Origin of the sequence: Bacillus sp. CCB-MMP212, from assembly GCF_022748145.1 — a bacterium.
Classification (GTDB): Bacteria; Bacillota; Bacilli; order Bacillales; family Bacillaceae_G; genus Bacillus_A; species Bacillus_A cereus.
On record NZ_JALDQE010000012.1, the window covers coordinates 57,672 to 115,342 of the forward strand.

Genomic DNA, 57,671 nt, shown 5'->3' on the forward strand with positions numbered 1-57,671 from the left:
ATGCATAATTGCAGTCGGTAAAATAAATGTAACTACCTCTTCAATTAAAGTTTGTATGTTACAAGTTTGGATAGATAATACTTGTGGCTTAGACATCGCCATAAATTGACTCGTGATGGATTCCATTTGTGAAATCTCACTTAACATAACATCGATATACCATTTCTGCTCTTCACTTATTTCAGGGAGGAGCAACGTTAGAAAACCTTTTAGAGAAGTGAGTGGATTTCGAATTTCATGGGCAATTCCAGCTGTCAGTTGTCCGACTACTGCGAGCTTCTCTGATTTTCGTAGTAACTTTTCAGTTTCTTTTAGCTCAGTAACATCTCGCCCCATCACGATAAGACCTTTGCGAGAACCATCAGGATGATAAAGCGGAACTTTTGATATACTTAAGATTAGATCGAAATCATCTCTATGTATAATAAATTCCTCGCCATGAAGAATTTGTCTTTGTTGCCATGCTAGTTCATCGATTTCTTCACAATGTAAAAAAGCTTCTCGGTATGCTTCATTATATTGAATGAGTTCGCTATCTTTTTTCCCGTGGTAAGGTACATGATGGAAATTGAAGCAAGAAAGTGCGTAATCATTTGCCTCAAGCCAGCGCCCTTCATGATCTTTAAATATAACAAACGCAGGCATGGAGTTTACTAATGTACGTAATCTCTTCTCACTTTCTTTTAGCATATTCTCAATTCTTTCTGATTTTTCAAGCGGCTTCATAATAGCGTATACGCCAGTAAGACGATTTTGAACAAAAATAGGAACTAGTTTTGTCACAACATCTAATAAGAATCCATTTTTATGATAAATAGATAAGATATACTCTTGTTGATTATCCGCTTCAGTATTCTTTATATTTTGTAATACTTGCTCAGAAATATGGGCTTCTAAAATAGAGGTAATATTTTTCTGTTCTAATTCTAAAGAAGTGTAACCTAATATTCTTTCGGCAGAAGGATTTATATGTAGAATAACTCCTTCTAAATTTAATGAAATAATACTATCAGGATTGTGTTCGAACAGAGATGCGTACATTTCTGTTAATGAACGATCTTGTATATGGTTTCGCAAACGTCTAGAAATGTTCGGATGACGTTTTTTTTGAGTTGGTGAATATTTTTTACGACTCATAATAGTTCCTCCGTACAAATAGCATCTAAAAAGATTTGTCTATTCATAACTATAATATAGATGTAATGTGTATTTCTATAAAAAATGGAAGTTATAGAATAAATTTTGTTTTTTTTATTTTTTGCAAGGTGAATGCAGGATGGTAATAAGGGGAGCTTATATTGTTTTATAAACCTTTTGTAAGTTACAGACGGCTGTTTTCCGTATAACATTAGGGTAGAGGAGGGGGAGAGAAAATGAAAAATTATATTCAAGGGATTGATCACGTGCAAGTAGCTGCACCTGTAGGGTGTGAAGAAGAGGCGCGTGATTTTTATGGGAATACGATTGGTATGGAAGAAATTCCAAAGCCAGAAGAGTTGAAAAAACGAGGTGGATGTTGGTTTAAATGCGGAAATCAAGAAATCCATATTGGTGTCGAGCGGAACTTTACACCAGCTAAAAAGGCTCATCCAGCTTTTTATGTGAATGAAATTAATGAATTTAAGCAAACACTTATAGAGCAAGGTGTTAAAGTGATTGATGATTATGCACGGCCAGATGTAATTCGATTTTACGTGTCAGATCCATTTGGAAACCGAATTGAATTTATGCAAAATAAAGACTAGGTGGATTCCCACCTAGTCTTTAACTTCTTCTGAAAAGTCCTAACACTTCTACAGTTTCTGTAATATTAACGAAAGCATTCGGGTCGATTTCAGAAATTGTTAGTTTCATACTTGCTAATTCTTCACGAGAAACGACGGTCATAAGTACACGCTTTTTCTCGCTTGAATAAGCACCTTCGCCATCAAGTAACGTTATTCCACGTACAACAGTTGAAAGAAGTTGTTTTTTCATTTTTTCTGCTTCATTTGTTACAATCATAAGTGTAACTTTACGATGTTTTGTATGAACAGCATCAATTACTTTACCAGTTACATAAATTGAAAGTAAGCTTGTAAGTGCAACATCCCAGGTGAAGAAGAATCCTGCGATTATTACAACGACTGCATTTAAAATAATAAGGAATCCGCCAAGTTTAATGTCTCGCTTGCGGGATAAAAGCATACCGATAATATCAAATCCACCAGTGGATCCATTACAGTTAAAAACAAGACCAATACCAGCTCCGGCGATTACACCTCCGAAGATAGAAGATAACAATGGATCTGTTGCTACGACTTTTACTGGAACGTAGTATAATGCAACAGATAATACAACTACAGAGACAACTGTGTTAAAAATTACTTTTTTTCCAAGACCTATGTACCCTAAAATAAGGATAGGTAAGTTTAATACAAAGTTAATAATGCCTGTGTTTACAGGGGTTACAATCCCTAAAATAATAGCAATTCCGCCAATTCCACTACTTAAAATTTTGTGGGGGATAAGGAAAAGATTAAAGGCAACCGCAATAATAATAGAACCGATAATAACACCAAGGAATCTGACCATTTCTTTCCCGTCCTTCACTGAAAAATTCATATTATTTCAAGATTATATATGATATTGAAAGTTTTGGGTAAAAACAGTTTATTTAGGTAAATTAGATTAATCAAAAGAATTTGAGTATTTTATCATTTGAAAGGGGATACAGTTGTGAAGATAAAAACATATCAACAGAAAAGCCCGTTGAAGCAAGAATGTGAGGATTCTTATTTTTGTAATAAAGAAAAAAAGATTTATGGTGTATGTGACGGTGCAACACCACTTGTCCCGTTTCGTGATGAAAAGGGACATAATGGAGCATACATCGCTTCGTATTTATTTGCAAGTTATTTTACTGCATTACGAGAGAATCATAGTTTACAATTTGCAGTTGCCAAAGCAAATGAAGCATTGCAAAGCAAAATGTTAGAATATGAAGTAGACACGAGAAAAAAAGAGCATTTGTGGTGCACATGTATCGCAGCAGTCCAAATAGTTGGTGAGAAAATTGAATATGCGCAGCTTGGGGACTGTATGATTGTCGCAACTTTTCAAAATGGAACGATGCAAGTATTAACGAAAGACACAGTTGAAGGAATTAGTAAAAGAGCAAAAAAGAAGAGGGAAGAAGATCGTAAAAAAGGGTTATCTGTACCAGAAGAATATGTTTTTCAAGATGTTCGAGAACAGTTAAAATACAATCGTTATCTTGCAAATATGCCAAATGGTTATTCAGTTGCAAATGGAATGAAAGAAGCGATACATTATTTACAACATGGTGAATTACATACAGATGAAGTGAGTGGGATTTTTATTTGTTCAGACGGGTTATTTCACCCAGATTGGTCATTAGAACAAACTGTTGCATATATAAGAAAGAATAGTATAAACGAATATATAGCAATTATTGAAGAGCTAGAAGCGGAAAAGAGAATAAGGCCAGATGATAAAACGATTATTATGATTGATTTTTAAGAGGAGGCAGTTCAAATGGAAATTAAACGTGTCAATCTAACATTTCAAGATGAATTAGTTCCTTTAGAAAAAGTAAACAAACTGATTATTCACCATACAGCTGAAGATGGATGGGACGTGTATAAAACGCATGAATTTCATCAAACTGTAAGAGGGTGGAGCGGAATTGGTTACAACTATTTTATCGAAAAGGATGGAACTGTAGTGGAAGGACGAGGTTTACATATTGGAGCGCACGCGAAAGACCATAACCGCCATACAATTGGAATATGTATGACGGGAAATTTCGATAAATACGATCCAACTCCTGCACAAGTGAATGCATTATATTCTTTATGTAAACTGTTTATGAAGCAATTTGCTATAAAGAAAGAAAATATACTCGGTCATAGAGAGTTAGAAGGAGTTACAAAAAGCTGTCCTGGTAATCGTTTTTCTATGGTAGAGTTAAGGAAGATATTATCTTAAATATAGAGGAGTAACAACGATGATGAATATAAAAATACCAAATGATAAAAAAGAAGAGCTTGTAGCACAAATTCAGCAATTTTTTATGGAAGAAGATTTAGATGAAATTGGACGTTTCCAAGCAGAGCGTTTAATAGAAGAAATGATTAAATTAGTTGGACCGTTTGCATATAATCAAGCAATTGGAGATGCAAGAAAGCTTGTAAGTGAGAAGTTAACGAATATGGAAGAAGATTTATACGTGCTAGAGAAGAATGAAGGAAAATAAAAAAAGAGCCGATGGGCTCTTTTTTTATTTTTCTTTCTTGTGTTCTTTATATTCATGTACTTTTTCTTTTACATTACCAACTGTATCTTTAGCAGTGCCTTTCACCTTATCCCATTTTCCTTCAGCTTGTAATTTCTTATTGTCAGTTACTTTCCCAACAACTTCTTTTACTTCACCTTTTACCTTATCAATGGTACCTTCTACTTTTTCTTTTAAACCATGATCATGTTTAGTCATACATTTCTCCTCCTTGTAGTTTGATTAGAATTCTCTTTTCATATTGCAAGTTGAATGATGTATCTAGTAATATCGTAACAAATCTAGTTTGAATATTCAAATGATTAATAGGATAGAAAAGGATTTGTCATAAAATGTTTAAAAATGTAACGGAAGGAGAAATAAAGTAAATTATATGTCTTTTGCGGTCCATATTGATTTTGTATAAGCAATTTTCATGTGGGCACGTTCCATGTTATTTTGACTGCCGCTACCGAACCTTGCTTGTCCAACTATTAAATTACAATTGGATTCAATAGCTGTTTCAATTCGCTTTTGAATTAATGCAGTATGACAGCCTTTACGCTGAAATTCTGGCAAAGTAGCAGAAGCAGCTAATGAAGCAATCCCATTATTTATGTACAGGACACCAATGCCTGCAGGAGTATTTTGAACTTCGGCTATGAAAAAATGCCATCCTGGTTTATCGTAAAGAATTTCGTTATTTTGGCGCACTCCATCTTTTGTAAAGGATGGCATATTAAATCCACGTACATATATGTCTGCAAAAATATGAAATTCATTTTCTTTCAGTTGGCGTACTGAAATGTTAGCAGGAAGCAGGGATGGATCTTCTCTCGGTATACTATATAAAGCGGTATGGAAGCTGGATTGGTAAAATCCTTTTTGAGACAAGTATTGAAATAATTCAGCTGTCCCTTGAGCTGGTGTAATTTCAAAACGGCAAGGAATTTGTAGTGATTCATAATAAGAAATGATTGCATCAATCGCATCTGCATTTGTAATACCTTTTACCGTATTAAAAGCAGGACCGGCAATTATTTTTGATGAAAAGGTAGTGGCACTACCGAACTTTTTCATTTGCACTTGCATTGGATTTCCACTCATTGCTTGTAGTCCCTCTAATCTAGAAGAGAGCATATCAATTTCTGCATTTTCAATTTCTGTTGCTATATCGAGTGTCATAACAGTAGTCATAAAATTCCTCCGTTAATAAATATATTTCATAGTATATATACGATTTTTGTTTTGAGATTCCTGTTGTAATGTAGGAGAATAAGAAGTTTTTTGGAAGGGAAATGGAATTGAACTGTCGAAGGGAGTAGAAACAGATTAAAGGTGGTGCTCTCATGAAACAAAAAGCCGTGCAGACATGCTCTAATTGTGGTTCTCAAAACATAGGAGAAGGTGAGTTTGTCGGATATGCACAAATACGGAAAAAGGAAACGATGTTCACATCTTCACCGGTGGATGCTTATATTTGTACAGACTGCGGAAATATCCTTTCATTAAAAGTACGACATTATGAAAAGTTTAAGCAGAAGCCGTTATGATTATTGAGTAGTGGTTTTATTAGGGTAGTTAATAAGAGTAATATTTTACATATATATGAGTATGCCTCAGATAAAGAGATGAAAACATATACAGTACATAGTTCGTTATATGACACATAAAAATATATAGAAGAAATTGTGAGGTAGTAGGAGGAAGAAAAAACAGCTCCTCTTGGAATATTTCATATTTAAAACTCCTTTAAATGAATAAAGGAGTTTTTTGATTTTTTATAACAATAATTACCTTTAATTGTTATAATTGGTTATTAAGAAAGGGTGGTTTATTAACGCCATAATCATAGAAGAATAATAGCTAAATCGTATACAAAACCACTATATAACACAATCGCAACCGTAAGTTGACAAGGTGCAACCGCAGGAAGATAGAGGTAAGAGCAATGTTTACATACAATTTAGTTAAGAAAACGAAGGGGGACACACATATGGGATTTGGTGAGAAGCTTTTTAAATTAAGAAAAGAAAAGGGTCTTTCTCAAGAAGCATTAGCCGAGAAATTAAACACAACAAGGCAAGCGGTTAGTAAATGGGAAAACGGTCAAGGTTTTCCTGAAACTGAAAAGTTAATAATGATTGGAAATGTATTTGAAGTATCACTTGACTATTTATTAAAAGAAACTGCTGAGCAAAGTAACGAAAAGGAAAATGGTTATTATGTAAGTAAGGAAATGGCAGAAGGGTATATAGTGTATGGACAAAAAATTTCTAAATATATTGCATTAGGATTTAGCTTGCTTATTTTATCTACAATACCGTACTTATTATTTAAAGAAAATGCAACAATGTCTACGTTTCTTGTCATTATCATTGCAGTGCTTGGGATCGGAGCAATGATGGCACCTGTAACGATAGAAGAGAGTCGATACAATGTATTGAAAAAAGAAGAACTACTATTTGATCAAAACTTTCTAAAAGAATTGACAAAAAGATATGCGATTATTAAGAAGAAGTATGCCGCAGTGATGATTGTTGGATTTTGTTTTATTGCAGCAGGAGCGATACCGTTTTTATTTGAGAAAAAACGAATCACTTCGGGAGAACTCGTACAGTATTATCCTTATTGTGTTGTACTTATTGCTATCGGAGTTTATCTTTTTGTACGTGTGTTAGGAGTGTTAGAGACGTATCGGATTTTAGTAGAAAATAAGGAATACAGTAATCGTTTTATTTTTAAACTGAAAAAGAAAGTAAGGAAAAAGGTAGATAGTTTATAAAAAATAAAAAACATGTTTCGAATCAATGTATTCAAAACATGTTTTTTATCGTTCTGAATTATTTCCAAAGAAATAATTCAGAAAATACAGAAAAATATCGTAATCATTTGTAGAAGTCTGTTATAATAAACGGAAAATGAAAACGTTTTAAAGGGGGACATAACCAATATGATGATGAATGTACCGCTAACAATTAGTTCTATGATGGAAAGAGCAGAGAAACTGTTTTCGAAGAAAGAAATTGTTTCACGGACGCATGATACAGTTACAACGTTAACGTATAAGCAGTTAGGGGAAAGGACGAGAAGACTTTCCAGTGCGTTGAAAAAGCTTGGAATTAAAGAAGGTGAACGTGTAGGAACATTAGCGTGGAACCATCATCGGCATGTGGAAGCGTATTTTGCTATTCCAGGTATTGCTTCTGTTTTGCACACAATTAACATTCGTTTATCTCCTCAACATATTTCATACATTATTCAGCACGCAGAAGACCGAATTCTACTTATAGATGAAGATCTCATACCGCTTGTTGAAAATATTCAATCACAATTATCAACTGTACAAGCTTACATTATTATGACTGATAAAGATGAACTCCCAAATACTACGCTGAAGCCTGTATATCATTATGAAAAGCTATTAGAAGAAGGCGATCCAACTTTCCAATTTGTAAAAGATATTGATGAAAATACACCTGCTGGTATGTGTTATACGTCAGCGACTACAGGAAATCCGAAAGGTGTTGTATATACGCATCGTAGTACTGTACTGCATTGCATGGCACTCGGTTTAGCGGATACAGCTGCTTTATCGGAAAGTGACGCGGCGATGGCAATTGTACCGATGTTCCATGTGAATGCTTGGGGACTTCCTTTCGCTGCTACTTGGTTTGGATCAAAACAAGTTCTTCCAGGACCGATGTTTACGCCGAAAATTTTATTAGAAATGATCCAATCTGAAAAAGTGACGTTAGCTGCCGGTGTGCCGACAATTTGGCTCGGTGTATTACAAGAGTTAGAAAATAATAGTTATGATTTATCTAGTATGACGAGAATACTATGTGGTGGTGCAGCCGCACCGAAAAGTGTTATTAAAGCATTTGAACAGAAACACAATGTTCCTTTCATCCATGCATATGGTATGACCGAAACAAGCCCACTCGTAACACTTGCACGTTTAAAAAGTTATGAAACAGAATTATCGTATGAAGAGCAATTAGAAATTAGATCAAAGCAAGGGTATCTTGTCCCTGGTGTAGAGATGAAAGTAGTCGGTACAAATGGTGAAGTGAAGTGGGACGGTACGGAGATGGGAGAACTATGTTTACGAGCACCTTGGATCGCTGAAAGCTATTATAACGATGATCGTACTGTCGAAGGGTTTCGCGATGGATGGTTATATACTGGTGATGTTGTCACAGTGGATGAGGAAGGTTGCGTGAAAATTGTTGACCGTACGAAGGATGTTATTAAAAGCGGGGGAGAATGGATTTCTTCGGTCGATCTTGAAAATGCTTTAATGGCACATGATGCTATATTTGAAGCGGCTGTCGTTGCAGTTCCTCACCCTCAGTGGCAAGAGCGACCAATTGCCTGCGTTGTTCAAAAGAAAAATAGTACGGTTACAAAAGAAGAAATATATGAGTTTTTAAAACCACAGTTTGCGAAGTGGTGGTTGCCAGACGATATTGTCTTTATGGAAGAAATACCGAAAACATCTGTTGGGAAGTTTTTAAAACAGGCGCTTCGGAAAGAACTGGAGCATTTGCATAGAGAGAAATAAGTGAACTTCTATTTGTAAACTCTAATACATTAATGGTTGACAAAAGAGGAGTGGAAAGATAATATAATTTTTGTGATATGTTATCTAAAATAAATTTTAAGTTTACAAATAGGAGAAGCAAATATGAATACAAAAAACTTAGTTTTTGTCGCTTTATTTAGTTCTATTATGGGAGTGTTAGGGTTAATACCTCCGATTGCTCTTTCTATTACACCAGTTCCAATTACATTGCAATCACTCGGTGTTATGCTTGCGGGTGGGTTGTTAGGATCACGTCTAGGTGCGTTAAGTCAGCTTATTTTCTTACTTATTGTAGGAGTTGGAGCACCATTGCTTGCTGGTGGACGGGGTGGCCTTGGTGTATTTGTTGGACCAAGTGCAGGATATTTACTTGGTTACATCATTGGGGCGTTTGTTATTGGTTATTTAATTGAGCGTTTACGTGAAGTTTCTATTATAAAAGTATTATGTATTAATATAATTGGTGGTATTTTCGTAGTTTATGTATTTGGTATTACTGTACAAGCGTTCTTAATGGATGTTTCTGTATGGGAGACAATGAAAGTGAGTGCTGTGTTTTTACCAGGGGATTGTATAAAAGCAATTATTGCGGCAGTTCTCGTAACAAAATTACATCGTTCATTGAAACATATTATTACGCCCGCTTTAAAGAATGGAAAATATACAAATGCGGGATGATAAAGGGAAGAAACACGTTAATTGCGTGTTTCTTTTTATTATTATTGTAAAGAAAGGACGTCTCATATGGGGATTATAAAAGAATATAAAAAGCATGCCTCTTTACAACCAAATAAAATAGCGATAAAGGAAAATGATAGAGTTTTAACATATAAAGAGTGGTTTGAATCAGTTTGTAAAGTAGCAAGCTGGTTAAATGAAAAAAAATCGAAGAATAAAACGATAGCAATCCTATTAGAAAATCGTATAGAGTTTTTACAACTATTTTCTGGTGCCGCTATGGCCGGGTGGGTTTGTGTTCCGTTAGATATAAAGTGGAAACAAGATGAGCTCAGAGAAAGAATTGAAATTAGTAATCCGGATATGATTGTGACAGAACGATATAAGGTGAATGATCTATTGGATGAAGAAGGAAGAGTAATTGAAATTGATGAGTGGAAAAGAATGATAGAGAAATATCTTCCTACATATTCCACTGTAGAAAGTGTACAACATGCTCCTTTTTATATGGGATTTACATCAGGATCAACAGGAACAGCAAAAGCATTTTTACGTGCACAACAATCGTGGGTTCATAGTTTTGATTGTAATGTACATGACTTTCATATGAAAAGGGAGGATTCGATTTTAATAGCTGGGACGCTCGTTTATTCTCTTTTCTTATACGGGGCAATAAGTGCATTATATGTAGGACAAACAGTGCACATTATGAGAAAGTTCTTTCCAAATCAAGTATTAGATAAGTTAGAAACTGAAAATATATCAGTTATGTATACAGTTCCGACAATGCTTGAATCTTTATATAAAGAAAGTAGATTAATAGAAAATAAAGTGAAAATTATTTCGTCAGGAGCGAAATGGGAAGCTGAAGCGAAAGAAAAAATAAAGAATATATTTCCTTATGCGAAAAGATATGAATTTTATGGTGCATCAGAGTTAAGTTTTGTAACAGCACTAGTCGATGCAGAAAGCGAAAGAAGGCCAAATTCAGTAGGAAAACCGTGTCATAATGTGCAAGTTCGAATATGTAATGAAGCAGGCGAAGAAGTACAAAAAGGTGAAATAGGAACTGTTTATGTGAAAAGTGATCAGTTTTTTATGGGATACATAATAGATGGGGTTTTAACACGGGAGTTGAATGCAGAAGGTTGGATGACAGTGCGAGATGTAGGCTATGAAGATGAAGAAGGCTTTATATATATTGTTGGTAGAGAGAAGAATATGATTTTATTTGGAGGAATCAATATTTATCCAGAAGAAATAGAAAGTGTATTACATGAACACCCAGCTGTTGATGAAATAGTTGTAATTGGTGTGAAAGATAGTTACTGGGGTGAAAAGCCCGTCGCGATCGTAAAAGGAAGTGCTACGAAACAACAATTAAAGAGTTTTTGCTTACAGAGATTATCCTCTTTTAAAATACCGAAAGAATGGCATTTTGTAGATGGAATACCTTATACAAATAGTGGGAAAATCGCTCGTATGGAAGCAAAAAGTATGATTGAAAACCGGGAGAAAATATATGAATAGAGCAGTCATTGTAGAGGCGAAAAGAACACCTATTGGTAAGAAGAATGGGATGTTAAAAGAGTATGAAGTTCAGCAATTAACAACGCCGCTTCTTACGTTTTTAAGTAAAGGGATTGAGAGGGAAATAGATGATGTCATATTAGGTAATGTTGTTGGGCCAGGAGGGAATGTTGCGAGACTATCTGCTTTAGAGGCGGGACTTGGCTATCATATTCCTGGTGTAACGATTGATCGGCAATGTGGTGCTGGTTTAGAAGCAATTCGAACTGCGTGTCATCTCATTCAAGGCGGGGCAGGTAAGTGTTATATCGCCGGGGGAGTAGAGAGTACAAGTACGTCACCTTTTCAAAAAAGAGCACGATTTTCACCTGAAACAATTGGTGATCCTGACATGGGAGTAGCGGCTGAATATGTTGCGGAGCGTTATAATATAACGAGAGAAATGCAAGACGAGTATGCTTGTCTTAGTTATAAGCGGACACTGCAAGCGTTAGAAAAAGGATATATACATGATGAAATATTTTCTTTTAATGGATTATTAGATGAATCTATAAAGCCAGAAATGAATTATGAACGAATCATTAAAAGAACAAAGCCCGCATTTTTACAAAATGGAACAGTGACGGCAGGTAATTCATGTGGTGTAAATGATGGGGCATGTGCTGTTCTTGTAATGGAAGAGGGACAAGCCCGTAAGTTAGGTTATAAACCTGTCCTTCGTTTCGTTCGTAGTGCTGTAGTGGGAGTAGATCCCAAGCTTCCAGGGACTGGTCCGATATTTGCGGTGAACAAATTATTAAACGAAATGAATGTAAAAGTAGAGGACATCGATTATTTTGAAATAAATGAAGCATTCGCCTCAAAAGTTGTTGCTTGCGCAAAAGAGTTACAAATTCCGTACGAAAAAGTAAATGTAAATGGTGGAGCAATTGCGCTCGGTCATCCGTACGGTGCATCTGGGGCTATGCTTGTAACACGTTTGTTTTATCAGGCACAAAGAGAGTCTATGAAATATGGGATTGCTACATTAGGAATTGGAGGCGGGATAGGGATTGCGCTATTATTTGAGAAAGTAGAAGACTAGCGAGGTAACTAGTTTTCTACTTTTTGAGGAACATAAATATTGCTACCAGGCTTCGCTTTCATTTCGTTCCAAGCAGCAATCGCATCAGCTTTTGCTTTCCCTTTATTATTTGGATCTTCGAAAAAGTCGCGAGTAAAGCGATTGTATTCAAACTGCGAGCTGATAGTTGTTTTATAAGTAGGATCTTTTTTTCGTTCGTTCTCTTCATACCAAAACGTTATCGCGTCTTCATATGTTTTTCCAACATTCTCTTTGAAAAATTTTTGAAGAGCTACTGTAAAGCGGAAGTTTGTTCCGATTTTTTCTTTGAAAAAAGCACGAACATCTTCGCTACAGCGGTGATTGTTAGTAATAATCGTTTGAAGAGAAAGGTCTTTATAGGATAGGGAAGCTTTACTCACCTTTTGAACAGAGCTGTTTTTTAATATTTTACCAGTAGTTAAATAATGTGAGATACGCTCGGTTATTTCGATCTTAGAGCCACTAGCTGGCAAATCATGTTCACGACAAAATGTTTGGAGTTCTGCTTTTAACCAATAATAGTTTTGGAAATCTTCAAGTGATATAGACTTTGTTAAAGTTGGACGCATGAATGTAACAACTACTTTCTTCCATAATTTTCTTCAATTATAAAACGTATGTTCTTTTTATGGAAGGGTTAATTTGTAAATATAATGGGAAGAGGAGATTGCATATGGAAAATGTAATGCAAGTTCGTGTTACAGGAATTTTAATTGAAGATGAAAAGGTATTGCTAGTAAAGCAAAAAGTGGCTAATCGAAATTGGTCTTTACCTGGAGGAAGAGCAGAGAATGGCGAAACGCTAGAGGAAGCAATGATTCGAGAAATGAGAGAAGAGACAGGATTAGAAGTTAACATTCAGAAGCTACTCTATGTTTGTGATAAACCAGATGCTCGCCCGTCTTTATTACATATAACGTTTTTGCTTAAAAGGATTGAAGGTGAAATTATGCTACCTTCTAACGAGTTTGATCATAATCCAATTCATGATGTGAAAATGGTGCCGATTAAAGATTTAAGTCATTATGGTTTTTCGGAAACTTTTATCAATCTTATAAGTGAAGGTTTTGTAAATGCAGGGAGTTATCAAGGTTTGAAACAAAATATAGGTCTGTAAATATAGGGGAAGGATAGCCGTTCGCTATCCTTCATAACATGTTTTAAACTGCTGACTGTAAAGAAGAAACAAGCTGATTTAAAAATTCATCTCCGCTCATAATTGCTTTCCCGCCACCGCGAGCACTCTTCTTATTTCCGCCACCTTTTCCTTCGATTGTAGGAAGAGCGTCTTTTAAAAGAGCATTCATATCGAGTGATACTGATTTTCCGCAAGCGAGAATACATTGTAGTTTGTCATCATTTTCGATGACGAAATACGTAATTGCATGCTCTTGTTGTTCTGTAATAATAGCGGAAAGCTTTGCGATTTCTTGCATAGAACGATTTATAAATACTTTAGAAATAAGTATGTCAGCATGAATTTTTATAGGCTGTAGAAGTAGTTCATTTGCCTCTGCAAATAATAATTTTTCATTCATTGTTTGTATTGCTTTTTCGTTTTCTTTTTGAGAAGTAAGCAGTTGCGCCACTTTTGCTGGAATATCAGTTTCGCTACTGTTTAATTGTTTAGAAACATCTTTCATAATTTGTTGCTGTTGTCCCATTAATTTAAGTGTACGCCAACCAGCGATAAACGTTAAGCGTATACCGCCTTTATTGCGCTCCCATCCTAGTACTTGAATAGGACCAACTTCACCAGTTCGTTTCGGATGCGTTCCACCACAGCCGTTGTAGTCAAAGTTTTCGATAATAACAATCCGTATATTTTCTGTCATAGTCGGTTCTTTACGAAGGGGCAACGTTTTCGCTTCTTCTAAGTTCATCCACTGGATGCGGATTGGATGGTTTTCAAAAACAATTTTGTTTGCAATTTGTATTGCTTTTTCAACCGTTTCTGCATGAAGATTTTCTGTTTCTAAATCAATTGTTACTGTTTCTTTACCAAGATGGAATCCAATTGTAGGCATGTTAAAATGGTCCCAAAAAGCAGCAGATAAAATGTGCTGAGCTGCATGTTGTTGCATATGATCAAAACGGCGCTCCCAATTGATTTTACCTTCTACGTCTTCTGTATGTAATTGTTCTGCAATGTAGTGACGAATTTCTCCGTTTATCTCTTCTACATTGATTACATTGACATCATTTAATGTACCAGTATCATATGGTTGTCCGCCACCTGTCGGATAAAATGCTGTTTCATTCAAAACAACGTATAAGTTACCGTCTTTATCATAATCTTGCTTTATAATTTTAGTAGTAAAGTCTTGCTTATAAGCGTCAGTGTAATATAATTTGTGCTCCAATTTTCTTTCTCCTCTCGCATTAACTAGTTTCATTGTAATGCAATTGAAATTAGTTTCCTAATATTTCAGAAGAAAGAAACTATTTTTAGAATTTTCTTGCTATAATAAGGGAAAGAAAATGCGGGGGTGGAATAAATATGTTATATGAAAACGGCGTAGATAAACTGCTTAGTTTAAGTAGAAATATTTCCGAATTATATCGAGAATTAAACGAAATGACCCGGATTTTAACGGATTGTAATCGAGAAAGTGTGAAGTTTGATCGATTATATGTAAAAGAGTTACTTTGGAAGAAAGAAGATGTAATAGAGAAATATGACCAGCTACTTGTACAACTTTGTATTAACGAATGCTTTGATCTAAAAAGTGTCATTACAGGGGAATATAAGTATACATATGAAGAAGTAGAAAACATAGTTTTACAATTTAATGAAAAGTATAATGTCGCAATCTTAATTAAAGATGTGTGTAAAGAATTACAGTTCACATATGGAATTGATATGGACATAACGAGAACAACTCGGGTATCAACAGCTCAAGTATAGAAAAAGGAAAAGAAAGCAGATCCTTTGCTTTCTTTTTTTTGTGAAAATAGAGAGAGTAGGTTTAACGATGAAGGGGAAGTTACAGCATATTCATCCGCTTGGAATGAGTATTATTTTAGGGACATTGTTTGCTAGGTTTGCAACTTCAATGAGTATCCCTTTTTTAGCGATTTATTTAACGACTGTTAAAGGTGTATCAGCTGGAATGACTGGTGCTATTATCGGAACGAGTGCACTTGTTGGTGTTTTTGCTAGTTTTATCGGAGGGAATTTATCAGATCGATTTGGCCGGAAAACGATTATGCTCTGGTCCATGATCGTTTGGATTTTTGTGTTTATAGGTTTTTCACTTGCGGATCATGTTTTAAGTTTCTTTTTATTAAACGCTTTAAATGGATTATGTAGGTCGTTTTTTGAGCCAACATCAAGAGCATTATTATCAGATTTAACAAAGCCTGAGTATCGGTTACTCGTCTATAACTTACGATACGGTGCAATAAATGTTGGAGTTGCAATTGGACCAATTGTTGGATTACAGATTGGAAGTGCAAAATCAACAATTCCTTTTTTAGTAGCAGCTGGGGTATATATTCTATATACAGCTATATTAGCGTTCCAATTTAAGAAGTATCCAATGGAAAAAAAGAAAGTGAGTACAGAAAAAACGGTTACAATGCTAAATGCGATACGTATATTGCGAAAAGATATAGTATTTTTAGTTGCTTTAGTCGGTATTATTTTGAGTAATTGCGGTTTTTCACATTTAACGACGACAGTATCTCAATATTTTGCAAATGCACATATATTTGAGGATGGGGTGAAGCTATTCTCATATATGCTCGCTTTAAATGCAATTGTTGTAGTGATTATCCAATACCCTGTTATTCAAATGTGCAAAAAGTATACACCGTTAACATCAATTATGGTTGGGACTTTATTTGTGAGCGGGGGATTATTTGGCTTTGGAATAGTAGAATCTATGCTAGGTGCTGCCGTTTGTACAATTATTTTTACAATTGGAGAAGTCTTAATGTTTTCGATGACGGATGTATTTATTGATGATATTGCTGTTGCGCATCTAAAAGGAACATACTTCGGTGCGATGGGCTTTTCGGGAATTGGAGTAGTAATAGGTCCGTGGTTCGGAGGAGTACTTCTCGATTACTACGGGTACCAAAATGGGTTTGCGGTATTTTCAGCACTAGCTATATTTTCAACTGTGGCATTTCCTGTGCTTTTAGTTACAAAAGGTTTATCGAAAAAAAGATATGATAGAAATTCTAATATAGAAATGCATGCGAAATAACATAAGCCCCAGTAACCAACTGGGGCTTAGTTTGAATTATATTAACTCTTAATTTGAAAAAAGAACTTTTTTTTCATGCTTATCAGCAACTTCATTTTTGGAAATATGAATGGCTAAAAATCCGTTTTCTAAGCAGGCTAGCATCTTTTTATAAATGATAGTAGTAGGTAAAGGGATTGTTCGTTGTAAGGAAATGTTTTTATGAAGTATGCATATAGCTAGGCCTGTCTCTAACTTTTTAATGAGTACATTTTGTTCCGTGACATTTTGTACATCTGTTTCCAAAATATATTCTTCTTCGGTTTCGCAAAGATCGATGTGAATTTGATTTGGAAAGCTAAAGTTACTATAAGAATCGGAACAAAATTGATCCATCCATTCTTCGAAACCATCAACATGAAAAAGACAATTCTTCTTTTTCTTGCCCATGTAAGACACCCTCCGTAAAATATCAATTCATATCATGTTATGCATGAATGAAACAGAGGTGAAGAATAAATGATGAAATACAAACATTTTATGTTGAATGTGCACGGTATGTGAATGTTTTTATTACATATCATGATGTGAATGTTTTTTTTGGCGTGAATGGTTACGGTTTTTTACTTTATGAGATCCGCTTAATGGTTCAGGTTGTCCTTGTTTTTCTTTTGATTCACGGTTGTTTTTACCCATTGTATATGACACCTCCTCTTTCTTTTTAGAATGAGAGAAGTTGGCGATTTTATACGAGAATGTTTTTAGAAAAAAAGGTAAAGATAAAGGGGACTAACAATTATAGAAAGGGGATTATATAATGCCATATCATAAAGATAAGCAACAAGCCTTTCAAGCGGCACAGCAAGGAGTTACACAAGCAGAAAATGCATTTAATAATATTGTGAAAAATGACCCTAACTACGGTCATGATTTAAAAGAGTTACGCCAAGAGGTTCAGGAAGCATATGAACAAATTCAAAATGCACTAGAGGTAGCTTCAGAAACACAACGTCCACAACTTGAGCAATATGAAAATAATCTCCAAAATATAATGCGAAATGTAGATCAATTAGAAAAGTAAATGAGGTTGTTGTTTATTCGACAACCTTGCTGCTTTAGTAAACGTTATGCTAAAACAGAAAATTTTTCTATTAGTTTTTTCTTTGCTATGTGCAGTACATATATTTCAAGTGGAAAAAGTGGAAGCGAAAATGTTGCTCAGAAAAGAGTTAGAACCAACTGGTTATGTAACATGGGAAGTACCTAATAATGAAAAAATTATTGCAATTACATTTGATGATGGGCCAGACCCAACGTATACACCACAAGTTTTAGATTTATTACGTCAATATAAGGCGGAAGCGACATTTTTTATGATTGGATTTCGAGTTCAGCGTAATCCATATTTAGTGAAGCAAGTGTTAAAAGAGGGACATGAAATTGGAAATCATACGATGAATCATTTGTACGCAAGTAATTCGTCAGATGAAAAATTAGAAAATGATATTTTAGATGGAAAGAAATTTTTTGAAAAATGGGTGAAAGAACCTTTGCTATTCCGTCCTCCTGGCGGATATATTAACGATGCTGTATTTAAAACAGCGAAAGAGGCTGGCTATCAAACCGTTCTATGGTCGTGGCATCAAGACCCGCGTGATTGGGCAAATCCAGGGGTTGAATCCATTGTAAATCATGTAGTGAAAAATGCTAAAAGTGGCGATATTGTATTGTTACATGATGGAGGGAATGATCGTAGTCAAACGGTAGCAGCGCTAGCAAAAATTTTACCTGAGCTGAAAAAACAGGGCTATCGATTTGTAACGGTTTCGGAATTACTACGTTATAAACATTAGAAGAAATCCCAAAAGGAAAATAGACCTTTTGGGATTTTTCTTTACTGGTTCTTTTTACGTTTCTTATTATTTTGTCGCTCTGCTGGAGTTAAAGGCTCGTTTGCAAATTCTTCATTGTAACCAGTTCCTTGTCCTTGTGCAGATGCAGCATTCATTCCTGAAATAGTATGATTTGCTTTTCTTTTACCCATTTTATTTCACCTCTATAACATTTTTTGTATGTTGAATGATGAGCAGTTCATAGTATGTATGAACTGTAAGTAAACCGCTGATAGAGCACTTTACTTTATGATAATAGTATTCATAAGGAGCATGAAAGCTATTCAAATTTAGAAACATAAAGAAAACTTATGATAATCTATAAGTTTCTTATTATTTACTTATTTAGAAAGTTGTAATAAGATATTATCGTAAGGTATTGAAAAGTTTGTCTACATTTTATATTCAGACAACTTAGTCACGTTTAACAGGGGGGAAACATAATGGTCAAACATAATCCATTTCAATCACGTGCAACTTTTGAAGTAGATGGAAAAACGTATCATTATTATGATTTGAAAGCGCTTGAAAATGCAGGGGTTGGCAACGTATCTCAATTACCATATTCCGTGAAAGTTTTACTTGAATCAGTACTTCGTCAAGTAGACGGACGTGTAATCACAGAAGAGCATGTTACAAATTTAGCGAAATGGGGAACGAAAGATGTGCAAGATATCGATGTTCCATTTAAACCATCTCGTGTAATTTTACAAGATTTCACTGGTGTTCCAGCTGTTGTTGATTTGGCTTCGCTTCGTAAAGCAATGGCAGACATGGGTGGGGATCCTGACAAAATTAATCCTGAAATTACTGTAGACCTTGTAATTGACCACTCTGTACAGGTTGATAGAGCGGGTACGGCAGACGCGCTTGCATTCAACATGGACTTAGAGTTTAAACGTAATGAAGAACGTTATAAATTTTTAAGCTGGGCACAAAAATCATTTGATAACTACCGCGCAGTTCCACCAGCTACAGGTATTGTACACCAAGTAAACCTTGAATATTTAGCACCAGTTGTTCACGCGGTGAAAAATGCTGAAGGTGACTTAGTTGCATACCCAGATTCATTAGTTGGAACAGACTCACATACAACAATGATTAACGGTATCGGCGTTCTTGGTTGGGGCGTTGGTGGTATTGAAGCAGAAGCAGGAATGCTTGGACAGCCTTCATACTTCCCAGTACCTGAAGTAATCGGTGTAAAATTAACTGGTACACTTCCAAGTGGTACTACAGCGACAGACGTTGCATTAAAAGTAACACAAGTATTACGTCAAAAAGGTGTAGTTGGTAAATTCGTTGAGTTCTTCGGTAATGGACTAAAGAGCATGCCTTTAGCTGACCGTGCAACAATTTCAAATATGGCACCAGAATACGGCGCAACTTGTGGATTCTTCCCAATCGATGATATTTCATTAGAATACTTACGTTTAACAGGTAGAGATGAAGAGCAAATTCGTATTGTTGAAGAATACTGTAAAGCGAACGGTTTATTCTATACAGCAGACAGTAAAGATCCAATCTACACTGATCTGGTTGAAATTGATTTAAATACAATTGAATCTAACCTTTCTGGACCGAAACGCCCACAAGATTTAATTCCACTTTCAGATATGAAAGATGCGTTCCACAAAGCTGTTGTAGCACCAGTTGGAACACAAGGACTTGGATTTAATGAGCAAGAGTTCGATAAAGAAGTGAAGGTTACATTAGAAGATAAAGAAGTAACGATGAAAACAGGTGCAATTGCAATCGCTGCAATTACAAGCTGTACAAATACATCAAACCCATATGTATTAATTGGGGCAGGTCTAGTTGCGAAGAAAGCAATTGAAAAAGGACTTGTAGTACCTGAGTACGTAAAAACATCATTAGCACCAGGATCTAAAGTTGTTACAGAGTACTTAGATAAGTCTGGTTTAACAACATATTTAGATCAATTAGGTTTCCAAACAGTTGGTTACGGCTGTACGACTTGTATCGGTAACTCTGGTCCATTAGCGCCAGAATTAGAAGAAGCAATCGCAGCAAACGACTTATTAGTAACATCTGTTTTATCTGGTAACCGTAACTTTGAAGGTCGTATTCATCCACTTGTAAAAGCAAACTACTTAGCATCACCACCACTTGTTGTGGCATATGCACTTGCAGGTACTGTTGATATTGACCTGAAAAATGATGAAATCGGTAAGGATGCAAATGGCAATGCTGTTTACTTCAACGATATTTGGCCATCAGCTAAAGAAATTGAAGATGTAGTTCAAAGCGTTGTTACATCTGAACTATTCAAGAAAGAATATGCACAAGTATTTAATAGCAATGAGCGTTGGAATGAAATCCAAACTTCAAACGAAGCTTTATATACTTGGGATAATGATTCAACATACATTCAAAACCCACCATTCTTTGAAGGGTTATCTAAAGAGCCAGGTGAAGTTGAAACGTTATCAGGTTTACGCATAGTTGGTAAATTTGGTGATTCTGTAACGACAGACCACATTTCACCAGCAGGTTCAATTGGTAAGCACACACCAGCTGGACGCTACTTATTAGAAAACGGCGTACAACCAGTTGACTTTAACTCTTACGGTTCTCGTCGTGGTAACCATGAAGTTATGATGCGTGGTACATTTGCAAACATCCGTATTAAAAACCAAATCGCACCAGGAACAGAGGGCGGATATACAACATATTGGCCAACTGGTGAAGTAACATCAATCTATGATGCTGCTATGAAATATAAAGAAGATGGAACAGGTCTTCTAGTTGTTGCTGGTAAAGATTACGGTATGGGAAGTTCACGTGACTGGGCTGCGAAAGGTACTAACTTATTAGGTATTAAAGCAGTAATCGCAGAAAGCTTCGAACGTATTCACCGCAGTAACTTAGTGTTAATGGGTGTATTACCACTTCAATTTAAAGATGGCGAAAGTGCTGAAACATTAGGCCTTGTTGGTAACGAGTCATTTGAAATTCAAATCGACAAATCAGTTAGACCACGCGATCTTGTAAAAGTAGTTGCAACTGATTTAGATGGCAACGAAAAACAATTTGAAGTAGTAGCTCGTTTCGATAGTGAAGTAGAAATTGACTACTACCGTCACGGTGGTATTCTGCAAATGGTTCTTCGTGAGAAAATCGAAGAGTCAAAAGTGTCGAACTAAATAATTGAAATGAAAAATAAGGAAGCTAACAATAGTTAGCTTCCTTATTTTATGGAAAGGGATGAAACCATATGGTTTCATCCCTTTCTTTTTACTACGAAAAGTGGAGGGAACGTCATGAAAGAATATAAAAGAATATTGTTGCCGTTACGAAAAGAGAAAATATTAGTAATGGCAGCTGTATGTAGTGGGATAATTGCTGCCATTTTAAATTTATCACGCCCAATTTTCATGGGATTAATTGTAGACAATCTTATTCAAAGGGAGCTAAAAGGTGCGTATTTATATATAGCTTTGTTTGCGGGTATTCGCTTTTTAATGTGGACGAACAATCTTTTATTTGATTATATAAGCTCAAAAGCCAGTCAACGTATATTACAAACGAAACGTATAGAATTATTGCGTCACTATTTCTCATTACCGTTTGAAGAGAGTGAGAAAATTAAACAAGGAGAGTTAGAGACGCTAGTTGTATCTGATATTCCGAATTGGATTAGGTTATATAGTTCTATATTAATAGAATATATACATGCCATTGCGCAATTTATAGGTGCGTTCATAGCACTACAACATATAGATATACAGTTCATATTGTGGGTAACTCCGTTTTTATTTTTCAGTGCAATTGTTCCAATACTGATGGGAGAAAAGGTAAGGGATATTGCAAGCATTGCTCAAAAAAATCAATCGAGTGTTGTAGAGATGGTGTCACAGTTTGTAAAGGGTATACAAGATTTACGTAGTTTACAAAAAGAAAAATGGGCCATTCGCTTCTTTAAAGGAGTAACGGCACAATCTTATAAATCGGAAGTAAAGAAGACGATGATGCAACATTGCATTGGAGTAGTTGAAACAGTGATTGAAACAGGAGCATATATCGTTGTTCTCATTGTAGGTGCACAAAAAATAATGAAAGGGGAAATGGAAGTTGGTTCACTTGTTGCAGTGTTAGCTACAATTGAAATGCTCTTTTTCCCAGTCCGTTACGTGGGCGATTTATTAATGACGACACAAGTTGCAGTCGCTTCGGCAAATAGAGTTTTTTCCTTTTTAGATAAACGAGTGGCAAATAGTAATGTAGAAAGAGCGATGGGGATGATAATAACAAATGTTTCATTTCAGGAGAGTGAAGAAGAGAAATGTAGAATTAATAATATTGATTTGCAAATTAATCCTGGTGAATTCGTTATCATTGTCGGAGAAAGTGGTGCAGGAAAAACAACGCTTTTAAAATTAATGACAGGTTTGTATAAACCATCTAACGGTAGTGTTGTTTATTATGGTCAAAAGGCTCGAATGACTACAGTGTGGCAAGAACCACGTTTTTTCCGAACGACGGTAACAGAGAATATGTATTTCGGGGAAGAGGGTTTAGAAAATCAGTTAGAAAAAAATAGTGAACTTATAAATGCAACGCCGATTATTAGAGGGTTACCTGAAGGGAGTCAAACTGTGCTACATAAAAGCGGTGAAGAGTTTTCAGGAGGCGAAAGAAAACGTCTTGCATTATTACGAGCAATTGGTTCAAATCCGAATCTTATTATTTTAGATGAACCGAATGCGGGGTTAGATCCGAGTAATCAAGAAACTGTTTGGAATATGATTGAAGGACTAGGAAGAGATGTAACGAGAATTGTGGCAACACATGATGTAGAGAAAGTGATACTAGCGGATCGTGTTGTCATAATGAGAGAAGGAAGTATTGTTGCATGTGGAAGTCCTGAAAAATTAATAAATAGTCATTCATTTTGAAAGAGATGTGAATAAAGATAAGAGCAGTGACCTTATCTTTATTCAACATCATTTATTTGATATTGGATAGATTCTGAATGATTTAGATCTACGTTAAAAGTAGCAGTCATAAGGAAAGTGGCAATTCCAAGAATTAAGAAAAGGACGAATGAGACTAGAGAAATGTAGAGACAAATACGTCCTACTTTCTTTTTTTCAAGATCGTTACTAAAGAGTGAAATGATCCATGTAATAATACCGATTGGATATAAAAGAAAACTAAGAATATATAATGTTATTTTTTCGAATGAATTCATAAAAAATCCCCCTTTTGTTGAAGTTTATATAAGTACGAAAGTAAAAAGGTGAATGGGCCCATAAGAAGATAAACAACATTTCATCTGTTTTTCTAATTATATGATAAAAAGGAAAAAATCACACATTAAATAAGAATATTCTAATTATTTCGACTCTGAATATTTCCAAGCTTGTCCGTATAAGCTAAAATAAGGTATATAGCATTTTGATGAATGTGTTGAAAGAAGATAAATACGTTAGGGTGATATAAAATGTGGCGGAAGCTTACGATTATTGTAGTGTTACTTTGTTTAGCGGGATATGCAGCTTATGAACAGTTTGGTAATAAAGAGCAGGCGGTACAAGGGAAGCAAGAAAAAAGTGAAGCTGCGATGAAAGAGATTATCGCAAGGAATGGTATTGAGATAGGGAAGAGTGCACCAGACTTTGAGTTAACTAAGTTAGATGGGACAAATGTAAAGTTATCGGATTTAAAAGGAAAGAAAGTAATTTTAAACTTTTGGGCTACGTGGTGTGGACCATGTCAGCAAGAAATGCCTGATATGGAGGCTTTCTATAAAGAACATAAAGAAAACGTAGAAATTTTAGCAATCAACTATACGCCTTCAGAAAAAGGTGGGGGGGAAGAAAAGGTAAGTAATTTTGCTAAAGAAAAAGGAATTACTTTTCCTGTTTTATTGGACAAGAACATTGATGTAACGACAGCGTATAAAGTAATTACGATCCCAACTTCGTACTTTATAGATACAAAAGGTGTCATTCAAGATAAGTTTATTGGGCCGATGACGCAAAAAGAGATGGAAAAAAGGATTGCGAAATTAAAGTAATGGTGAAAAGGTAGAGATGGAAAGTAGCCATTTCTGCCTTTTCTTTTTCAAGTAGTGAAAGCTTCATGATATGATAAAAGAAATATAATTGTTAAGAGATAAAGGAGTGTATGGAGTGGGGAATATATCCTTACCGTTAGATTATGTTGTAATTGATTTTGAAACAACAGGATTTAACCCTTATAATGATAAAATTATTCAAGTTGCAGCAGTGAAATATCGTAATCATGAACTAGTAGATCAATTTGTTTCCTATGTGAATCCAGAACGTCCAATTCCGGACCGAATAACGAGTTTAACGGGTATTACTAATTATCGTGTTTCAGATGCGCCGACGATTGAAGAAGTGTTACCTTTATTTTTAGCATTTTTACATACAAATGTTATTGTCGCCCATAACGCTTCTTTTGATATGCGCTTTTTGAAAAGTAATGTAAATATGCTTGGGCTGCCCGAACCTACAAATAAAGTAATTGATACTGTATTTTTAGCAAAGAAATACATGAAGCATGCGCCTAATCATAAACTTGAAACGTTAAAACGAATGCTTGGCATTCGTTTAAGTTCTCATAATGCATTGGATGATTGCATTACGTGTGCTGCTGTTTATCAAAAGTGTGCAGCTATTGAAGAAGAAGGGAACCGAAAAGTAAATAAGGCTGTGCTTGATGAAACTGCGGTATACGAAGCGGTGAAAGAAATGCTTGCACGTAATAAACGTAATGTAGAATGGCTACGTTGTATGAATGTAGGAAGTTATTTAGATATAAAAGCTTTTTATCCAGTTATGAGATTAAAGGTAAAAGGGCGAAAGAAATATGTATTAACAGAGATATTAGAAGATGATGTGAAAGAAATATGTACAAGCTTAACATGTGAACCAGCGTTAAATAGTGAAGCTGGTAATACGAGAATTATGCTGAATAGCTTAGAGGATGTTATGAAATTAGAAAGTTATATTTTAGAACAGTATGATTTTGTATTACAGGCGCTTCATGATTATAAAGAAAATGAAATGAATGCAGATGAAAAGTTGAAAGAGTATTTAAACGTTATGGTATAAAAACTCCGTGTGCTATTTTGAAGTGAACCCGAATTGTGGTACAGGAAAAAACATCTTCTGAATTCGCATACTAAGTATGTAAATTTGACGGAGATGTTTTTCATTTAAAGAGCAGAGTACATTACTGAGCATAAGTAATGTGGTTGGTTTGATATTGAAAGCCCCCATCATTTTAGTCATATCTAAAATGATGGGGGCTAATTTGTTTTCTAGTTAGTCACTTATTCAAAGAAAATTTGTTTAGTTACCTTACAAATTTTCTTTGAATAGTTCTGGTAAAAAATTACTGAACTCACTCATTTCTTCTACATTGTGTTTATATAAACCACTTAGATTAATAAATGGTGGTAACCCTTTCGGGAAAATGAATGTAGAAGTCATTACTGTACCGTTCTCGAATTTTTCATATTGATGTATTACTTGTGAAATTACATCGTCATGATCATCTAAACATGAACCCATTAAAACATGACTGTAATGTGTATTTATAGGACAATCTTTAGGGTCTTCCCATCTAATTCTTAGCGGGAATTCTAGTCCATCCCCAGCAGATTCAATTGAAGCTGATATGGCTCCTACATGCCCATGCACTTTAGGATCAACTAACCATTTAAAATCAACATGTTCTTCTGGGTGCCATAGTTTATATCGTTCAGAGTTATCGATATTATCCCACCACCAGTCAATCATTTCTGGTGTTACGTTATTCAATTCATGTTCAACTACTATTGATACTTGGTTTTTCATTTTTGTACCTCCTATTTTTTAACCAACATAGTGTTGGTTATTTATATTTGTTATTATAGTTTGTATATTTCATGTGTTCAATAAACAGAAATAGTCGATCTGTTGTATTTTGAACACTTTATAAAAATATGTCTAAAAAAATTAGAAGGGAAAAATTAGAAAAAGCATACATTAATTTACGTATAGCTCGTACTGAAGAAGCAATACGTAATGCACGAACTAAATTAATATATGAAAAAGGATGGATTGCATAGGGTAAGGATATTACAACTAAAGCCAATAGTAATCGAGGGATATTTGCTCGGAAGTCAAAATATTTTTCGAATTAAGATATGGATGAAATGGCAACGTATTGTTAAAATGTGTAAAAAGTACTAAGTGAATTGCAGCGGATGCTTTAGGTGTTTTGATATGTGTCTAGATTTCGTAAGTGTTGCAATATATTGTACACGGAGTTTTTTTAGGAGTACTAAAACATAAAATTTTCTTACAAATCTGATTAAAGAGTTTTTCGTTTGCTCATACTATGTAATAAGAAAGCGAAGGAGAGGGTGAACAACATGAGAAGAAGTCGCCGTAAATCGTTTGAAGAACTTGTAAATGAAAATAAACAACAATTATTAAGCGATCGTGATGCAATTGATCGCATTGAAGAGCGCATCGAAAAACGTTATGAAATGAAACTTTTTAAGCAAGCTGAATAATTCTTAACACTAGTACGATACTAGTGTTAAGGAGGCGATAGTAATGGGTAATCCGAAAAAAAATTCAAAAGACTTTGCACCAAATCATATTGGAACACAATCGAAAAAAGCTGGTGGAAATAAAGGGAAACAAATGCAAGATCAAACAGGTAAACAACCGATTGTTGATAACGGCTAAAAAGGAGAATGTTATCATTCTTCTTTTTTGTGAGGAAATGAAAGATGAGTTTTTAGCAGTAATATGAAAAAAAGGGCTGACTTTTGTCAGCCCTTTTTCGTAATCGTAAAATTTTCAACGAGTAAACGCCAATTTTGCGGGAATGGTAAACCGATTTTCCAGTAACTAATACCACCTATACCTTGTTCTTTCATTAAATTGAATTTACTTTGAACAGACCGTGAATCTTCAAACCAAACTTCGTGTTGTACACCGTTTTCATCAAAATAATTAAAATGAGGAGCTTGGGCTGTGAAATCATAACGAATAGGAACATTATATTTACGAGCTAGTGCAACAGCTGCGACGGAGCTAATTGCTTTTGCAGGTGGATTTCCTTGTTTAAATGGAAGCTTCCAATCAAACCCGTATAAATTTTGCCCCATCATAATTTTTTGTGGAGGCATTTGAGATTTTGCATATTGAAGTACTTCTTTCACTGGACCGATAGGAGAAATCGCCATCGGTGGCCCGCCCTGCCATCCCCAGTCATAGGTCATAATGACGACGAAATCAACAATTTGCCCTTGCGCTTTATAATCATGAGCTTCGAAAAATTTTCCCTTTTGATTGGAACTTGTTTTCGGTACGAGAGTTGTGCTCAATGTGTACCCACTAGGTAAGCGTGTTTTTACATTTCGTAAAAAGCGATTATACGCCTCGCGGTCTTCAGGTGCTACACTCTCGAAATCGAAATGAATGTCTCGCATGCCATATTTTTCAGCTGTTTGCAAAATGTTAGTAATAAATTTGTTTTGAATCGTTGCGTCGCGTAAAATAACCGATGTTAGATCGGCACTGAAATTACCATTTTCAATATTTGTAATAACGAGCATAGGGATTGTTTTACCTTGCGTTGCAATATTAGCGATTTTAGCTGTTTCAGTAGGTTCTTTTAATGTGCCATCTCTTTTTGCCTCAAAACTAAAATAAGCTAAGTATGTTAAAAATGGATTAATGGCACGTGTAGCATTAACTAAACTCTCTTTAATAGGTATAGTTGAAGGTTGTAAATAAGCGATGGATTCTACAGCTCGTTTTGTGCCTTTTGGTACGTATAATTGTTGTCCGACATGGAGAATAGATTTTAAAGATAAATTATTAACTTTAGCTAAACTAGCGAGGGGGACATTATATGTTTGAGAAATTCGATATAGGCTGTCACCGGGCTGTACATAATAATTATTTCCTTTCGTATTAACGATAAGTGCCTGACCAACAACGAGCGTTTCAGCTGGATTTAGTCCATTGTCTTTTACTATTTCGTCAGGTGTTGATCCATATTTTGATGCCAAGCTATATACGCTATCACCACTACGAACAGTTACAATTTGAATCATATGCTGGCTCCTTTCGGGAAAAGATTCACTATTTTTATTTTATTTTTGATGTCACTGTATTATGATTAAATGTATGCAAGGTAGCAGAAGTGAAAGAAGGCGAATATACATATGTTTGTAGCAGAACATGAAGTTGAAATCCGTTATGCGGAAACAGATCAAATGGGTGTTGTTTACCATTCAAACTACTTAGTGTGGCTTGAGTTAGGTCGCACGAAACTTATACAAGATTTAGGTTTTTCATATGTTGAAATGGAGAAAGAAGGAATTATTTCTCCAGTGTTAGATTTACAAATTTCATATCGTAAAGCGATGCGTTATGGAGAAAAGGCAATCGTAAAAACATGGGTAGATACTGTGAGCCCACTTCGCGTTGTATATGGATATGAAATATATAATGGTGATGGTGAACTTTGTATTACTGCAAGTACAACGAATATTTGTGCGAAAAAAGAAGGGTTCCGCCCTGTATCATTTAAAAAGTTATATCCTGAGTGGTATGCGAAATATGAGGAAATTAAGAAAAAATAAAAAAGCGTGGCAGAAGCCACGTTTTTTTATTTTTCATAATTAAATTGTGGGAAGTCGTCACCTTCGTTAAGTGTAACAGATAAATTATGTCCATCGAAGAACCATTCATCATCGCCTTCAATAAAGAAGTTAATACCTTCTTCTTGAATTTGAACAGCAGGATGTGCAGGATCATCTTTACGAATACCTAAAGAAAGTCCTTTTTGCACAGTACTGCAACCACCGTATTGTACGAAAAAGCGTAGTGTTTCATTTGATTGTAAGTTTAATTCATTTTTATACCATTGTGCTGCTTCTTTTGTTACGGAAAGATTCATGTATAGTTCCTCCAAATTATGTTGCTTTTCTTTAGTATAAAAAATAACGCAAAAAGACGCTATTAATATGCTTCACGTTTTCTTTTTGCGTTATGTGGGTTACGATCTTATTTTTGCTTTTTTGAAAAGTTTGCTTTTGGTTCAGTTTTATTTATAATTCGTCCGATATTTGCACGGTGTTTATAAATAACCATACCTGCTAATAAACACATCGCAATAATGAAGATTTTATCCCCGCTAACAATGGATGCAATAACAGCAACAACTGCTGTTACCATAGAAGAAAGTGATACGTATCTTGTTGTAAATAAAAGGGTGAAAAATACAACAGCCAATATTGCAAAAACAACTGGTGAATAGCATAATAGCACCCCAGCAGAAGTTGCAACTGCTTTACCACCACGGAATTTCGCGAAGATCGGGTAGACATGTCCAAGAACAGCCGCTAACCCGAACCATAGTGGGTGAATATCTAATCCGAAAATCATTGGTAGACTTGTTGCTAATGTCCCTTTTAAAATGTCAGCAATTGTAACGGTAAAACCTGCTTTTTTCCCTAATGTACGGAATGTGTTTGTTCCGCCTAGATTACCGCTCCCGTGCTCACGAATATCGATTCCGTAGCCAATTTTTCCAACAACTAGTGCAAATGGAATCGAGCCAAGCAAGTAGGCAACGATAAATAAAAGATATGTAGTAACCATAAGTTCAGTCTCCTTTATTCAAATGTGTTGATAAAGGGTAAAAAGAGTTTTTCCCGTATATTGTACCATACATTTGTAAAGAGCACATTTCTTTTTTGTAAATGAAAAATTCATTATTTCGTGAAAAAAATTTCACAGTAATGTTACATTTCTCACAGAAACAGCAAGACTATATGTAGTAACATTTTAATCAAAAGACAACAACATATTGGTGGAGGGTTATAAATGTTACAAAATAATATACGTGGAGAAGAATTAATGAAAGTGTTCGAGACGATAGTCCACGGCAATGAACAAGATTTAATGCAAGAAAATGCAAATGTAGACGGCCGCTCTCCAATGGGTGTAATGGGAACGTTCGCATCTGAGAGTGCAAAATATTATGCTGTTGAGAGTTTATTGTCAGATCAAGTGAAAAAAGCGATAAATGAAAATATATTATATCCACATGATTTAGATTTTTATGCGACAGGAACGACGACTTGTTCGCAAATTCCGTTAGCGCAAATGCTTGCTAACGGTTTTCATACTGGACATGGACATATGAGACAGCCACAAGACATTAAAAGTGCATTGGCTCTTTCGTCTATTATTTTTCAAGCGAATCAAAATATGCAGCATGGCGGTCAATCGTTTGCACTCTTTGATATTGATTTAGCACCTTATGTACGAAAAACAATTGAGAGACATAAAAAACGATTACAATCATATCCGCTTACGAAAGAACAAATAGAAGAATTTGCATGGAAAGAAACGGAAAATGATACGTATCAAGCGTGTGAGGCTTTCGTTCATAATTCGAATAGTATGCATAGTAGGGGCGGAGGACAAGTACCGTTTATTTCTATTAATTACGGAACAGATACATCAAAAGAAGGAAGAATGTTAATTAAACAACTATTAAAAGCAACACAAGCTGGACTTGGTAAAGGAGAGACACCAATTTTTCCGATTCAAATTTTCAAGATGAAAAAAGGTGTGAATTTTGAAGAAAGTGATCCGAATTACGATTTATTTGAATTAGCATTAGAGACAACTGCAGAGCGATTATTCCCTAACTTTTCATTTTTAGATGCTCCGTTTAATGCAGTGCATTATGATGGAAGACCAGAAAGTGAAGTATGTTACATGGGATGTCGTACCCGTGTTATGTCTAATATACATGGAGAAGAAACAGCGATTGGTAGAGGGAATTTATCATTTACGTCTATCAATTTAGTGAAATTAGCGTTAATTAGTGGTTCAAAAGAAGCATTTTTTGAAGCGCTAAACTACTATTTAGATTTAGGAATTAAGCAGCTATTAGAAAGATTTGCGTATCAATGTACGAAGCGAGCAAGAGATTTTCAGTTTTTATATTCACAAGGTGTATGGCGTGGTGGAGAAACATTGCATCCTGAAGACTCCGTAGCCTCGATTTTAAAACAAGGGACGTTAAGTATTGGTTTTATCGGTCTTGCGGAATGTTTAGTAGCTTTAACAGGAAAGCATCATGGGGAAGATGAAGAATCATGGAAACTTGGGTATGAAATTATTTCCTTTATGAGAGATAGAATGGATAAAGCGACAGAAGAACATCAACTGAATTTCTCAGTAATTGCAACTCCAGCAGAAGGATTATCAGGGAAGTTTGTGAAAAAAGATAGAGAAGAATTTGGCGTGATTAGCGGTATAACGAACCATAATTACTATACGAATTCATTCCATATTCCAGTTTATTATAACATTCAAGCGATAAATAAAATCCGTTTAGAAGGTCCGTTCCATGCTCTATGTAACGGGGGACACATTACGTATATTGAACTAGACGGAGCAGCAATGCATAACAAAAAGGCATTAAAACAAATTGTACAAGCCATGGCAGAACATGGCGTTGGATACGGTTCAATTAATCATCCTGTTGACCGTTGTAAGTGCTGTAGTTATCACGGGGTTATTGGGAATGAATGTCCAAGCTGCGGGAATGAAGATGAGGCTAATATAGAAAGAATTCGCCGTATAACAGGCTATCTTGTAGGAGATATGTCAAAGTGGAATAGTGCGAAACGTAGTGAAGAGATAGATCGGGTGAAACATAAATGAAAGTGATGAATATTATTCATGATAGTGTAGTAGATGGAGAAGGATTGCGGACAGTCGTGTTTTTTGCGGGCTGTCCGCATCGTTGCGTTGGTTGCCACAATCCGAAATCGTGGAATATTTGCAACGGAATGGAAATGACAGTAGAAGAAATTGTGAAAGAGATTGCAAGTAATCCATTAACTGATGTAACATTTTCAGGTGGAGATCCATTTTTTCAAGCTGCTGAAGTGAAAAAGGTAGCAAAAATCGTGAAAGATTTGAAAAAAAACCTATGGATGTATACAGGTTATACGTTAGAAGAGATACAGAGTTCTCAAAATAATGATATGATAGAGTTGTTACATTATGGGGATGTTTTAGTCGATGGAAGGTTTGAAATTGAGGAAAAAGATTTAACACTTCCATTTCGCGGAAGCTCCAATCAACGTATTATTCGATTGAAAGAGTAAAAAGGCGGGATAGATTATATGAACAAAACAGTATTGCTTGTTGAAGATGAAAGAAGATTACGTGAAATTGTTAGTGATTATTTTCGTAATGAAGGCTTTGAAGTAATCGAAGCAGAAGATGGGAAAAAAGCGTTAGAGTTATTTGCAGAGCATGAAATTGATTTAATTATGTTAGATATTATGTTACCGGAAATAGATGGATGGTCTGTTTGTAGACGAATTCGAAAAGAATCAGCAGTACCAATTATTATGTTGACAGCGCGTTCGGATGAGGATGATACATTGCTAGGTTTCGAATTAGGTGCAGACGAGTATGTAACGAAACCATTTAGCCCGAAAGTGTTAGTAGCTCGTGCAAAGACGTTATTGAAACGTGCGGATGGTGCGGTAGGTGTAGCGGAAGAAAATGCTATGTCTTTAGCTGGAATTGAAGTGAATCGTCTATCTAGAACTGTTTTAGTAGATGGAGAAGAAATTATATTGACACATAAAGAATTTGAACTTCTTGTTTATTTAATGGAGAACAAAGGAATCGTTTTATCACGTCAACATTTATTAGACCAGTTATGGGGATATGACTATTACGGTGATGACCGAACGGTTGATACCCATATTAAAAAACTTCGAAATAAGTTAGGAGATAAAGCGAAGCATATCGGTACTGTTATTCGAGTTGGTTATAAATTTGAAGAATAATCTAGAACGATTTGTGTAATTTAGCCTAGGGAAATGGCGATTTTATACTCTCTTTTGAAGGTAGAATGTACAAAAAATACTTTTCTTGTCTACAATGTTAGATAGGAGTATTTTTTTAATTGGATTTCACGATGAGTTCACAAGAAGGACACAAAACGTGACTATACTGAAAATACGAATTCACCAGAGAGGGGAAATAAAACATGGGATATTACGACGGACCAAATTTAAATGAAGAGCATAGTGAAACGAGAGAAGTGAGAAAATCAGGTAGTAAAAAAGGCTATTTCTTCACAGGTTTAGTGGGAGCTGTAGTCGGAGCGGTTTCGATTAGTTTTGCAGCACCATATATGCCATGGGCTCAAAATAATGGAGCACCAGTATCATCATTTAGTTCGGATTCAAAAGTAGAAGGTACTGTAGTTCCTGTTGTAAATAAAGCGAAAAATGAAACTGATTTACCTGGTATGATTGAAGGAGCGAAAGACGTTGTTGTAGGTGTTATTAATATGCAGCAAAGTGTTGATCCATTTGCAATGCAACCGACAGGTCAAGAACAACAAGCTGGTTCAGGATCAGGTGTTATTTATAAAAAAGCAGGAAATAAAGCATATATTGTAACAAACAACCACGTAGTAGATGGTGCAAATAAACTTGCTGTAAAACTAAGTGATGGTAAAAAGGTAGATGCAAAGTTAGTAGGGAAAGATCCTTGGTTAGATTTAGCTGTTGTTGAAATTGACGGCTCTAATGTGAATAAAGTTGCAACTTTAGGTGACTCAAGTAAAATCCGTGCGGGTGAAAAAGCAATTGCAATCGGTAACCCACTAGGATTTGATGGAAGTGTAACGGAAGGCATTATTAGTAGTAAAGAACGTGAAATTCCAGTTGATATTGATGGCGATAAACGACCAGATTGGCAAGCACAAGTTATTCAAACAGATGCAGCGATTAACCCAGGTAATAGTGGTGGTGCATTATTTAACCAAAATGGTGAAATAATTGGGATTAATTCAAGTAAAATTGCACAGCAAGAAGTTGAAGGAATTGGATTTGCTATTCCAATTAATATCGCAAAGCCAGTTATTGAATCACTTGAAAAAGACGGAGTAGTAAAACGTCCAGCTCTTGGAGTAGGTGTCGTTTCGTTAGAAGATGTGCAAGCTTATGCAGTCAATCAATTGAAAGTACCGAAAGAAGTAACAAACGGTGTTGTATTAGGTAAAATTTACCCAATATCACCGGCAGAAAAAGCTGGTTTAGAGCAATATGATATTGTAGTAGCATTAGATGATCAAAAAGTAGAAAACTCACTTCAATTCCGTAAATATTTATATGAAAAGAAAAAAGTAGGCGAGAAAGTAGAAGTTACATTCTACCGTAACGGTCAAAAAATGACGAAATCGGCTACTTTAGCAGATAATTCAGCTACAAAGAATCAATAATCGAAATAAAAGAAAGTCTCTTTCATATTGAAAGAGACTTTCTTTATCGGCTATACTAAAGGAATAGGAGGGATTAATTATGACAATTGAAAACCCAACTCGTACGGAAATTGGTGAAGTGTTAAAGAGAAGCAAAACAATTGCGGTTGTTGGATTATCAGATAAGCCAGAACGTACATCGTATATGGTTTCAAAAGCAATGCAAGATGCTGGATACCGTATTATTCCAGTTAATCCAACAGTAGATGAGGTGCTTGGAGAAAAGGCAGTTTCTTCACTAAAGGATATTAAGGAACACGTTGACATAGTAAATGTATTTCGTCGCTCAGAGTTTTTAATGGATGTTGCAAAAGAATTTGTAGAGATTGATGCAGATGTTTTTTGGGCACAATTAGGAGTACAAGATGAAGATACATATAAACTTTTAAAAGAAAAAGACTATACTGTAATAATGGATCGTTGTATTAAAGTAGAACATGCGATGACAAAATAGTATAGATTTAAAAGTAGAAAGATTGATTCAGCTCTCATTATAGATAAGTAGGGCCGATGAACGAGGTGTTCATCATGAGATTTTTTAAAGGCTGTTTTTGGGGATTGTTATTTGTAATCCCATTTTGGATCTTGATCATTTGGATCATAATAAAGGTTTGGAATGTGTAATCTTGGAATACATATCCATTTCTCGTTGACAAACGATTATTTTTCTGAAATAGTAGCCTAGAGGAATCCTTGTGAGAAAACAAGGATTTTTCTATTGAAGATGGTATATAAAAGAGATAAGATAACTTGCCAAAACTATAGTCGAGGCGTTATTCTATAATAGAAACATATGTTCTGATTTTGGATTAGGAAAGGGGCAAGGAGTTTGGCGAAGCATCAGTTCCAATATAATGAAGATGCGATTCAAGTGTTAGAAGGACTTGAAGCCGTTCGAAAACGCCCGGGTATGTATATCGGGAGTACGGATAGCCGTGGATTGCATCATTTAGTATATGAAATAGTAGATAACTCCGTTGACGAAGCGTTAGCGGGATTTGGCGACGAAATTTCAGTCGTAATACATAAAGATAATAGTATTAGCGTTATAGATAAAGGGCGAGGAATGCCTACGGGAATGCATAAACTTGGGAAACCTACACCTGAAGTTATTTTAACTGTACTTCATGCAGGTGGTAAGTTTGGTCAAGGTGGCTATAAAACGAGTGGTGGTTTACACGGTGTTGGGGCATCAGTTGTAAACGCTTTGTCAGAATGGTTAGTAGTAACAATTAAACGTGATGGTAACATTTATGAACAACGCTTTGAAAATGGTGGCGTTCCTGCAACGACGTTAGAGAAAATCGGGAAAACAAAAGAGTCTGGTACGACAATGCACTTCAAACCAGATACAACGATTTTCAGCACGACAAATTATAATTATGAAACATTATGTGAGAGATTACGTGAATCTGCATTCTTATTAAAAGGAATGAAAATCTCGATAAAAGACGAACGTAATGATTTAGAGGATGTATTTCATTATGAAACAGGAATTGAAGCTTTCGTTTCATATTTAAACGAAGAAAAAGATTCAATTCACCCGGTTGTATACTTCACTGGTGAACAAAACGGGATTGAAGCAGAACTAGCATTCCAGTTTAATGATGGTTACTCAGAAAATATTCTTTCGTTTGTAAATAACGTACGTACAAAAGATGGTGGAACACACGAAGCTGGATTTAAAACAGCAATGACGCGTGTGTTCAATGAGTATGCTCGTAAAGTTTCATTATTAAAAGAAAAAGATAAAAATTTAGAAGGTACAGATATTCGTGAAGGTGTAGCGGCTATCGTTTCTGTACGTGTACCAGAAGAAGTACTTCAGTTTGAAGGACAAACGAAAGGGAAACTTGGTACAAGTGAAGCTCGTTCTTCTATTGATGCCATTGTATCAGAGCATTTAGCTTACTTTTTAGAGGAAAACCCGGATGTAGCTACACTTCTTGTGAGAAAGGCAGTTAAAGCAGCGCAAGCACGTGAGGCTGCTCGTAAAGCGAGAGAAGAAGCACGTAGTGGTAAGAAGAAGAAAAAATCAGAAGGTACGTTAAGCGGGAAGTTAACACCTGCACAATCACGTAATCCTCAGAAAAATGAATTGTATTTAGTAGAGGGTGACTCTGCTGGTGGTTCAGCGAAACAAGGACGAGACCGTCGTTTCCAGGCCGTATTACCATTACGTGGTAAAGTAATTAATACAGAGAAAGCAAAGCTTGCTGATATCTTTAAAAATGAAGAGATTAATACAATCATTTATGCGATTGGCGGCGGTGTAGGAAATGAATTTGATGTTGAAGATATTAACTACGATAAAGTTGTAATTATGACCGATGCCGATACGGATGGAGCTCATATTCAAGTATTGTTATTAACGTTCTTCTACAGATATATGAAGCCACTTATCGAAGCGGGTAAAGTGTTTATCGCACTCCCTCCTTTATACAAAGTAAGTAAAGGAAAAGGTAAGAGTGAAGTAATTGAATACGCTTGGTCAGACGAGGAATTAGACGGTGTAACGAAAAAAGTTGGAAAAGGCTATATGTTACAACGTTATAAAGGGCTTGGTGAAATGAATGCGGATCAATTATGGGAAACAACAATGAATCCTGAAACGCGTACATTAATTCGCGTGAAAATTGATGATGCAGCAAGAGCAGAGCGTCGCGTTACAACATTAATGGGCGATAAAGTAGAACCGCGCCGTAAATGGATTGAACGTAATGTACAGTTTGGTATGCAAGAAGAAGGAAATATTTTAGAAAATGAAATGATTATGGAGACGGAGGTGGAATAACATGCAAGCAGAGAAGTTTCATGACCTCCCGCTTGAAGACGTGTTAGGTGATCGCTTTGCACGTTATAGTAAATATATTATTCAAGATCGTGCACTTCCAGATGCACGTGATGGCTTAAAGCCAGTACAAAGACGTATTTTATATTCTATGTATGTAGAAGGTAATGTACATGATAAAGCGTTTCGTAAATCAGCTAAAACAGTAGGTAATGTTATCGGTAATTATCATCCACATGGAGATTCCTCTGTATATGAAGCAATGGTACGCTTAAGCCAAACTTGGAAAGTACGTAATGTTTTAGTTGAAATGCATGGTAATAACGGTAGTGTTGATGGGGACCCAGCGGCAGCAATGCGTTATACGGAAGCTCGTTTATCACCAATCGCATCTGAATTATTACGTGATCTTGATAAAGAAACAGTTGAATTCGTGTCAAACTTTGATGATACGAGTGAAGAACCAGTTGTATTACCAGCAGCGTTCCCGAATTTATTAGTGAACGGATCTACAGGGATTTCCGCTGGTTATGCAACAGAAATTCCTCCGCATCATCTTGGAGAAGTTATTGATGCTACAATGATGCGTATTGATAAGCCAAATAGTACTGTTGATGATTTATTAACAGTTATGAAAGGACCAGATTTCCCAACAGGCGGTATTATTCAAGGGATTGATGGTATTAAAAAGGCGTATGAAACAGGTAAAGGTAAAATTATTATTCGTGGAAAAGCAGAAGTTGAAACAGTGCGCGGTGGGAAACAACAAATTGTAATCACTGAAATTCCTTACGAAGTGAATAAGGCAAACCTTGTAAAGAAAATGGATGAATTACGTCTAGATAAAAAGTTAGATGGTATTGCTGAAGTGCGTGATGAGACAGATCGTACTGGTTTACGAATTGTTGTTGAATTAAAGAAAGAAGCAAACGCCGAAGGTATTTTAAATTATTTATATAAAAATACAGATTTACAAATTCCATATAACTTTAATATGGTAGCGATTAATAATCGTCGTCCAACACTTATGACATTACCAAAAATTTTGGATGCTTATATTGGACATCAAAAAGAGGTTATTACGAGACGTTCGCAATATGAATTAAGAAAAGCAGAAAATCGTCAACATATTGTAGAAGGTTTAAAGAAAGCATTATCGATTTTAGATCAAGTAATCGAGACAATTCGAGCTTCAAAAGATAAACGTAATGCGAAAGATAATTTAAGTGCAAAATTTGGCTTTACAGAAGCACAGGCGGAAGCAATTGTTTCCTTGCAATTATATCGCTTAACGAATACAGACATTACGGCGTTACAAGAAGAAGCAGATGAGCTTAATAAGAAAATTCTAGAGCTACAGTCAATTTTACAAAGTGAAAAAAGATTACTTCAAGTCATTAAAACTGATTTGAAGAGAGTTAAGAAAACATATAGTGATGATCGCCGTGCTATTATTGAAGAACAAATTGAAGAAATTAAAATAGACGTAGAAGTGATGATTCCACAAGAAGATGTCATCGTTACTGTAACGAAAGAAGGATATGTGAAACGTACTGGATGGCGCTCACATAATGCATCAAACGGCAAAGACTTCGGTATGAAAGAGGGTGACATCTTACTTGAACGATTCGATACGAATACGACTGAAACAGTTCTTTTATTCACAAGTAAAGGGAACTATATATATCTTCCAGTATACGAAATGCCAGATATTCGTTGGAAAGATTTAGGTCAGCACGTTGCAAATATCGTTTCACTCGACCGAGATGAAACGATCATTTGGGCAACGGTTGTACCGAACTTTGAGGAAGAAAAACGATTTATCGTATTTGTAACACGAAATGGTATGATAAAGAAAACAGAATTAAATCAATATAAAGTTCAGCGTTATTCAAGGGCATTCGTTGCTGTAAACTTGAAAAAAGATGATGAAGTTGTCGATATATTTGCGACAGATGGAACGAGTGATATCGTTCTTGCTACACATGGTGCATATGCACTTATTTTCCATGAAGATGAAGTAAGTCCAGTCGGTGTAAGAGCTGCTGGTGTGAAAGCAATTAATTTAAAAGAAGATGACTATGTCGCTTCTGGTAAACCGTTAAATGGTGATAAAGATCAACTTATTCTCGTAACGCAGCGTGGTGCTGTAAAACGTCTAAAAGCATCAGAAATTGAGAAATCAACGAGGGCGAAGCGAGGTCTTGTTATTTTCAAAGAGTTAAAACGTAATCCGTATCGCATTGTCGGTATTGAAATTGTTCGGGACGATGAATTAGTTTACATGAAGACAGAGAAAAATATTGTAGAAGAGATTGATCCGAAAGCGTATCGAAATAAAGACCGGTATAGTAATGGTAGCCTAGTGTTAGATGTTAATGATACTGGTGAAGTAGTAGAAACGTGGACGAAAAAACGACCGGAGTAAAAAAGCATCTTGCTATGAATAGTAGCAAGATGCTTTTTTCTAGGCAATTTATTATGTAAATAATAATAATCTTGTTATAATAACTGAATGAAATCGTTCTCATAAAGTGAAACTTTAATCAATGGGGATTTTCTTCATCCTCACTGATTATTAGTTGAACCAATCGGGCTTTAACGAGCAGTTGATTCCTCACCTAATTTCTTAGCTTTCGCTAAATTTTGAGTTAGGAATCTTACTGCCCGTTAAAGCGGGACAAATGGAGGGGCAACATGAAAAAAATAGGTGTAGGGATTGTAGGATTTGGTTTTTCTAGTACGACATTTCATATCCCACTATTACAAACAATAGAAGAATATGATATTCGTGCTGTATTATCCTCAAAAGAAGAGGTAGTAAAAGAAACATTACCAAACGCTAATGTTGTTAGTACAATTGATGAATTGGTGAAGCGAGCTGATGTTGACTTAGTTGTTATTACATCACCTAATACAACTCATTTTCCATATGTAAAAGAAGCAATTTTAAACGGTAAGCATGTTGTTGTAGAAAAACCATTTGTTGTTTCAATTGAAGAAGGGGAAGAGCTTATTACATTAGCAGAGCAGCATAATGTAATGTTAAGCGTATATCATAATCGTCGTTTTGATAATGATTTCTTAACAATTAAGAAATTGTTAGGAGAAAACAGAGTAGGGAATGTATACGCATATGAATCGAATTTTGATCGTTTCCGTCCACATGTACGTGATCGATGGAGAGAAAAAAATCTACCAGGCTCCGGTATATTATACGATTTAGGATCGCATTTAATTGACCAAGCGTTATCAATATTTGGGAAACCAGATGCGATAAGTGCAGATGTAATAAAACAACGACCAGGTGCAGAGGTGGATGATTATTTCCACATAGTACTGCATTACGGAGTTAAACGTGTCATTTTACGTAGCAGCAGTTATGTGAAAAAAGCTGGACCACATTTTATAGTGCATGGAGAGAAAGGTTCTATCGTGAAGTACGGTATGGATTCGCAAGAAGAGCAATTAAAAAATGGAATGAAGCCAGGCGATAACGGTTATGGGGTAGACGATGAAGAGAATTTTGCTACGTTAGAAACAGAAGAAAGCCTAGAGCGTATTCCAACAGAAGTCGGTTGTTATGACAATTATTATAAAGGTGTACGAGATAGTATATTAAATGGTGAGAAACTACCTGTAACAGCAAAAGAAGGTTTAGATGTTATTAAATTGATTCAATTAGCGATTGAAAGTAGTGAAAAGGGTAGAGTCATTTCTATAAAATAAAAAAGACACGAAATTCGTGTCTTTTTTATTAGGAATATGTGAATATGATTAATTATTTAGTTTAGTCGTTTATCATACATTAATTGGATTTGTATGCCATAAGGATCTTCAATAATACCATATGCTTCACTAAATATATTTTTTTCTAGCGGAGAGATTATTTTCACATGCTCATCGGAAATTAAATTATTATAAAACGTTTGTATCTCTTCTAAATTAGCGCTTTGAATGCAAAGTGACATGTTATTTCCAGCGTTATAAAGTTCATTAAGCTTCATTGTATCTTCCGCTATCATTAGCTTTGTATTCCCAATTTGTAAAACAGAGTGAGCAATATGAGCTTTATTTTCACTTGTAATTTTAAAAGAACTATCTCTTTTCGCCAGTTCTTCATACGTAACAATCATTAATTTTTTGGCTTCTAAATTACGTGTATAAAAGTTAATCGCCTTCTTTGCTTGCCCGTTCATTGAAAGAAAAATAGCTACTTCTAATGTCATAAATATATAACTCCTTTATTAGTTGATAATTATAATATAGATTAAAAAGGTTTCAATACATGATACCTTTTTGGGAGGGAAATATGAAAAAAACTGAACGAATAAATGACATGCTTATTTTCTTAAATAATAAAAGATATTTTAATTTAAAAGATTTAATGGCTAGATATGATATTTCTAAAAGTACCGCGTTGCGAGATATTCAATCATTGGAAGAAATAGGTGTACCCATATATTCTGAACTAGGTAGAAATGGAAGTTATAAAATTATAGAAAATAGTGTGTTATCGCCAATTTATTTTAGTGTGGATGAAATGTATGCGTTATACTTTTCAATTCTTACGCTAAATGGATACAAGACAAAACCATTTAATGTAGAAAGTATTGCGCTTGAAAATAAATTTAAACATGTATTACCTGATAATGTGAGTAAAAATATTTCAATCATGGAACGAACGCTTTCCTTTGAAGTAACAAATCATAGTAATTTTAGTCCGTTCTTAAAAGAAATTTTACAGGGAATTTTTGCTGAGCGAGTTTATCATTTAACATATTTAAAAAAAGTTGAGGAGCAAGCATTGGTTGCCCAATTTATTCGATTAGAATCTAAATTTGGCCAGTGGTATGCTAAAATCTTTAATTTTGAGACAAATAATGTTCAAATAATTAGATGTGATAAAATTCTTTCTATTGTGGAAACGAGCAATATTAATCCAAAAAATCTTGAAGAATTATTAAGTTATCTTACTACTTTTCACAGAAAGCCTGATGCAATTGATTTTAGCGTCATTGTTAATCAAAAAGGAAAGGATATTTTTGATAAAGAGAATTATCCTTCCATGAGGATGCAAAAGGAAAATGAAAATTACATTATAACAGGCTATTTTAACAAGCAAGAATTTGATTTTATTTCAAATTACTTTCTGAATTTCGGTGAAACGATTATCTCAATTCAGCCTGTTATGCTAAAAGAGTTAATCTATAATAAGGTGTTATCTATAAAGCAGCATTTAACTTTTTTAAGATAAAGTTAGTTTTAGTCATTTTTTGATATGAAAAAGCCCTTGCGATTTAAATATCCAAAGGGCTTTTTGGTGATTCTATTTGTTCTTTAGAAAAATTATTTTTCTGGGACGGAGAGTCCATAAAAGAACATCGTAACGATATCTTGTATATGTTTTTCGCGATCTCCTTCAAGAAGTTGTGCCCCAAAATCATCACCTAATTTAGTAAACATTTGAATGTAAAGTAACATCATTTCTTTAGTAAGGTGTGGATTAATTTCGTTTTTGCGCTGAGCTTGTTCTAATATTTCTAAATACCAGGGCAGGATTTTTTCATTTTGATAACTATAAATAAACTTACGGAGTTCTTCGTCCCTTTGCATCATTTGCAGTAACATATCAGGTTGAAATAACCCGCCAGTATTCATTTTTCTTACAATCATTTTTTGCATCATATCATGAAAAGGTAATTTTTCTTCTGCAAGCTCTTTATAATATTGAAATTCAGATATGATAAATTCTTGTATAAGCTCCCTAAATAACGCATCTTTACTTCCGAAATGATTATAAATTGTAACTTGAGAAACGTTTGCTTCTTTTGCGATATGTTCTATTTTCACTTCATTAAATCCGCGTTTTGAAAATAATACGAATGCTGCTTCTTTAATGGCACGCTTTTTCTTTTCTTTTACTCTTTCAAAGCCGTTCAATGCAATCACCTCACTTAAAATATACAAGAAAAAATAATGGAAAACAATAATTTTGAAATATGGACTAATAAATATTTCAAAAAGTTGTTGCGAATATGGAAGATGAGGAGTACAATAATTTTGAAATATCACATATTCAATATTTCAAAAAATGAGGTGGAATTATGATTTCAGTTCAAGATGTCACAAAACAGTTTTCGAATGGAAAAGGTTTGTTTCATATTACATTTGATGTAAAAGAGGGAGAAGTATTTGGTTATTTAGGACCGAATGGTGCCGGAAAATCAACGACGATTCGTAATTTAATGGGATTTATAAAACCGACAGCTGGTAAAGCGACAATTTTTGGATTAGATTGTTGGAATGAAGCAGCGAAAATTCAAAGGGAAGTTGGTTATTTACCGGGTGAAATTTCTTTTATTGAAGGAATGAACGGATTAGAGTTTTTAAAATTAATGCAGGGAATGCGTGGATTAAAGGATACGAAAAGACGAGATGAACTGATAGAGCGTCTGCAATTTGATGTGAAAACACCGATTCGCAAAATGTCTAAAGGAATGAAGCAAAAAGTAGGGATAGTCGCTGCATTTATGCACGATCCAGAGGTGTTAATTTTAGATGAACCAACATCTGGACTTGATCCACTTATGCAACAAGTGTTTATAGATTTAATATTAGAGGAAAAGCAAAGAGGAAAAACAATCCTAATGTCATCACATATTTTTACTGAAATTGAGAGAACTTGTGACAGAGTAGCTATTATTAAAGATGGTCGACTCGTAACGGTTGAAAATATTCACGATTTACAAAGTATGAGAAGACAGGTGATAGATGTAACAGTATCATCACAAGAAGAGATTGAGTCCCTTATAAAGTGTAATTTGCAATTTGAAGCGGTAAAAGGTAGAGAGGCATCTATCATTGTACAAGGAAACTATCAAACTGTTTTACAAACACTTTCAAACTATAATGTAACGGCACTTCAAACGAGAGCGATGGATTTAGAACATTTATTTATGCATTATTACGATAAGAAAGAAGGGGTAACGCATGAATAAGCAATTGTTTTTAGCTAGTTTGAAAGAAACACAAAAAAGTATTTTGAGTTATGCGTGCGGTGCGGCTTTATATTTGTGGTTATTAATTTGGATATTCCCGTCAATGGTATCAGCGAAAGGGCTAAATGAATTAATAGCTGCCATGCCTGATAGTGTGAAAAAAATCGTTGGTATGGAAAGTCCGATTCAAAACGTAATGGATTTTCTAGCGGGCGAATACTATAGTCTATTGTTTATTATCATTTTAACAATTTTTTGCGTAACAGTTGCGACACATTTAATTGCTCGTCATGTAGATAAAGGAGCAATGGCATACTTGCTAGCAACACCTGTATCTAGAGTGCAAATTGCTATTACACAAGCTACTGTTCTCATATTGGGACTTCTGATTATTGTATCTGTTACGTATGTAGCTGGGTTAGTAGGTGCAGAATGGTTTTTACAAGATAATAACTTAAATAAAGAATTATTTTTGAAGATAAATATAGTCGGAGGTCTCATATTTTTAGTCGTTAGTGCGTATTCATTTTTCTTTTCTTGTATATGTAATGACGAAAGAAAAGCACTAAGTTATTCAGCGAGTTTAACTATCCTATTTTTCGTATTGGATATGGTAGGGAAGTTAAGTGATAAGTTAGAATGGATGAAAAACCTATCATTATTCACGCTGTTTCGTCCGAAAGAAATTGCTGAAGGAACGTATAATATATGGCCTGTAAGTATAGGTTTAACTGCTGGAGCACTTTGTATTTTCATAGTAGCAATTGTAGTGTTTAAGAAGAGGGATTTACCGTTGTAAAGTAGAAAGTCCACTGAAAAAGTGGGCTTTTTTGATTTGTAAATTTAAACTAGTATGTTTAGCGCATAACACTTATAAAGGATATTTATCTTTTGATTTACAAAAATATTCAAAAAAATGAACCTTTTCCTAGGCTCCTACGTCTAATACATGTAAAGTTAAATTTGAAGTGATGAAGTGAGGATGAAACAGGAGGAGCAATTGTGAAAGTAATCCCTTTATATAAAATGATTGTAAAAGAAGAAACAGATGTTTCTTTAGCGAAAAAAGGTGATCATGAAGCGTTTATGGCGCTTATACATACAGAAAAAGTGAAGATGTATCGGATTGCAAAGGCTATGTTACGTGATGAGACAAATATAGAGGATGCGATACAGACAACAATTTTAAAAGCCTATGAAAATATAAAAAAACTAAAAAAAGAAGAGTTTTTTCAAACTTGGTTAATTCGAATTCTAATGAATGAGTGTAACAATATTATTAGAGCGTATAAAAAGGTAATTGCAATAGAAGAGAATGATTACAATATGAGTGCGTGTGATCAGTATGAAGATATAGATTTATGTAATGCAATTCAATCGTTACATGAAGAATTAAGAGCTGTTACGGTGCTTTATTACTATGAAGATATGAATCAAGAGAGTATAGCAAAGCTTTTAGAAGTACCAAAAGGAACAGTGAAATCCAGATTGTCACGCGCAAGGGAACAACTACAAAAACGATTAAAGATGGAATAGGGGGTGTAAAGGGTGGATAATGAAAAATTATTTGATGAGAAATTAAAAAAGAGAATAAAAGATGAAAATGTTATAGTACCTCCAGAGTTAAATGAAAAGATTAATAGCACGCTACATAATCTTAAGGTAAAAAAGAAGAGTTACAAAATTCATATGATGATAATTAGTGCAGCGGTTTGTATACTTTCAGTGGTATCTATGTCTGAGTTTTCTATACAAAGTTTTGCACAAAATGGTGGAGTATTTGAATATGTAAAGAAAAAAGCGTTTTCTGATTATGAAAATGAAGAAGAAATAAAATCGAATGTACATTATCCAGATAAAGAAAAGATTCATCAAAAAATGATAGATTCTATTGATTATTTTAAAAATATTTCAGGACAATTTGAGGAATATTCTAGCTCATCAAGAATTGCTACAACATATAAGTATGCGATTGATACGGAGAAACAAAGAGGTATCTCTTCGAAAGAAGATAAACTAGCCAAAAAACGAACAATTATATATAACGAGGGGAAGAAAAAAGAATTTGATGATGAGAAGTATACCTATAAAGAGACAAAATGGAACCCGAAAGAAAGAAACAATGAACTATTAAAATTAAACCCTACGGAAAGGTTAGTGAGAAAATCAGATGAGAAAAAGAGATATGATGATGAATATGTAGGGCTAGCTAAATATAGTATTCAATCAGAATTCGCAGATTTATTAATTCGATATAAAGATTGGAATTATAAAGAAACGAAATATCTTGGATTAGATTGTTACAAAATTGAAGGAGTTATAAACATAGAGATGCCTGTTAGCACCTCTGAAGATTTAAGAGGGAAATTCGAAATGGTTGTGGAGAAAAATACAGGGATTATGTTGAAATTTCTTAGTTTTCAAGAAGGCTTGATTCAATATTCAGTTACGACTGAATGGATACAAATAGATAAGGGATTGAAAGAAAGTATGTTTCAAAAGGATAGCGCTAAATATGAAAAAATGAAAAACATATTGGATGAATAGAAACAGGAGGAGAGTAAATGGGTAATCATTCATCTTTAAGAGAAGAGAAAAATAAGCAAAAATATAAAAAGAAAACGATAATAAGTTTACTACTGGCGGTATTACTATTTGGTGGAATTGGCTATGGAGCCTATGTATATATGAAAACTTCTAGTCTTGTACAAAAATCTAATTTGAATTTAGCACGAGGTGAAAAATCCAATTTACGTGAGAAATCTGTAAAGCCAATTGCAAATCATGTTTCACTTTTAATTATGGGAATTGATGAAAATCAAGAACGACAAAAGGAATATAATGGTGCATTTCATACAGATGCATTATTGTTAGCGACTTTTAATAAAGACGATAAAACAGTGAAATTAACGAGCATACCGCGTGATACATATACATATGTTCCAGTTGAAAAGAAAAAAGATAAAATAACCCATGCATATGGAAGTGGTTTCGTTAAAAATGGTAGAGATGGAGGACCGCAAGCTTCTGTGGAAGCGGTAGAAAAATTGTTACAGGTGCCCGTTGATTATTTTGTGAAATTTAATTTTGGTTCCTTTACTAAAATTGTTGATGGGTTAGATGGTATTGAAGTGGATGTCCCGGTTGAATTTACGGAGCAAAATAGTAAAGATGAACCTGATGCGATTCATTTGAAAAAAGGATTAAAAAAATTAAATGGGGAAGAAGCACTTGCACTAGCAAGAACGCGCCATATTGATAGTGATGCAATGAGAGGACAGCGCCAACAACTTGTTATTGAAGCGATTTTAAGTAAATTAAAAAGTGTAGGATCGATTACGAAGCTAGAAAAAATAGTTGAGGCGGTTGATAGTGATTTTAAAACAAATTTAGTAATGGATGATATTTTATCTTTTTATAAATACGGTTTAAACGGTTCAGTTGAAAAAATACAATTAGCTGGTGATGATTTATACTTACCTAATGGCCCAAACGGGCAACGTGTATATTATTATAACCCTAATAAAAAAGATCTACAGAGTTTGAGTAATACTCTTAGAACACATCTAGGGTTAAGTGAAAAGCAAATTGAGGAGAATTAAAGCAGACGAAATGTCTGCTTTTTTATTTTTGTAGAAAAGAGGTTTGTTACGATATACATTATTTATTAACAATAATTTACAAGTTTTTTTATAGTGAAGGGATATAAAGACTATTAAATCAATACATAGAATTCCATGAGGTATAGTGTTTTGAAAGGTTAAGGAATTTTTATGAATATTACTGTAAAAAAATAATTTTTTAAAAATTTTCAATAATAACACTTTACAAAACTCAAAAAATTAGTAGAATAATAGTTAATAAGAATCTTCTGATAAATATATAAAGAAAAACAGAATTATCAGAAAATTCTTAAATGAGAGCGTTAAGAATTAGGGAGGGTACAGAAAGTGAAAAAGAAAAAAATGAAAAAACTAACAGCGGTTGTAGTACCAGTTTTAGCAATGAGTATGGCATTAACAGCATGTTCTACATCAGGTGGAGATAAGAAGACAAGCACAAATTCTAGCTCTGGTGGAGATAGTAAATCAGAAGGAAAATTAGCAGCAAAACAAGTACTAAATCGTACTGAAACAAATGAGATTCCAACAATGGATACTTCTAAAAATACAGATACATTAGGTTCTCAAATTTTAGGGAACACAATGGAAGGTTTATATCGATTAGATAAAGATAACAAACCAATCCCAGCTGCTGCAGAATCAAGCACGAAGAGTGAGGATGGTAAAAAATATACATTTAAACTACGTAAAGATGCAAAATGGTCAAATGGTGATCCTGTAACAGCGAAAGATTTTGCATATGCATGGCAACGCTTATTAGATCCAAAAACAGCTGCTGAGTATGCATTTATTGCATTTCCAATTAAAAATGCGGAAGCGGTGAATAAAGGTGAAAAACCTGTAGCAGAGCTAGGAGTAAAAGCGGTAGATGACTATACGCTTGAAGTTGAGTTAGAACAAGCAGTACCATACTTCTTAAACTTAGTAGCGTTCCCATCGTACTATCCATTAAATGAGAAGTTCGTGAAGGAAAAAGGAGATAAATATGGTTTAGAGTCTGATACAACAGTATATAACGGACCGTTCGTTCTTACTGATTGGAAGCATGAGCAAGGTTGGAAATTAAAGAAAAACGACCAATATTGGGATAAAAAGACTGTAAAACTAGATGAAATTAACTATAGTGTAGTAAAAGAAGTAGCTACAAGAGTAAATTTATATGATACAAATGCAATTGATTTTGCACTTCTATCAGGTGAATTCGTTGATAAGTATAGAAATAATAAAGAAGAGTTTGGCACATATTCACAAGTAAGCACATACTTCTTACGTCTGAACCAAAAACGTGGCGGACAAGATACACCGTTAAAGAGCCAAAAATTACGTGAAGCAATCGCGCTTTCTATTGATAAGAAAAATCTATCAAATGTAATTTTAAATGATGGATCTAAACCTGCGGACTTCTTAGTACCAAAAGGATTAGCAACCGGACCGGATGGTAAAGATTTCCAAGAAACATTTAAAAATGGTATTAAGCCAGATGCGAAAAAAGCAGCAGCTGCATGGAATGAAGCGAAAAAAGAACTTGGAAAAGACCAAGTTACAATTGAGCTATTAAACTATGATACTGGTAATGCGAAAAAAGTTGGAGAATATGTAAAAGACCAGATCGAGAAAAACTTAAAAGGTGTAACAGTTAATATTAAACTTCAGCCATTCAAACAAAAGTTAAAATTAGAAACAGAGCAAGATTATGATTTATCATTTGCTGGTTGGGGACCTGACTACGCTGACCCAATGACATTCTTAGATATGTTCCAGTCTAATCATTCTCATAACCAAATGAGCTTCGCTGATTCGAAGTATGATGATATGATCAAAAAAGCTGGCGGAGAATTAATGGGTGACGCGAAGAAACGTTGGGAAGAGCTAGGAAAAGCTGAGAAATTACTTCTTGAGCAAGATGTAGCGCTTGTACCTTTATACCAACGTGGTGATGCATATGTTCAAAAACCAAATGCAAAAGGTATCGTTCACCATAACATCAGTCCAGAGTATAGCTTCAAGTGGGCATATATGACTGAAAAAGATGGAAAATAATTTTTAAACAGTAATGTTATCTTTAAGTGGATGTATACAAGTTTCTTAGCTTATTTTGTAGTGAGAAACTCGTACAATAGAAAGATAAATGATAGAGCATTCCAAAAGTAGACTATTTACTTTTGGAATGCTCTTTTTATTATGAGATTACATGTAAATAAATCGATAGATGTAAGGAAGAATTTGTATCATGACAATTGTAAAAAATACGTTTTACTATAATAAAAAAATAATTTTTAGAATATTTTAAAAATAACTTTACAAAAGCGGAAAAATTAGTAGAATATTAATTAATAAGAATTTTCTGATAACTAGTTATTAGAAAGTCTATCAAAAATGGTTTCGTACATATAATTGGGGAGGGTACAAAAATGAAGAAAAAGATGAAAAAGTTCACGGCGGTTGTAGCGCCAGTTTTAGCAATGAGTATGGCGTTGACAGCGTGTTCTGGATCTGGTGGGGAGAAGAAATCAACTACGACGTCTAGTGGTGGTGGGGAAGAGAAAAAAGCTGAAATTAAATATGCAGCGAAACAAGTATTAAATCGTACAGAAAATCAAGAAATTCCGACGATGGATGTTTCAAAATCTACTGATACATTAGGTTCTCAAATTTTAGGGAACACAATGGAAGGTTTATATCGATTAGATAAAGATAATAAGCCAATCCCAGCTGTGGCAGAATCTAGTACGAAAAGCGAGGATGGCAAAAAATATACATTTAAACTACGTAAAGATGCAAAATGGTCAAACGGTGATCCTGTAACAGCGAAAGATTTCGTATACGGATGGCAGCGCTTACTCGATAAAAATACAGCTGCAGAATATGCGTTTATCGCTTTCTATATTAAAAATGCAGAAGCAATTAATAAAGGTGAAAAACCTCTAACAGATTTAGGAGCAAAAGCGGTAGATGATTATACACTAGAAGTAGAATTAGAAAAGCCAGTACCGTATTTCTTGAATTTAATGGCATTCCCATCGTACTATCCTTTAAATGAAAAGTTCGTAAAAGAAAAAGGAGATAAGTTCGGTTTAGAAGCAGATACAACGTTGTATAACGGACCGTTCGTTATGGCGTCATGGAAACATGAACAAGGATGGCAATTAAAGAAAAATGATCAGTATTGGGATAAAAAGACTGTGAAATTAGAAGAAATTAACTATAGTGTAGTAAAAGAAGTTGCGACGAAAGTAAACTTATATGATACAGGATCAATTGATTTTACACTATTATCAGGAGAATTTGTTGATAAATATAAATCGAACAAAGAGGAGTACGGTGAGTATTCAGAAGCAAGTACATTCTTCTTACGTTTAAATCAAAAGCGTAACGGACAAGATACACCGTTAAAGAGCAAAAAACTACGTGAAGCAATCGCATTATCAATTGATAAAAAAGGTTTAGCGAACGTTATTTTAAATAACGGTTCAAAAGCAACAGATCAATTAGTACCAAAAGGGCTTGCGACAGGGCCTGACGGTAAAGATTACCAAGATACATTTAAAAATGGTCTAAAATATGATCCGAAAAAAGGTGCAGCAGCTTGGGAAGCAGCGAAAAAAGAACTTGGAAAAGATCAAGTGACAATTGAACTACTAAGCTATGATGATGGAACTGCGAAAAAAATTGCTGACTATTTTAAAGATCAAATTGAGAAAAACTTAAAAGGTGTAACGGTTAACACGAAAATTCAGCCGTTCAAACAAAAACTGAAATTAGAGTCAGCGCAAGATTATGAAGTTTCATTTGCAGGCTGGAGCCCAGATTATTCGGATCCAATGACGTTTATTGATATGTTTGAATCGAAGAGCCCATATAACCAAATGAGTTATTCGAATCCAAAATACGATGAAATGGTAGCGAAAGCAGGTAATGAATTATTGTCTGATCCGAAGAAGCGTTGGGAAACGTTAGGAAAAGCAGAGAAATTGTTCCTTGAAGAAGATGCAGGATTAATTCCTTTATATCAAACAGGTAGAGCGTATGTAATGAAACCGAATGTTAAAGGAATTGTGAAACATAACATCAGTCCAGAATATAGCTTTAAGTGGGCTTATGTAACGGAAGGGAAATAATAAAAAAGAGCGTTTTAAAGGTAGATAAATGACTTTTAGAACGCTCTTTTACTATTAAATTAAATAGAGAAGAATAAGAAAAGTGGTACTTACATATAGTAGATGTGGGAGAATTCGTATAGTAGTAATAGATTGTTATCGAATTAAATAAATTAATTATTATGAATATTTTTAAAAATACTTTACAATCCGAGGAAAATTAGTAGAATAATAATTAGTAATAATTTTCTGATAATTTAAATTAGAAATCTCTCAAAGTTAGTTTCGTACATATAATTGGGGAGGGTACAAGAATGAAGAAAAAGATGAAAAAGTTTACGGCGGTTGTAGCGCCAGTATTAGCAATGAGTGTGGCGTTAACAGCATGTTCTGGATCTTCTGGTGGGGAGAAGAAAACGACTACGACGTCTAATAGTGGCGGGGAAGAGAAAAAATCCGATATTAAATATGCGGCACAGCAAGTAATGAATCGTACAGAAACGAATGAAATTCCGACGATGGATACTTCTAAAAATACAGATACGTTAGGTTCTCAAATTTTAGGAAACACGATGGAAGGGTTATATCGTCTAGATAAAGATAACAAGCCAATTCCAGCGGCGGCAGAATCTAGTACGAAAAGCGAGGATGGCAAAAAATATACATTCAAATTACGAAAAGATGCAAAATGGTCAAACGGTGATCCTGTAACAGCGAAAGATTTCGTATTTGCATGGCAACGTCTAGTAGATCCAAAAACAGCTGCTGAGTATGCGTTTATTGCTTACTATCTTAAAAATGCAGAGGCAATAAATCAAGGGAAAGCAGAAGTTTCTACATTAGGTGTAAAAGCGGTAGATGATTATACGCTGGAAGTTGAACTAGAGAGGCCAGTACCATATTTCTTAAATTTAATGGCATTCGCGTCATACTATCCATTAAATGAAAAGTTCGTAAAAGAAAAAGGAGATAAATACGGTTTAGAGTCTGATACGACAGTTTATAATGGACCGTTTGTACTTACTGATTGGAAGCATGAACAAGGTTGGAAATTAAAGAAAAATGATCAGTATTGGGATAAAAAGACTGTAAAACTAGAAGAAATCAACTATAGTGTAGTAAAAGAACCAGCTACAAGAGTAAATTTATATGATACAGGTGCGATTGATTTTACACTTTTATCAGGTGAATTTGTTGATAAGTATAGAAATAATAAAGAAGAGTTTGGTGCATATTCAGAAACAAGTACGTTTTACTTGCGTCTAAATCAAAAACGTGGTGGGCAAGATACACCGTTAAAGAGTAAAAAATTACGTGAAGCAATTGCATTATCAATCGATAAGAAAGCTTTAACGAATGTCATTTTAAATGATGGTTCAAAACCAGTGGATTATTTAGTACCAAAAGGTTTAGCAGCTGGACCAGATGGTAAAGATTTCGCAGAAACGTTTAAAAATGGTTTAAAACAAGACTCTAAAAAGGCAGCAGCAGCCTGGGAAGCTGCGAAAAAAGAACTTGGAAAAGATCAAGTGACAATAGAGCTATTAAATTATGATACTGGTAATGCGAAAAAGGTTGGGGAGTATGTAAAAGATCAAATTGAAAAGAATTTAAAGGGTGTAACAGTAAATATTAAACTTCAGCCATTTAAGCAAAAACTAAAATTAGAATCAGACCAAGATTATGATTTCTCATATGGCGGCTGGAATCCAGATTATGCGGATCCAATGACATATCTTGATATGTTTGAAACGAAAAATTCACAGAATCAGATGAGCTATTCAAATTCAAAATATGATGACATTATTAATAAAAGTAAGACGGAATGGATGGCTGATGCAAAAAAACGTTGGACAGAGCTAGGGAAAGCAGAAAAACTGTTACTTGAAGAAGATGTAGCGCTCGTACCTTTATATCAAAGTGGTAGATCGTATGTTATGAAACCAAATGTAAAGGGAATTGTAAAACATAATATTAGTCCGGAATATAGTTTCAAATGGGCGTATGTAGAAGAGAAATAGTAAAAGAAAAAAGCGTTTTCAAGTTGCAACATTGTACTTGAAAATGCTTTTTTTCTGTGCACTATTTTTTTGAGGATGAATATATGTATTATAGAAAACTTGAAGGAGAGTCCTATGAAGCGAAACACATACATCGATTTCCTAGCTTATTACGGAATAGGAAGTGCTCATCCTGGTGGTTTTACGTTAACAAAACAATTGTTAGCACAACTGCCTTTTAAATATGGAGCGAATGTCCTTGAAATAGGTTGCGGTACGGGAAAAACAGCGGCATATATGAAAAGGGAATTTGGTTATAAAGTAACAACTGTTGAAAAGAATGAAATTATGATTCAAAAGGCAAAAGATAGATGGTTGTTTGAAGGGTTAGATATACAATTAATTGAAGGAAGTGTAGAGCAATTACCTTGTTTGAATAACTCATTTGAGTTCGTACTTGGAGAATCAATCATCGCTTTTACAGAGAAAGAAAGGGTTATCTCGGAGTGTTACCGTGTATTACAGCAGGACGGTAAGCTTGTTGTCATTGAAATGATTATTGATAGGCACATTGATAAGGGTGAGGAAGAAAAAATCGCCCAATTATATGGCATGAAAGAACTATTAACTGAGAATGAGTGGGTACAATTATTTCAGAAAGCAAATTTTAAAAGAATTACAATTGCTGGCGGTGGCACGATTGCAGAAACGATCTCTGGCTATGTAGAAGAGCCAGAGTGGAATGTATCCTCACATATTCCGAATGAGTTATATGAGGCGTGGGTACAGCATGAAAATGTACGGCTTATGTACCAACACATTTTAGGGCATCGTATTTTTATATGTGAAAAATAAAGAAAAAGAGTTGGCTAAAGGTAGCCAACTCTTTACTATGTTAAATGAAAAATAATGCAGCTAATGTAATTCCGAAGATGAAACCAAATCCGAGTTCAACACCCCAGCCACAACCGCCGCCACCACAACTACCGCAACCACGGCCACCACATCCGCAACTGCTGAATCCACCACCGCATCCAAATCCGCAACTATCACATCTGCTAAGGCCGCCGCAAAGGTCACAACCACCGTTTGCATAAGCATCATAGTATCCGAATCCTGAATCAAAAGATGAGCGCTGTTGCACCGGTTCGATCCATACAGAGTTTTGTGTCAAATCAATTATTTTACCTAAATGTATACGGCCATCACGGTCTACAATCCGAACAACTTTTCCAAAATAACGTCGGCATGTATCATAACATTTTTGTCTATGCATGTTCTTTCCTCCTTCCGCATTACAGTAATACGATATGTAAGGGGGACAAGTGCGGCTTGTACGAATGTCCTATCTATCATAATTGTTATAGGAAAGGGGAAATATAAGAAGAGGATATATAAGGAGGAAAAGGCATGAAATCTACAGATCAGTTTCAGACATACGAAGTACCGTGGGAAGAATTTATTGAAGCGTTGCGAGAGGAAATGAAGAAGCAAGTAGGGGCAGATATTATTGATACAGTAGTTTGCAATTTAGAAGATGGTTTTGAAGTGTATACATATGTGCAGGGGGATTTAGATTTTGAATATAAGGAAGGGCTTGAGAGAAAATACGGAAGTGATGCGAAGATACCTAATGTGTTAACGATAATGTTATTAGCTAGTATTTATAATACAAGTGAAGCGAATATACGCTTGCATGCGGATAATAAAGAGAATCCGATTGTTGAAGTGTATGTAAAGCAATGAAACACGCTGTGAAAAGCGTGTTTTTTATTTGTATGATAAAATGTTAGAAAATTGAGAAATGAGGTGGGGGATTGGGAATTAAACATCTTAATTTAACAGTTACAGATGTAACAGCATCTAGAGAGTTTTTAGAGAGGTATTTTGGTTTAATTTGTAGTGGAACAAGGGGGAATGCCTTTGCAGTTATGCGTGATAATGATGGATTTATACTAACTTTAATGAAAGGAAAAGAAGTTCAGTATCCAAAAACATTTCATGTAGGATTTCCACAAGAAAGTGAAGAACAAGTAGATAAGATAAATCAAAGATTGAAGGAAGATGGATTTTTGGTGGAGCCTCCCAAGCATGTCCATGCGTATACGTTTTACGTTGAAGCACCTGGTGGATTTACAATAGAAGTGATGTGTTAAGTTAAAAATCAAACTTTTTGTTATGTGTTTTTAAAATAAAAAGTAGGAAAAGTCTGTTTTAAGCGTGGAGCTTAAACAGGCTTTTTTACTTATATAATTGGATAGAGAATGCTAGAAGGAATATTACCAAGTGTATAATCTGTTTACATAATAAAGTTATGGTGGGTTAGTTGTCCTAAAATACAAGTCATATATCTTGTTTCCTCTCATAAATTTAAACATAGGAATTTGTCTACAAAGGTGGCGAAGCCTCATCATGAAAATCCGAATTTGTGCCACGTTCATGTTGTTTCTATTTATATGTTTACCTTTATCAGCTTTTGCAAAAGGAGAGGAGGCAAAGGAAAGGGTCGTTTCACTTGTATATGACGATTCGGGCAGCATGAGAAATAACGATCGCTGGAAATATGCCAATTATGCTTTGCAAAGTTTAGTTGCGCTATTAGATGAAAAAGATAAATTTTCTTACGTTCCAATGAGTAAGCCGAATGATCCATTAAACATTTCGTTAACGAAGGATAAAAGGCAAACAGAAATTGAGGGGATTGGAGCGTGGAAAACGTATTTAAATACTCCATTTAGCGCGGTAGAAACGGCGATGCAATCTATAAAAAAGGAAGCAGATATAGATGGAAAACGTGAATTTTGGCTTATTGTATTAACTGACGGGGCATTTAATGATTTAGAGAAAGATAAGGTTGGCGGAAAAGAACAAATTTTGCAGAAATTAGCCCAGTTTAAGAAAGAAATGGATGCAAAAAAGATATCGTTACACCCAGTCTTAATTACGATGGAAGAAGATTTAGGACAACAAGAAAAAGAACAATTAAACACGTTCAAAGAAATATGGAAGAAAGAGATAAATGGTGTTACTATGCCGTCAAGCGGAGAAGATGGCATTGTAAAAAGTGTAAATCAAGTGGCAGCATTAGTTGCAAATCGTGATCCATTCTCCTCTGTTGAATCGATTGTAAAAACGAAAGTAGTGGGGAAAAGAGTAGAGATTACAACACCGTTTCCATTAAAGCGTATGACGCTTGTACGACAATCGCCTTCTCTGCCTGATTATCAGGTCACACAAATTTCTAAACCATTACAATTACAATCTTCTTTTTCCATACATGCACCAGGAGAAGCAAAATTGTTCGGAAATATAGTTCATATAAGTACGGAAAATCAGGAAGTTATTAAACCAGGAACTTATACGATAGAAGTGGACCAGGACATTGAGAAAGAAGGACTACAAGTACTAGTTGAACCGGCGCTTAATTATACGGTTTCTACTTATGACAAAGATGATAGTAGTCAAAAAAATGTAGAGGAAATGTACGAAGGTGTTACTGCTGTTATTGAAGCAAAGCCTA

At 34.8% G+C, this 57,671-nt stretch carries 60 protein-coding genes (2 of these 60 cut by a window edge); 43 read left to right on the plus strand and 17 right to left on the minus strand.

What is annotated here, in order from left to right; translation table 11 throughout:
- Positions 1–1,137 carry the 5' portion of a BA3702 family sensor histidine kinase gene (locus MRP26_RS25380; protein WP_000087652.1) on the minus strand. The gene continues 396 nt to the left of window position 1, outside the view, so the window shows 1,137 of its 1,533 coding nt (coding positions 1–1,137); its start codon is at positions 1,135–1,137; the stop codon falls past the left edge of the window.
- Positions 1,138–1,373: 236 nt separating this feature from the next.
- On the opposite strand from MRP26_RS25380, the gene MRP26_RS25385 reads away from it, so the two are divergent.
- Positions 1,374–1,745, plus strand: a complete 372-nt coding sequence (locus tag MRP26_RS25385) for a VOC family protein (protein ID WP_000800772.1) — start codon at positions 1,374–1,376, stop codon at positions 1,743–1,745.
- A 19-nt stretch (positions 1,746–1,764) separates the two neighbouring features.
- Here MRP26_RS25385 and MRP26_RS25390 read toward each other — a convergent pair whose 3' ends face one another.
- Positions 1,765–2,574 carry a YitT family protein gene (locus tag MRP26_RS25390; protein ID WP_000251344.1) on the minus strand — a complete coding sequence of 270 codons (810 nt, stop codon included), beginning with the start codon at positions 2,572–2,574 and terminating at the stop codon, positions 1,765–1,767.
- Between the two features lie 126 nt (positions 2,575–2,700).
- On the opposite strand from MRP26_RS25390, the gene MRP26_RS25395 reads away from it, so the two are divergent.
- From MRP26_RS25395 to MRP26_RS25405, 3 genes are read left to right on the plus strand one after another with little or no spacing between them, the layout of a single operon-like run.
- Positions 2,701–3,522 carry a protein phosphatase 2C domain-containing protein gene (locus MRP26_RS25395; protein ID WP_003271186.1) on the plus strand — a complete coding sequence of 274 codons (822 nt, stop codon included), beginning with the start codon at positions 2,701–2,703 and terminating at the stop codon, positions 3,520–3,522.
- Between the two features lie 15 nt (positions 3,523–3,537).
- Positions 3,538–3,990, plus strand: a complete 453-nt coding sequence (locus MRP26_RS25400) for a peptidoglycan recognition protein family protein (RefSeq protein ID WP_000403999.1) — start codon at positions 3,538–3,540, stop codon at positions 3,988–3,990.
- Positions 3,991–4,009: 19 nt separating this feature from the next.
- Positions 4,010–4,258 carry a DUF2164 domain-containing protein gene (locus tag MRP26_RS25405; protein ID WP_000981066.1) on the plus strand — a complete coding sequence of 83 codons (249 nt, stop codon included), beginning with the start codon at positions 4,010–4,012 and terminating at the stop codon, positions 4,256–4,258.
- A gap of 24 nt (positions 4,259–4,282) precedes the next feature.
- On the opposite strand, the gene MRP26_RS25410 is transcribed toward MRP26_RS25405, so the two are convergent.
- The gene (locus tag MRP26_RS25410; RefSeq protein ID WP_000160421.1) at positions 4,283–4,495 is read right to left on the minus strand and encodes a CsbD family protein; all 213 of its coding nucleotides are present in this window, start codon (positions 4,493–4,495) and stop codon (positions 4,283–4,285) included.
- Between the two features lie 171 nt (positions 4,496–4,666).
- Positions 4,667–5,473: a GNAT family N-acetyltransferase gene (locus MRP26_RS25415; RefSeq protein ID WP_000214335.1), complete on the minus strand. Its 807-nt coding sequence runs from the start codon at positions 5,471–5,473 to the stop codon at positions 4,667–4,669.
- 152 nt (positions 5,474–5,625) lie between these two features.
- Between MRP26_RS25415 and MRP26_RS25420 the strand changes: the two genes are divergently transcribed.
- From MRP26_RS25420 to MRP26_RS25445, 6 genes are all read left to right on the plus strand, one after another.
- Complete coding sequence (locus MRP26_RS25420) at positions 5,626–5,829, plus strand: hypothetical protein (protein WP_000810194.1); 204 nt, start codon at positions 5,626–5,628, stop codon at positions 5,827–5,829.
- 443 nt (positions 5,830–6,272) lie between these two features.
- Positions 6,273–7,061, plus strand: coding sequence for a helix-turn-helix domain-containing protein (locus tag MRP26_RS25425; protein ID WP_000505605.1), 789 nt, complete (start codon positions 6,273–6,275; stop codon positions 7,059–7,061).
- Between the two features lie 168 nt (positions 7,062–7,229).
- Positions 7,230–8,843 carry a long-chain fatty acid--CoA ligase gene (locus MRP26_RS25430; RefSeq protein ID WP_063548343.1) on the plus strand — a complete coding sequence of 538 codons (1,614 nt, stop codon included), beginning with the start codon at positions 7,230–7,232 and terminating at the stop codon, positions 8,841–8,843.
- 123 nt (positions 8,844–8,966) lie between these two features.
- Positions 8,967–9,542 (plus strand): biotin transporter BioY, encoded by a 576-nt coding sequence (locus tag MRP26_RS25435; protein ID WP_001093334.1) that lies wholly within the window; start codon positions 8,967–8,969, stop codon positions 9,540–9,542.
- A gap of 66 nt (positions 9,543–9,608) precedes the next feature.
- On the plus strand, positions 9,609–11,072 hold the full coding sequence (locus MRP26_RS25440) for an acyl-CoA synthetase (protein WP_242807052.1): 1,464 nt from the start codon (positions 9,609–9,611) through the stop codon (positions 11,070–11,072).
- Positions 11,065–12,156 (plus strand): acetyl-CoA C-acyltransferase, encoded by a 1,092-nt coding sequence (locus MRP26_RS25445; protein WP_001078003.1) that lies wholly within the window; start codon positions 11,065–11,067, stop codon positions 12,154–12,156. Before MRP26_RS25440 ends, MRP26_RS25445 begins: the two co-directional genes overlap by 8 nt.
- 8 nt (positions 12,157–12,164) lie before the next feature.
- On the opposite strand, the gene MRP26_RS25450 is transcribed toward MRP26_RS25445, so the two are convergent.
- Positions 12,165–12,746: a DUF6434 domain-containing protein gene (locus MRP26_RS25450; protein WP_069356082.1), complete on the minus strand. Its 582-nt coding sequence runs from the start codon at positions 12,744–12,746 to the stop codon at positions 12,165–12,167.
- A gap of 104 nt (positions 12,747–12,850) precedes the next feature.
- Here MRP26_RS25450 and MRP26_RS25455 point away from each other — a divergent pair, with 104 nt between their 5' ends.
- The gene (locus tag MRP26_RS25455; protein ID WP_069356081.1) at positions 12,851–13,294 is read left to right on the plus strand and encodes an NUDIX hydrolase; all 444 of its coding nucleotides are present in this window, start codon (positions 12,851–12,853) and stop codon (positions 13,292–13,294) included.
- A 43-nt stretch (positions 13,295–13,337) separates the two neighbouring features.
- Here the strand turns inward: MRP26_RS25455 and MRP26_RS25460 are convergent, their stop codons facing one another.
- Positions 13,338–14,540, minus strand: coding sequence for an alanyl-tRNA editing protein (locus MRP26_RS25460; RefSeq protein WP_157452935.1), 1,203 nt, complete (start codon positions 14,538–14,540; stop codon positions 13,338–13,340).
- Between the two features lie 137 nt (positions 14,541–14,677).
- Here MRP26_RS25460 and MRP26_RS25465 point away from each other — a divergent pair, with 137 nt between their 5' ends.
- The gene (locus MRP26_RS25465) at positions 14,678–15,085 is read left to right on the plus strand and encodes a hypothetical protein (protein ID WP_000965149.1); all 408 of its coding nucleotides are present in this window, start codon (positions 14,678–14,680) and stop codon (positions 15,083–15,085) included.
- A gap of 67 nt (positions 15,086–15,152) precedes the next feature.
- Positions 15,153–16,391 (plus strand): MDR family MFS transporter, encoded by a 1,239-nt coding sequence (locus tag MRP26_RS25470; RefSeq protein ID WP_063548335.1) that lies wholly within the window; start codon positions 15,153–15,155, stop codon positions 16,389–16,391.
- Between the two features lie 48 nt (positions 16,392–16,439).
- Here the strand turns inward: MRP26_RS25470 and MRP26_RS25475 are convergent, their stop codons facing one another.
- Entirely contained in the window at positions 16,440–16,820 is a 381-nt protein-coding gene (locus MRP26_RS25475) for an Hsp20/alpha crystallin family protein (RefSeq protein ID WP_000516758.1), read from the minus strand.
- Positions 16,821–16,943: 123 nt separating this feature from the next.
- Entirely contained in the window at positions 16,944–17,066 is a 123-nt protein-coding gene (locus MRP26_RS25480; protein ID WP_000517654.1) for a small acid-soluble spore protein P, read from the minus strand.
- A 121-nt stretch (positions 17,067–17,187) separates the two neighbouring features.
- On the opposite strand from MRP26_RS25480, the gene MRP26_RS25485 reads away from it, so the two are divergent.
- Entirely contained in the window at positions 17,188–17,451 is a 264-nt protein-coding gene (locus MRP26_RS25485; RefSeq protein WP_001146295.1) for a hypothetical protein, read from the plus strand.
- Between the two features lie 46 nt (positions 17,452–17,497).
- Positions 17,498–18,223 (plus strand): polysaccharide deacetylase family sporulation protein PdaB, encoded by a 726-nt coding sequence (gene pdaB, locus MRP26_RS25490; RefSeq protein WP_061665781.1) that lies wholly within the window; start codon positions 17,498–17,500, stop codon positions 18,221–18,223.
- A gap of 41 nt (positions 18,224–18,264) precedes the next feature.
- Here pdaB and sspO read toward each other — a convergent pair whose 3' ends face one another.
- A complete protein-coding gene (gene sspO / locus MRP26_RS25495; protein ID WP_000518057.1) occupies positions 18,265–18,414 on the minus strand; it encodes an acid-soluble spore protein SspO in 150 nt (49 codons plus the stop codon).
- A gap of 291 nt (positions 18,415–18,705) precedes the next feature.
- On the opposite strand from sspO, the gene acnA reads away from it, so the two are divergent.
- A complete protein-coding gene (acnA, locus tag MRP26_RS25500; RefSeq protein WP_000238555.1) occupies positions 18,706–21,429 on the plus strand; it encodes an aconitate hydratase AcnA in 2,724 nt (907 codons plus the stop codon).
- Positions 21,430–21,546: 117 nt separating this feature from the next.
- Entirely contained in the window at positions 21,547–23,181 is a 1,635-nt protein-coding gene (locus MRP26_RS25505; RefSeq protein ID WP_197241252.1) for an ABC transporter ATP-binding protein, read from the plus strand.
- Positions 23,182–23,219: 38 nt separating this feature from the next.
- On the opposite strand, the gene MRP26_RS25510 is transcribed toward MRP26_RS25505, so the two are convergent.
- A complete protein-coding gene (locus MRP26_RS25510; protein WP_001083876.1) occupies positions 23,220–23,477 on the minus strand; it encodes a hypothetical protein in 258 nt (85 codons plus the stop codon).
- Between the two features lie 252 nt (positions 23,478–23,729).
- On the opposite strand from MRP26_RS25510, the gene MRP26_RS25515 reads away from it, so the two are divergent.
- Together MRP26_RS25515 and MRP26_RS25520 are read left to right on the plus strand one after the other, a co-directional pair.
- Entirely contained in the window at positions 23,730–24,305 is a 576-nt protein-coding gene (locus tag MRP26_RS25515; protein ID WP_000269086.1) for a TlpA family protein disulfide reductase, read from the plus strand.
- A 115-nt stretch (positions 24,306–24,420) separates the two neighbouring features.
- Entirely contained in the window at positions 24,421–25,368 is a 948-nt protein-coding gene (locus MRP26_RS25520) for a 3'-5' exonuclease (RefSeq protein WP_000526912.1), read from the plus strand.
- Between the two features lie 249 nt (positions 25,369–25,617).
- Here the strand turns inward: MRP26_RS25520 and MRP26_RS25525 are convergent, their stop codons facing one another.
- A complete protein-coding gene (locus MRP26_RS25525; RefSeq protein WP_000795982.1) occupies positions 25,618–26,115 on the minus strand; it encodes a DAPG hydrolase family protein in 498 nt (165 codons plus the stop codon).
- A 560-nt stretch (positions 26,116–26,675) separates the two neighbouring features.
- On the opposite strand from MRP26_RS25525, the gene MRP26_RS25530 reads away from it, so the two are divergent.
- Positions 26,676–26,819 (plus strand): FbpB family small basic protein, encoded by a 144-nt coding sequence (locus MRP26_RS25530; RefSeq protein WP_001254699.1) that lies wholly within the window; start codon positions 26,676–26,678, stop codon positions 26,817–26,819.
- A gap of 43 nt (positions 26,820–26,862) precedes the next feature.
- Positions 26,863–26,997, plus strand: coding sequence for an acid-soluble spore protein SspN (gene sspN / locus MRP26_RS25535; protein ID WP_000527987.1), 135 nt, complete (start codon positions 26,863–26,865; stop codon positions 26,995–26,997).
- A gap of 86 nt (positions 26,998–27,083) precedes the next feature.
- On the opposite strand, the gene MRP26_RS25540 is transcribed toward sspN, so the two are convergent.
- Positions 27,084–28,376, minus strand: a complete 1,293-nt coding sequence (locus MRP26_RS25540; protein WP_000614855.1) for a glycoside hydrolase family 18 protein — start codon at positions 28,374–28,376, stop codon at positions 27,084–27,086.
- Between the two features lie 111 nt (positions 28,377–28,487).
- On the opposite strand from MRP26_RS25540, the gene MRP26_RS25545 reads away from it, so the two are divergent.
- On the plus strand, positions 28,488–28,907 hold the full coding sequence (locus MRP26_RS25545; protein ID WP_000495812.1) for an acyl-CoA thioesterase: 420 nt from the start codon (positions 28,488–28,490) through the stop codon (positions 28,905–28,907).
- 26 nt (positions 28,908–28,933) lie between these two features.
- On the opposite strand, the gene MRP26_RS25550 is transcribed toward MRP26_RS25545, so the two are convergent.
- Entirely contained in the window at positions 28,934–29,224 is a 291-nt protein-coding gene (locus tag MRP26_RS25550) for a HesB/YadR/YfhF family protein (protein ID WP_001054453.1), read from the minus strand.
- A 107-nt stretch (positions 29,225–29,331) separates the two neighbouring features.
- Positions 29,332–29,928 (minus strand): glycerol-3-phosphate 1-O-acyltransferase PlsY, encoded by a 597-nt coding sequence (gene plsY / locus MRP26_RS25555; RefSeq protein ID WP_000258974.1) that lies wholly within the window; start codon positions 29,926–29,928, stop codon positions 29,332–29,334.
- Between the two features lie 225 nt (positions 29,929–30,153).
- Here plsY and MRP26_RS25560 point away from each other — a divergent pair, with 225 nt between their 5' ends.
- The 8 genes from MRP26_RS25560 to MRP26_RS25595 all read left to right on the plus strand — a co-directional run bounded on the left by MRP26_RS25560 (position 30,154) and on the right by MRP26_RS25595 (position 41,159).
- On the plus strand, positions 30,154–32,010 hold the full coding sequence (locus MRP26_RS25560; protein ID WP_197241253.1) for an anaerobic ribonucleoside triphosphate reductase: 1,857 nt from the start codon (positions 30,154–30,156) through the stop codon (positions 32,008–32,010).
- Positions 32,007–32,459 (plus strand): anaerobic ribonucleoside-triphosphate reductase activating protein, encoded by a 453-nt coding sequence (nrdG, locus tag MRP26_RS25565; RefSeq protein ID WP_098127240.1) that lies wholly within the window; start codon positions 32,007–32,009, stop codon positions 32,457–32,459. Before MRP26_RS25560 ends, nrdG begins: the two co-directional genes overlap by 4 nt.
- A gap of 18 nt (positions 32,460–32,477) precedes the next feature.
- Positions 32,478–33,155, plus strand: a complete 678-nt coding sequence (locus MRP26_RS25570; RefSeq protein WP_001044679.1) for a response regulator transcription factor — start codon at positions 32,478–32,480, stop codon at positions 33,153–33,155.
- A 203-nt stretch (positions 33,156–33,358) separates the two neighbouring features.
- Positions 33,359–34,600: a S1C family serine protease gene (locus tag MRP26_RS25575; RefSeq protein WP_000542643.1), complete on the plus strand. Its 1,242-nt coding sequence runs from the start codon at positions 33,359–33,361 to the stop codon at positions 34,598–34,600.
- Between the two features lie 79 nt (positions 34,601–34,679).
- The gene (locus tag MRP26_RS25580) at positions 34,680–35,093 is read left to right on the plus strand and encodes a CoA-binding protein (protein WP_000151397.1); all 414 of its coding nucleotides are present in this window, start codon (positions 34,680–34,682) and stop codon (positions 35,091–35,093) included.
- 375 nt (positions 35,094–35,468) lie between these two features.
- Entirely contained in the window at positions 35,469–37,433 is a 1,965-nt protein-coding gene (gene parE, locus MRP26_RS25585; RefSeq protein ID WP_001062198.1) for a DNA topoisomerase IV subunit B, read from the plus strand.
- A 1-nt stretch (position 37,434) separates the two neighbouring features.
- Positions 37,435–39,858, plus strand: coding sequence for a DNA topoisomerase IV subunit A (parC, locus tag MRP26_RS25590; RefSeq protein ID WP_001147467.1), 2,424 nt, complete (start codon positions 37,435–37,437; stop codon positions 39,856–39,858).
- 269 nt (positions 39,859–40,127) lie between these two features.
- Positions 40,128–41,159 carry an oxidoreductase gene (locus MRP26_RS25595; RefSeq protein WP_095690391.1) on the plus strand — a complete coding sequence of 344 codons (1,032 nt, stop codon included), beginning with the start codon at positions 40,128–40,130 and terminating at the stop codon, positions 41,157–41,159.
- A gap of 56 nt (positions 41,160–41,215) precedes the next feature.
- Here MRP26_RS25595 and MRP26_RS25600 read toward each other — a convergent pair whose 3' ends face one another.
- The gene (locus MRP26_RS25600; RefSeq protein WP_242807053.1) at positions 41,216–41,659 is read right to left on the minus strand and encodes a VOC family protein; all 444 of its coding nucleotides are present in this window, start codon (positions 41,657–41,659) and stop codon (positions 41,216–41,218) included.
- A gap of 59 nt (positions 41,660–41,718) precedes the next feature.
- Between MRP26_RS25600 and MRP26_RS25605 the strand changes: the two genes are divergently transcribed.
- Positions 41,719–42,687 carry a helix-turn-helix transcriptional regulator gene (locus MRP26_RS25605; RefSeq protein ID WP_197241257.1) on the plus strand — a complete coding sequence of 323 codons (969 nt, stop codon included), beginning with the start codon at positions 41,719–41,721 and terminating at the stop codon, positions 42,685–42,687.
- 92 nt (positions 42,688–42,779) lie between these two features.
- On the opposite strand, the gene MRP26_RS25610 is transcribed toward MRP26_RS25605, so the two are convergent.
- Positions 42,780–43,382, minus strand: coding sequence for a TetR/AcrR family transcriptional regulator (locus MRP26_RS25610; RefSeq protein WP_197241293.1), 603 nt, complete (start codon positions 43,380–43,382; stop codon positions 42,780–42,782).
- 155 nt (positions 43,383–43,537) lie between these two features.
- On the opposite strand from MRP26_RS25610, the gene MRP26_RS25615 reads away from it, so the two are divergent.
- The 9 genes from MRP26_RS25615 to MRP26_RS25655 all read left to right on the plus strand — a co-directional run bounded on the left by MRP26_RS25615 (position 43,538) and on the right by MRP26_RS25655 (position 55,006).
- The gene (locus MRP26_RS25615; protein ID WP_023522720.1) at positions 43,538–44,431 is read left to right on the plus strand and encodes an ABC transporter ATP-binding protein; all 894 of its coding nucleotides are present in this window, start codon (positions 43,538–43,540) and stop codon (positions 44,429–44,431) included.
- A complete protein-coding gene (locus MRP26_RS25620) occupies positions 44,424–45,230 on the plus strand; it encodes an ABC transporter permease subunit (RefSeq protein WP_242807054.1) in 807 nt (268 codons plus the stop codon). Before MRP26_RS25615 ends, MRP26_RS25620 begins: the two co-directional genes overlap by 8 nt.
- A gap of 203 nt (positions 45,231–45,433) precedes the next feature.
- Positions 45,434–45,967: a sigma-70 family RNA polymerase sigma factor gene (locus tag MRP26_RS25625; RefSeq protein WP_000864740.1), complete on the plus strand. Its 534-nt coding sequence runs from the start codon at positions 45,434–45,436 to the stop codon at positions 45,965–45,967.
- Positions 45,968–45,979: 12 nt separating this feature from the next.
- Positions 45,980–46,978 (plus strand): anti-sigma factor, encoded by a 999-nt coding sequence (locus MRP26_RS25630; protein ID WP_197241260.1) that lies wholly within the window; start codon positions 45,980–45,982, stop codon positions 46,976–46,978.
- Positions 46,979–46,995: 17 nt separating this feature from the next.
- The gene (locus tag MRP26_RS25635) at positions 46,996–48,033 is read left to right on the plus strand and encodes an LCP family protein (protein WP_197241261.1); all 1,038 of its coding nucleotides are present in this window, start codon (positions 46,996–46,998) and stop codon (positions 48,031–48,033) included.
- 348 nt (positions 48,034–48,381) lie between these two features.
- On the plus strand, positions 48,382–50,094 hold the full coding sequence (locus MRP26_RS25640; protein ID WP_000727535.1) for a peptide ABC transporter substrate-binding protein: 1,713 nt from the start codon (positions 48,382–48,384) through the stop codon (positions 50,092–50,094).
- A 371-nt stretch (positions 50,095–50,465) separates the two neighbouring features.
- Positions 50,466–52,172 (plus strand): peptide ABC transporter substrate-binding protein, encoded by a 1,707-nt coding sequence (locus MRP26_RS25645; RefSeq protein WP_000728442.1) that lies wholly within the window; start codon positions 50,466–50,468, stop codon positions 52,170–52,172.
- Positions 52,173–52,465: 293 nt separating this feature from the next.
- Positions 52,466–54,172, plus strand: coding sequence for a peptide ABC transporter substrate-binding protein (locus tag MRP26_RS25650; RefSeq protein ID WP_053563837.1), 1,707 nt, complete (start codon positions 52,466–52,468; stop codon positions 54,170–54,172).
- A 114-nt stretch (positions 54,173–54,286) separates the two neighbouring features.
- Positions 54,287–55,006: a class I SAM-dependent methyltransferase gene (locus tag MRP26_RS25655; RefSeq protein ID WP_197241262.1), complete on the plus strand. Its 720-nt coding sequence runs from the start codon at positions 54,287–54,289 to the stop codon at positions 55,004–55,006.
- A gap of 40 nt (positions 55,007–55,046) precedes the next feature.
- Here MRP26_RS25655 and MRP26_RS25660 read toward each other — a convergent pair whose 3' ends face one another.
- Positions 55,047–55,427, minus strand: coding sequence for a hypothetical protein (locus MRP26_RS25660; protein WP_242807055.1), 381 nt, complete (start codon positions 55,425–55,427; stop codon positions 55,047–55,049).
- A gap of 134 nt (positions 55,428–55,561) precedes the next feature.
- Between MRP26_RS25660 and MRP26_RS25665 the strand changes: the two genes are divergently transcribed.
- From MRP26_RS25665 to MRP26_RS25675, 3 genes are all read left to right on the plus strand, one after another.
- Positions 55,562–55,897 carry a hypothetical protein gene (locus MRP26_RS25665; RefSeq protein ID WP_000842905.1) on the plus strand — a complete coding sequence of 112 codons (336 nt, stop codon included), beginning with the start codon at positions 55,562–55,564 and terminating at the stop codon, positions 55,895–55,897.
- A gap of 71 nt (positions 55,898–55,968) precedes the next feature.
- On the plus strand, positions 55,969–56,307 hold the full coding sequence (locus tag MRP26_RS25670; protein WP_000511528.1) for a VOC family protein: 339 nt from the start codon (positions 55,969–55,971) through the stop codon (positions 56,305–56,307).
- A 256-nt stretch (positions 56,308–56,563) separates the two neighbouring features.
- A protein-coding gene (locus MRP26_RS25675; RefSeq protein WP_071731383.1) for a vWA domain-containing protein crosses the window boundary here: on the plus strand, positions 56,564–57,671 show its 5' portion. 989 nt of this gene lie beyond the right edge of the window; 1,108 of the gene's 2,097 nt are visible here — the first part of the coding sequence; it begins with the start codon at positions 56,564–56,566; its stop codon lies off the right edge, out of view.

Excerpts from the sequence above, each read along its gene's own strand:
- MRP26_RS25385 (WP_000800772.1), top strand. The coding sequence starts at position 1,374 with ATGAAAAATTATATTCAAGGGATTGATCACGTGCAAGTAGCTGCACCT.
- MRP26_RS25390 (WP_000251344.1), bottom strand. The coding sequence starts at position 2,574 with ATGGTCAGATTCCTTGGTGTTATTATCGGTTCTATTATTATTGCGGTT.
- MRP26_RS25400 (WP_000403999.1), top strand. The coding sequence starts at position 3,538 with ATGGAAATTAAACGTGTCAATCTAACATTTCAAGATGAATTAGTTCCT.
- MRP26_RS25405 (WP_000981066.1), top strand. The coding sequence starts at position 4,010 with ATGATGAATATAAAAATACCAAATGATAAAAAAGAAGAGCTTGTAGCA.
- MRP26_RS25410 (WP_000160421.1), bottom strand. The coding sequence starts at position 4,495 with ATGACTAAACATGATCATGGTTTAAAAGAAAAAGTAGAAGGTACCATT.
- MRP26_RS25415 (WP_000214335.1), bottom strand. The coding sequence starts at position 5,473 with ATGACTACTGTTATGACACTCGATATAGCAACAGAAATTGAAAATGCA.
- MRP26_RS25420 (WP_000810194.1), top strand. The coding sequence starts at position 5,626 with ATGAAACAAAAAGCCGTGCAGACATGCTCTAATTGTGGTTCTCAAAAC.
- MRP26_RS25425 (WP_000505605.1), top strand. The coding sequence starts at position 6,273 with ATGGGATTTGGTGAGAAGCTTTTTAAATTAAGAAAAGAAAAGGGTCTT.
- MRP26_RS25430 (WP_063548343.1), top strand. The coding sequence starts at position 7,230 with ATGATGATGAATGTACCGCTAACAATTAGTTCTATGATGGAAAGAGCA.
- MRP26_RS25435 (WP_001093334.1), top strand. The coding sequence starts at position 8,967 with ATGAATACAAAAAACTTAGTTTTTGTCGCTTTATTTAGTTCTATTATG.
- MRP26_RS25440 (WP_242807052.1), top strand. The coding sequence starts at position 9,609 with ATGGGGATTATAAAAGAATATAAAAAGCATGCCTCTTTACAACCAAAT.
- MRP26_RS25445 (WP_001078003.1), top strand. The coding sequence starts at position 11,065 with ATGAATAGAGCAGTCATTGTAGAGGCGAAAAGAACACCTATTGGTAAG.
- MRP26_RS25450 (WP_069356082.1), bottom strand. The coding sequence starts at position 12,746 with ATGCGTCCAACTTTAACAAAGTCTATATCACTTGAAGATTTCCAAAAC.
- MRP26_RS25455 (WP_069356081.1), top strand. The coding sequence starts at position 12,851 with ATGGAAAATGTAATGCAAGTTCGTGTTACAGGAATTTTAATTGAAGAT.
- MRP26_RS25465 (WP_000965149.1), top strand. The coding sequence starts at position 14,678 with ATGTTATATGAAAACGGCGTAGATAAACTGCTTAGTTTAAGTAGAAAT.
- MRP26_RS25470 (WP_063548335.1), top strand. The coding sequence starts at position 15,153 with ATGAAGGGGAAGTTACAGCATATTCATCCGCTTGGAATGAGTATTATT.
- MRP26_RS25475 (WP_000516758.1), bottom strand. The coding sequence starts at position 16,820 with ATGGGCAAGAAAAAGAAGAATTGTCTTTTTCATGTTGATGGTTTCGAA.
- MRP26_RS25480 (WP_000517654.1), bottom strand. The coding sequence starts at position 17,066 with ATGGGTAAAAACAACCGTGAATCAAAAGAAAAACAAGGACAACCTGAA.
- MRP26_RS25485 (WP_001146295.1), top strand. The coding sequence starts at position 17,188 with ATGCCATATCATAAAGATAAGCAACAAGCCTTTCAAGCGGCACAGCAA.
- pdaB (WP_061665781.1), top strand. The coding sequence starts at position 17,498 with ATGCTAAAACAGAAAATTTTTCTATTAGTTTTTTCTTTGCTATGTGCA.
- sspO (WP_000518057.1), bottom strand. The coding sequence starts at position 18,414 with ATGGGTAAAAGAAAAGCAAATCATACTATTTCAGGAATGAATGCTGCA.
- acnA (WP_000238555.1), top strand. The coding sequence starts at position 18,706 with ATGGTCAAACATAATCCATTTCAATCACGTGCAACTTTTGAAGTAGAT.
- MRP26_RS25505 (WP_197241252.1), top strand. The coding sequence starts at position 21,547 with ATGAAAGAATATAAAAGAATATTGTTGCCGTTACGAAAAGAGAAAATA.
- MRP26_RS25510 (WP_001083876.1), bottom strand. The coding sequence starts at position 23,477 with ATGAATTCATTCGAAAAAATAACATTATATATTCTTAGTTTTCTTTTA.
- MRP26_RS25515 (WP_000269086.1), top strand. The coding sequence starts at position 23,730 with ATGTGGCGGAAGCTTACGATTATTGTAGTGTTACTTTGTTTAGCGGGA.
- MRP26_RS25525 (WP_000795982.1), bottom strand. The coding sequence starts at position 26,115 with ATGAAAAACCAAGTATCAATAGTAGTTGAACATGAATTGAATAACGTA.
- MRP26_RS25530 (WP_001254699.1), top strand. The coding sequence starts at position 26,676 with ATGAGAAGAAGTCGCCGTAAATCGTTTGAAGAACTTGTAAATGAAAAT.
- sspN (WP_000527987.1), top strand. The coding sequence starts at position 26,863 with ATGGGTAATCCGAAAAAAAATTCAAAAGACTTTGCACCAAATCATATT.
- MRP26_RS25540 (WP_000614855.1), bottom strand. The coding sequence starts at position 28,376 with ATGATTCAAATTGTAACTGTTCGTAGTGGTGATAGCGTATATAGCTTG.
- MRP26_RS25545 (WP_000495812.1), top strand. The coding sequence starts at position 28,488 with ATGTTTGTAGCAGAACATGAAGTTGAAATCCGTTATGCGGAAACAGAT.
- MRP26_RS25550 (WP_001054453.1), bottom strand. The coding sequence starts at position 29,224 with ATGAATCTTTCCGTAACAAAAGAAGCAGCACAATGGTATAAAAATGAA.
- plsY (WP_000258974.1), bottom strand. The coding sequence starts at position 29,928 with ATGGTTACTACATATCTTTTATTTATCGTTGCCTACTTGCTTGGCTCG.
- MRP26_RS25560 (WP_197241253.1), top strand. The coding sequence starts at position 30,154 with ATGTTACAAAATAATATACGTGGAGAAGAATTAATGAAAGTGTTCGAG.
- nrdG (WP_098127240.1), top strand. The coding sequence starts at position 32,007 with ATGAAAGTGATGAATATTATTCATGATAGTGTAGTAGATGGAGAAGGA.
- MRP26_RS25570 (WP_001044679.1), top strand. The coding sequence starts at position 32,478 with ATGAACAAAACAGTATTGCTTGTTGAAGATGAAAGAAGATTACGTGAA.
- MRP26_RS25575 (WP_000542643.1), top strand. The coding sequence starts at position 33,359 with ATGGGATATTACGACGGACCAAATTTAAATGAAGAGCATAGTGAAACG.
- MRP26_RS25580 (WP_000151397.1), top strand. The coding sequence starts at position 34,680 with ATGACAATTGAAAACCCAACTCGTACGGAAATTGGTGAAGTGTTAAAG.
- parC (WP_001147467.1), top strand. The coding sequence starts at position 37,435 with ATGCAAGCAGAGAAGTTTCATGACCTCCCGCTTGAAGACGTGTTAGGT.
- MRP26_RS25595 (WP_095690391.1), top strand. The coding sequence starts at position 40,128 with ATGAAAAAAATAGGTGTAGGGATTGTAGGATTTGGTTTTTCTAGTACG.
- MRP26_RS25600 (WP_242807053.1), bottom strand. The coding sequence starts at position 41,659 with ATGACATTAGAAGTAGCTATTTTTCTTTCAATGAACGGGCAAGCAAAG.
- MRP26_RS25605 (WP_197241257.1), top strand. The coding sequence starts at position 41,719 with ATGATACCTTTTTGGGAGGGAAATATGAAAAAAACTGAACGAATAAAT.
- MRP26_RS25615 (WP_023522720.1), top strand. The coding sequence starts at position 43,538 with ATGATTTCAGTTCAAGATGTCACAAAACAGTTTTCGAATGGAAAAGGT.
- MRP26_RS25620 (WP_242807054.1), top strand. The coding sequence starts at position 44,424 with ATGAATAAGCAATTGTTTTTAGCTAGTTTGAAAGAAACACAAAAAAGT.
- MRP26_RS25635 (WP_197241261.1), top strand. The coding sequence starts at position 46,996 with ATGGGTAATCATTCATCTTTAAGAGAAGAGAAAAATAAGCAAAAATAT.
- MRP26_RS25645 (WP_000728442.1), top strand. The coding sequence starts at position 50,466 with ATGAAGAAAAAGATGAAAAAGTTCACGGCGGTTGTAGCGCCAGTTTTA.
- MRP26_RS25650 (WP_053563837.1), top strand. The coding sequence starts at position 52,466 with ATGAAGAAAAAGATGAAAAAGTTTACGGCGGTTGTAGCGCCAGTATTA.
- MRP26_RS25655 (WP_197241262.1), top strand. The coding sequence starts at position 54,287 with ATGAAGCGAAACACATACATCGATTTCCTAGCTTATTACGGAATAGGA.
- MRP26_RS25660 (WP_242807055.1), bottom strand. The coding sequence starts at position 55,427 with ATGCATAGACAAAAATGTTATGATACATGCCGACGTTATTTTGGAAAA.
- MRP26_RS25665 (WP_000842905.1), top strand. The coding sequence starts at position 55,562 with ATGAAATCTACAGATCAGTTTCAGACATACGAAGTACCGTGGGAAGAA.